General features: G+C 65.2%; 51 protein-coding genes (2 of these 51 only partly in view). 33 read left to right on the top strand and 18 right to left on the bottom strand.

Going from position 1 to position 56711, the window contains the following annotated elements:
- Positions 1 to 679 carry the 5' portion of a response regulator transcription factor gene (locus tag HV711_RS12570; protein WP_013589536.1) on the bottom strand. The gene continues 125 nt to the left of window position 1, outside the view, so the window shows 679 of its 804 coding nt (coding positions 1-679); the start codon lies at positions 677 to 679; the stop codon falls past the left edge of the window.
- A gap of 237 nt (positions 680 to 916) precedes the next feature.
- Between HV711_RS12570 and recA the strand changes: the two genes are divergently transcribed.
- The 8 genes from recA (at position 917) to HV711_RS12530 (ending at position 9441) form a co-directional block, all read left to right on the top strand.
- The gene (gene recA / locus HV711_RS12565; RefSeq protein ID WP_013589535.1) at positions 917 to 1993 is read left to right on the top strand and encodes a recombinase RecA; all 1077 of its coding nucleotides are present in this window, start codon (positions 917 to 919) and stop codon (positions 1991 to 1993) included.
- Positions 1994 to 2000: 7 nt separating this feature from the next.
- Positions 2001 to 2795, top strand: a complete 795-nt coding sequence (gene recX, locus HV711_RS12560) for a recombination regulator RecX (RefSeq protein ID WP_035482829.1) — start codon at positions 2001 to 2003, stop codon at positions 2793 to 2795.
- A 130-nt stretch (positions 2796 to 2925) separates the two neighbouring features.
- Positions 2926 to 3630 (top strand): DUF2889 domain-containing protein, encoded by a 705-nt coding sequence (locus HV711_RS12555; RefSeq protein ID WP_035482830.1) that lies wholly within the window; start codon positions 2926 to 2928, stop codon positions 3628 to 3630.
- Between the two features lie 29 nt (positions 3631 to 3659).
- Positions 3660 to 4829: an ADP-forming succinate--CoA ligase subunit beta gene (gene sucC, locus HV711_RS12550; RefSeq protein ID WP_013589532.1), complete on the top strand. Its 1170-nt coding sequence runs from the start codon at positions 3660 to 3662 to the stop codon at positions 4827 to 4829.
- Between the two features lie 163 nt (positions 4830 to 4992).
- Positions 4993 to 5874 (top strand): succinate--CoA ligase subunit alpha, encoded by an 882-nt coding sequence (gene sucD / locus HV711_RS12545; RefSeq protein WP_013589531.1) that lies wholly within the window; start codon positions 4993 to 4995, stop codon positions 5872 to 5874.
- Between the two features lie 144 nt (positions 5875 to 6018).
- Positions 6019 to 6723: a TerC family protein gene (locus HV711_RS12540; RefSeq protein ID WP_013589530.1), complete on the top strand. Its 705-nt coding sequence runs from the start codon at positions 6019 to 6021 to the stop codon at positions 6721 to 6723.
- A 144-nt stretch (positions 6724 to 6867) separates the two neighbouring features.
- Positions 6868 to 7500, top strand: coding sequence for a pilin (locus tag HV711_RS12535; RefSeq protein WP_028361554.1), 633 nt, complete (start codon positions 6868 to 6870; stop codon positions 7498 to 7500).
- 156 nt (positions 7501 to 7656) lie between these two features.
- Positions 7657 to 9441: a PglL family O-oligosaccharyltransferase gene (locus HV711_RS12530; RefSeq protein WP_035482831.1), complete on the top strand. Its 1785-nt coding sequence runs from the start codon at positions 7657 to 7659 to the stop codon at positions 9439 to 9441.
- A 61-nt stretch (positions 9442 to 9502) separates the two neighbouring features.
- On the opposite strand, the gene moaC is transcribed toward HV711_RS12530, so the two are convergent.
- On the bottom strand, positions 9503 to 9979 hold the full coding sequence (moaC, locus tag HV711_RS12525) for a cyclic pyranopterin monophosphate synthase MoaC (RefSeq protein ID WP_013589527.1): 477 nt from the start codon (positions 9977 to 9979) through the stop codon (positions 9503 to 9505).
- 173 nt (positions 9980 to 10152) lie between these two features.
- Here moaC and HV711_RS12520 point away from each other — a divergent pair, with 173 nt between their 5' ends.
- Positions 10153 to 11949: a M48 family metalloprotease gene (locus tag HV711_RS12520; protein ID WP_035482833.1), complete on the top strand. Its 1797-nt coding sequence runs from the start codon at positions 10153 to 10155 to the stop codon at positions 11947 to 11949.
- A 99-nt stretch (positions 11950 to 12048) separates the two neighbouring features.
- Here HV711_RS12520 and HV711_RS12515 read toward each other — a convergent pair whose 3' ends face one another.
- The 6 genes from HV711_RS12515 to HV711_RS12490 all read right to left on the bottom strand — a co-directional run bounded on the left by HV711_RS12515 (position 12049) and on the right by HV711_RS12490 (position 17013).
- Complete coding sequence (locus tag HV711_RS12515) at positions 12049 to 12639, bottom strand: DUF2946 family protein (protein ID WP_013589525.1); 591 nt, start codon at positions 12637 to 12639, stop codon at positions 12049 to 12051.
- A complete protein-coding gene (locus HV711_RS12510; protein ID WP_175145103.1) occupies positions 12632 to 13756 on the bottom strand; it encodes a YheT family hydrolase in 1125 nt (374 codons plus the stop codon). Before HV711_RS12510 ends, HV711_RS12515 begins: the two co-directional genes overlap by 8 nt.
- A 63-nt stretch (positions 13757 to 13819) precedes the next feature.
- A complete protein-coding gene (locus HV711_RS12505; protein ID WP_013589523.1) occupies positions 13820 to 14266 on the bottom strand; it encodes a nuclear transport factor 2 family protein in 447 nt (148 codons plus the stop codon).
- 168 nt (positions 14267 to 14434) lie between these two features.
- Complete coding sequence (gene waaF / locus HV711_RS12500) at positions 14435 to 15460, bottom strand: lipopolysaccharide heptosyltransferase II (protein ID WP_035482835.1); 1026 nt, start codon at positions 15458 to 15460, stop codon at positions 14435 to 14437.
- Between the two features lie 336 nt (positions 15461 to 15796).
- Positions 15797 to 15991 (bottom strand): zinc-finger domain-containing protein, encoded by a 195-nt coding sequence (locus HV711_RS12495; RefSeq protein WP_013589521.1) that lies wholly within the window; start codon positions 15989 to 15991, stop codon positions 15797 to 15799.
- A 98-nt stretch (positions 15992 to 16089) separates the two neighbouring features.
- Positions 16090 to 17013, bottom strand: coding sequence for a branched-chain amino acid transaminase (locus tag HV711_RS12490; protein WP_013589520.1), 924 nt, complete (start codon positions 17011 to 17013; stop codon positions 16090 to 16092).
- A 291-nt stretch (positions 17014 to 17304) separates the two neighbouring features.
- Between HV711_RS12490 and HV711_RS12485 the strand changes: the two genes are divergently transcribed.
- The 3 genes from HV711_RS12485 (at position 17305) to HV711_RS12475 (ending at position 19830) form a co-directional block, all read left to right on the top strand.
- A complete protein-coding gene (locus tag HV711_RS12485) occupies positions 17305 to 18051 on the top strand; it encodes an AzlC family ABC transporter permease (RefSeq protein ID WP_013589519.1) in 747 nt (248 codons plus the stop codon).
- On the top strand, positions 18048 to 18371 hold the full coding sequence (locus HV711_RS12480) for an AzlD domain-containing protein (protein ID WP_013589518.1): 324 nt from the start codon (positions 18048 to 18050) through the stop codon (positions 18369 to 18371). The genes HV711_RS12485 and HV711_RS12480 overlap by 4 nt, the downstream gene beginning before the upstream one ends.
- A 265-nt stretch (positions 18372 to 18636) precedes the next feature.
- A complete protein-coding gene (locus HV711_RS12475) occupies positions 18637 to 19830 on the top strand; it encodes a phosphoglycerate kinase (RefSeq protein ID WP_035482316.1) in 1194 nt (397 codons plus the stop codon).
- 45 nt (positions 19831 to 19875) lie between these two features.
- Here the strand turns inward: HV711_RS12475 and HV711_RS12470 are convergent, their stop codons facing one another.
- Positions 19876 to 20340 (bottom strand): hypothetical protein, encoded by a 465-nt coding sequence (locus tag HV711_RS12470; RefSeq protein WP_175145102.1) that lies wholly within the window; start codon positions 20338 to 20340, stop codon positions 19876 to 19878.
- Here HV711_RS12470 and pyk point away from each other — a divergent pair.
- The 6 genes from pyk to HV711_RS12440 all read left to right on the top strand — a co-directional run bounded on the left by pyk (position 20339) and on the right by HV711_RS12440 (position 27109).
- Positions 20339 to 21775, top strand: a complete 1437-nt coding sequence (gene pyk / locus HV711_RS12465) for a pyruvate kinase (protein ID WP_035482322.1) — start codon at positions 20339 to 20341, stop codon at positions 21773 to 21775. The genes HV711_RS12470 and pyk overlap by 2 nt on opposite strands.
- Before the next feature lie 222 nt (positions 21776 to 21997).
- The gene (gene fba / locus HV711_RS12460) at positions 21998 to 23062 is read left to right on the top strand and encodes a class II fructose-bisphosphate aldolase (protein WP_013340394.1); all 1065 of its coding nucleotides are present in this window, start codon (positions 21998 to 22000) and stop codon (positions 23060 to 23062) included.
- A gap of 168 nt (positions 23063 to 23230) precedes the next feature.
- Positions 23231 to 24121 (top strand): phosphoribosylaminoimidazolesuccinocarboxamide synthase, encoded by an 891-nt coding sequence (locus HV711_RS12455; RefSeq protein WP_013589514.1) that lies wholly within the window; start codon positions 23231 to 23233, stop codon positions 24119 to 24121.
- Between the two features lie 77 nt (positions 24122 to 24198).
- Positions 24199 to 24717, top strand: coding sequence for a 5-(carboxyamino)imidazole ribonucleotide mutase (gene purE, locus HV711_RS12450; protein ID WP_035482325.1), 519 nt, complete (start codon positions 24199 to 24201; stop codon positions 24715 to 24717).
- Between the two features lie 102 nt (positions 24718 to 24819).
- Positions 24820 to 26016: a 5-(carboxyamino)imidazole ribonucleotide synthase gene (locus HV711_RS12445; RefSeq protein WP_013589512.1), complete on the top strand. Its 1197-nt coding sequence runs from the start codon at positions 24820 to 24822 to the stop codon at positions 26014 to 26016.
- A gap of 10 nt (positions 26017 to 26026) precedes the next feature.
- The gene (locus HV711_RS12440) at positions 26027 to 27109 is read left to right on the top strand and encodes an L-threonylcarbamoyladenylate synthase (RefSeq protein WP_035482329.1); all 1083 of its coding nucleotides are present in this window, start codon (positions 26027 to 26029) and stop codon (positions 27107 to 27109) included.
- 122 nt (positions 27110 to 27231) lie between these two features.
- Here the strand turns inward: HV711_RS12440 and HV711_RS12435 are convergent, their stop codons facing one another.
- From HV711_RS12435 to dacB, 3 genes are all read right to left on the bottom strand, one after another.
- Positions 27232 to 28482 (bottom strand): SGNH/GDSL hydrolase family protein, encoded by a 1251-nt coding sequence (locus tag HV711_RS12435; RefSeq protein ID WP_013589510.1) that lies wholly within the window; start codon positions 28480 to 28482, stop codon positions 27232 to 27234.
- 94 nt (positions 28483 to 28576) lie between these two features.
- Positions 28577 to 29539, bottom strand: a complete 963-nt coding sequence (locus HV711_RS12430) for a sterol desaturase family protein (RefSeq protein WP_035482332.1) — start codon at positions 29537 to 29539, stop codon at positions 28577 to 28579.
- A 155-nt stretch (positions 29540 to 29694) separates the two neighbouring features.
- On the bottom strand, positions 29695 to 31395 hold the full coding sequence (gene dacB, locus HV711_RS12425; RefSeq protein WP_035482335.1) for a D-alanyl-D-alanine carboxypeptidase/D-alanyl-D-alanine endopeptidase: 1701 nt from the start codon (positions 31393 to 31395) through the stop codon (positions 29695 to 29697).
- A gap of 162 nt (positions 31396 to 31557) precedes the next feature.
- Here dacB and HV711_RS12420 point away from each other — a divergent pair, with 162 nt between their 5' ends.
- The 6 genes from HV711_RS12420 (at position 31558) to HV711_RS12395 (ending at position 37264) form a co-directional block, all read left to right on the top strand.
- Positions 31558 to 32220, top strand: coding sequence for a response regulator (locus tag HV711_RS12420; RefSeq protein ID WP_013589507.1), 663 nt, complete (start codon positions 31558 to 31560; stop codon positions 32218 to 32220).
- A gap of 4 nt (positions 32221 to 32224) precedes the next feature.
- Complete coding sequence (locus tag HV711_RS12415) at positions 32225 to 33526, top strand: ATP-binding protein (RefSeq protein WP_013589506.1); 1302 nt, start codon at positions 32225 to 32227, stop codon at positions 33524 to 33526.
- Positions 33527 to 33712: 186 nt separating this feature from the next.
- Positions 33713 to 35224, top strand: coding sequence for a DegQ family serine endoprotease (locus tag HV711_RS12410; protein WP_035482338.1), 1512 nt, complete (start codon positions 33713 to 33715; stop codon positions 35222 to 35224).
- A 256-nt stretch (positions 35225 to 35480) separates the two neighbouring features.
- A complete protein-coding gene (locus tag HV711_RS12405) occupies positions 35481 to 35978 on the top strand; it encodes a hypothetical protein (RefSeq protein WP_013589504.1) in 498 nt (165 codons plus the stop codon).
- 127 nt (positions 35979 to 36105) lie between these two features.
- On the top strand, positions 36106 to 36498 hold the full coding sequence (locus tag HV711_RS12400) for a DUF427 domain-containing protein (RefSeq protein ID WP_013589503.1): 393 nt from the start codon (positions 36106 to 36108) through the stop codon (positions 36496 to 36498).
- A gap of 31 nt (positions 36499 to 36529) precedes the next feature.
- Positions 36530 to 37264 (top strand): SRPBCC family protein, encoded by a 735-nt coding sequence (locus tag HV711_RS12395; protein ID WP_035482341.1) that lies wholly within the window; start codon positions 36530 to 36532, stop codon positions 37262 to 37264.
- Between the two features lie 116 nt (positions 37265 to 37380).
- Here HV711_RS12395 and HV711_RS12390 read toward each other — a convergent pair whose 3' ends face one another.
- On the bottom strand, positions 37381 to 38385 hold the full coding sequence (locus tag HV711_RS12390; RefSeq protein ID WP_035482344.1) for a helix-turn-helix domain-containing protein: 1005 nt from the start codon (positions 38383 to 38385) through the stop codon (positions 37381 to 37383).
- A gap of 209 nt (positions 38386 to 38594) precedes the next feature.
- Between HV711_RS12390 and HV711_RS12385 the strand changes: the two genes are divergently transcribed.
- Positions 38595 to 39221: a cysteine hydrolase family protein gene (locus tag HV711_RS12385; protein ID WP_035482347.1), complete on the top strand. Its 627-nt coding sequence runs from the start codon at positions 38595 to 38597 to the stop codon at positions 39219 to 39221.
- Positions 39222 to 39242: 21 nt separating this feature from the next.
- On the opposite strand, the gene HV711_RS12380 is transcribed toward HV711_RS12385, so the two are convergent.
- The gene (locus HV711_RS12380; RefSeq protein ID WP_028360976.1) at positions 39243 to 39911 is read right to left on the bottom strand and encodes a TetR family transcriptional regulator; all 669 of its coding nucleotides are present in this window, start codon (positions 39909 to 39911) and stop codon (positions 39243 to 39245) included.
- Between the two features lie 435 nt (positions 39912 to 40346).
- Here HV711_RS12380 and HV711_RS12375 point away from each other — a divergent pair, with 435 nt between their 5' ends.
- Genes HV711_RS12375 through HV711_RS12365 form a run of 3 tightly spaced genes read left to right on the top strand, consistent with a single transcriptional unit; the run spans position 40347 to position 46314 of the window.
- Positions 40347 to 41579: an efflux RND transporter periplasmic adaptor subunit gene (locus HV711_RS12375; protein ID WP_035482350.1), complete on the top strand. Its 1233-nt coding sequence runs from the start codon at positions 40347 to 40349 to the stop codon at positions 41577 to 41579.
- 18 nt (positions 41580 to 41597) lie between these two features.
- Positions 41598 to 44792: an efflux RND transporter permease subunit gene (locus tag HV711_RS12370; protein WP_028360974.1), complete on the top strand. Its 3195-nt coding sequence runs from the start codon at positions 41598 to 41600 to the stop codon at positions 44790 to 44792.
- A gap of 1 nt (position 44793) precedes the next feature.
- Positions 44794 to 46314 (top strand): efflux transporter outer membrane subunit, encoded by a 1521-nt coding sequence (locus HV711_RS12365; protein WP_013589496.1) that lies wholly within the window; start codon positions 44794 to 44796, stop codon positions 46312 to 46314.
- A 162-nt stretch (positions 46315 to 46476) separates the two neighbouring features.
- Here the strand turns inward: HV711_RS12365 and HV711_RS12360 are convergent, their stop codons facing one another.
- Positions 46477 to 47886, bottom strand: a complete 1410-nt coding sequence (locus tag HV711_RS12360) for a nucleobase:cation symporter-2 family protein (RefSeq protein ID WP_035482352.1) — start codon at positions 47884 to 47886, stop codon at positions 46477 to 46479.
- A gap of 438 nt (positions 47887 to 48324) precedes the next feature.
- Here HV711_RS12360 and HV711_RS12355 point away from each other — a divergent pair, with 438 nt between their 5' ends.
- From HV711_RS12355 to fghA, 3 genes are all read left to right on the top strand, one after another.
- Positions 48325 to 49887: a xylulokinase gene (locus tag HV711_RS12355; protein ID WP_035482355.1), complete on the top strand. Its 1563-nt coding sequence runs from the start codon at positions 48325 to 48327 to the stop codon at positions 49885 to 49887.
- Between the two features lie 176 nt (positions 49888 to 50063).
- The gene (locus HV711_RS12350; protein WP_013589493.1) at positions 50064 to 51170 is read left to right on the top strand and encodes an S-(hydroxymethyl)glutathione dehydrogenase/class III alcohol dehydrogenase; all 1107 of its coding nucleotides are present in this window, start codon (positions 50064 to 50066) and stop codon (positions 51168 to 51170) included.
- A gap of 15 nt (positions 51171 to 51185) precedes the next feature.
- Entirely contained in the window at positions 51186 to 52037 is an 852-nt protein-coding gene (fghA, locus tag HV711_RS12345) for an S-formylglutathione hydrolase (RefSeq protein WP_028360972.1), read from the top strand.
- Between the two features lie 51 nt (positions 52038 to 52088).
- On the opposite strand, the gene HV711_RS12340 is transcribed toward fghA, so the two are convergent.
- The 3 genes from HV711_RS12340 to HV711_RS12330 are packed head-to-tail and all read right to left on the bottom strand — an operon-like array spanning position 52089 to position 54830.
- A complete protein-coding gene (locus HV711_RS12340) occupies positions 52089 to 52871 on the bottom strand; it encodes a metal ABC transporter permease (protein WP_013589491.1) in 783 nt (260 codons plus the stop codon).
- A complete protein-coding gene (locus HV711_RS12335; RefSeq protein ID WP_035482357.1) occupies positions 52864 to 53889 on the bottom strand; it encodes an ABC transporter ATP-binding protein in 1026 nt (341 codons plus the stop codon). Before HV711_RS12335 ends, HV711_RS12340 begins: the two co-directional genes overlap by 8 nt.
- Entirely contained in the window at positions 53886 to 54830 is a 945-nt protein-coding gene (locus tag HV711_RS12330) for a metal ABC transporter solute-binding protein (RefSeq protein ID WP_035482361.1), read from the bottom strand. The genes HV711_RS12335 and HV711_RS12330 overlap by 4 nt, the downstream gene beginning before the upstream one ends.
- A 376-nt stretch (positions 54831 to 55206) precedes the next feature.
- Between HV711_RS12330 and HV711_RS12325 the strand changes: the two genes are divergently transcribed.
- Positions 55207 to 55989, top strand: coding sequence for an L-iditol 2-dehydrogenase (locus HV711_RS12325; RefSeq protein WP_028360969.1), 783 nt, complete (start codon positions 55207 to 55209; stop codon positions 55987 to 55989).
- 89 nt (positions 55990 to 56078) lie between these two features.
- A protein-coding gene (locus tag HV711_RS12320) for an ABC transporter substrate-binding protein (RefSeq protein WP_013589487.1) crosses the window boundary here: on the top strand, positions 56079 to 56711 show its 5' end (the start). It continues 690 nt past the right edge of the window; 633 of the gene's 1323 nt are visible here — the first part of the coding sequence; it begins with the start codon at positions 56079 to 56081; the stop codon falls past the right edge of the window.

Raw genomic sequence — 56711 nt, 5'->3', positions numbered from 1 at the left:
CGTTCGCGGCTGCGACCGCCTTTTCGAGGCAGTAGCCAAGTCCACGCACGGTGATGATACGCACGCCGCTCGGCTCGATTTTCTTGCGCAGCCGGTGCACATACACCTCGATTGCGTTGTTGCTGACTTCCTCGCCCCATTCGCACAGATGGTCGACCAGCTGTTCTTTCGACACCAGCCGGCCGATCCGCTGCAGCAGCACTTCGAGCAGGCCGAGCTCGCGCGCCGACAGGTCGATCACCTGATCGTTGATATAGGCGATCCGGCCCACCTGATCGAACGACAGCGAACCGTGCCGCACGACGGTCGGGCCGCCGCCAGCGCCGCGCCGCGTCAGCGCGCGCACGCGCGCTTCCAGTTCGTTCAGGGCGAACGGCTTGGCCATGTAGTCGTCGGCGCCGAGATCGAGGCCCTTGACGCGCTCGTCGACGCTGTCGGCGGCCGTCAGGATCAGCACGGGCAGATTGGAATTGCGGGCGCGCAGGCGGCGCAGCACCTCGAGCCCGGACATGCGCGGCAGGCCGAGATCGAGAATCAGCAGATCGAAACTTTGCATCGACAGCGCGGTGTCGGCCTCGACGCCGTTCTTCACGTGATCCACGGCATAGGCCGATTGGCGGAGTGATCGAACCAGACCGTCCGCGAGTATGCTGTCGTCTTCGGCAATCAGAATTCGCATGATGCGCCAGCTCAGGGCCTGTGGCCGGCACCTCGGGTGTCCCCGCGGCGCACAGCGGTCTCCGAAAATTATTGTGGGTGGTTTAGGCAGCGCGACGGTAAAAATGCGCGTTCGCATGAGAATCGCGCTTGCCAAAACTACTGTTTTTTTATACAGTGTCTGGGTTTCGTGTGCTGTCCTTTAAAAATGGACGACACATCTGCCTCAGACGCCGTTCATCATAGCAAAGGACGATTCATGGAAGAAAGCAAGAAAGGCTCGGCTGGACTGACTGCTGAAAAGAGCAAGGCACTCGCTGCCGCCCTCGCGCAGATCGAAAAGCAGTTCGGCAAAGGGTCGGTCATGCGGCTCGGCGCAGGTGAGGCAGTCGAAGACATCCAGGTCGTTTCCACTGGATCGCTTGGCCTGGATATCGCACTGGGCGTCGGCGGTCTGCCGCGTGGCCGCGTGGTCGAAATCTACGGTCCGGAGTCGTCGGGTAAAACCACGCTCACGCTGCAGGTCATTGCCGAAATGCAGAAGCTCGGCGGCACGGCAGCGTTTATCGACGCGGAACACGCGCTGGACATTCAATACGCCGGCAAGCTCGGCGTGAACGTGAGCGACCTGCTGGTTTCGCAGCCGGACACGGGTGAGCAGGCGCTGGAAATCGCCGACGCACTCGTGCGCTCGGGCTCGATCGACATGATCGTGATCGACTCGGTCGCGGCACTGGTGCCGAAGGCTGAAATCGAAGGCGAAATGGGCGACTCGCTGCCGGGTCTGCAAGCACGTCTCATGTCGCAGGCGCTGCGCAAGCTCACCGGCACGATCAAGCGCACCAACTGCCTCGTCATCTTCATCAACCAGATCCGCATGAAGATCGGCGTGATGTTCGGCAATCCGGAAACCACCACGGGCGGCAACGCGCTGAAGTTCTATGCGTCGGTGCGTCTGGACATTCGCCGCATCGGTTCGATCAAGAAGAACGACGAAGTGATCGGCAACGAAACCCGCGTCAAGGTGGTCAAGAACAAGGTGTCGCCGCCGTTCCGCGAGGCAATTTTCGACATTCTTTACGGCGAAGGTATTTCGCGACAGGGCGAAATCATCGACCTGGGCGTGCAGGCCAAGATCGTCGACAAGGCCGGTGCGTGGTACAGCTATAACGGCGAGCGTATTGGCCAGGGCAAGGACAACGCGCGTGAATTCCTGCGCGAAAATCCGGACATCGCGCGTGAGATCGAAAACCGTATCCGCGAATCGCTGGGCGTGAATGCAATGGCCGAAGCAGTGACCGGCGCAGGCGCAGAAGTCGCGGACGAAGAAGAGTAACCACTACGTGATACGCAAGGGCCGCCCATTGTCCGATACCGGACGCAATGCGGCTGGCCCGCGCGATGAAGCTAGCGGTTCGCGCGAACGTTCGGGTCCGGCGAACCTGCTGGATTCATCGCATCCGTCGCAGTCGCCCGATCCCTTCGAATCATTCGACGCGCATGATCGCGCCTCAGGCCGTGGCCCGCGGCGCGCGCAGTTCCAGTCAACCCAACCCGACCCATCGGCCGAGCCCACTTACACGCGCTCGCGTGGTTCATCACGATCGTCCGGCTCTCGCCACAGCCCCGGCTCGCCGAGCCCAGACACCGGGCACGCTCAAGGCGAAGTAAAGAAATCCCAACGTCCCGCGCGTTCGCTCAAAGGGCGCGCGCTAGGCTATCTGTCGCGTCGCGAGTACAGCCGTAGCGAACTCGCACGCAAGCTGAAGCCGTTCGTCGAAGAAAACGACTCGCTCGATACGCTGCTCGACACGCTGGAGGCCGAAAACTGGCTGTCGGACTCCCGATTCGCAGAAAGCCTGATTCATCGCCGGTCGTCGCGGCTCGGCGCTAGCCGGATCGTCGGCGAATTGAAGCAGCACGCGGTGGATCAGGCACTCGTCGAGGAAGCCAGCGCCCAGTTGCGCGAAACCGAGCTGGCGCGCGCGCAGGCCGTATGGCGCAAGAAGTTCGGCCAGCTTCCGCAAACCCCGGCCGAGCGTGCCAAGCAGGCGCGTTTTCTCGCGTCGCGGGGTTTCTCGGGCGCGACCATCGGCAAGATTCTCAAGGGCATCGACGAAGACTGGAGCGGCGAATAACCGGGCGGCCAACCCCGCCATAATCCCGCCCATAACCGGCGCGCAGCCGGCCGCTGCCGCACTCCCGCCTGTCTCAAATACCCAGTATGGTAAAATTCGCGGGTTTTCCAATTCGGCCTTTCCTTTTCGCATGCCGCTTTCCTCGTCAGTGCCCCGTCAGTTGCGCCATCGCCGCGCAATCCGGGCGGAAGCTTATGAACGAGCGGACGGCTTGTGGGATGTGGAAGCGTGCTTGACCGACGAAAAGCCACGCGACGTCGTGCTTGCGTCGGGCGTCCGGCCCAATGGTCAACCGATCCATGAACTCTGGCTTCGCATCACCATCGATCGCAAGCTCAATGTCGTCGACGCCGAGGCGTCGTCCGACTGGGCGCCCTATCCTGGGCTCTGCCAAGCCAGCAATCCCGCCTATCGTGCCCTCATCGGGCTCAATCTGTTCCACAACTTCCGTCGCGATGCTGCCCGTTTGCTGGCCGGCACGGCTGGTTGCACGCATCTCACCGAGTTGTGCGCGGTCCTGCCGACCGCCGCGATTCAGGCGTTCGCCGGCGACGTATGGAACACCGGTGACGACACGCGAGGCGGGAGTGCCAGTTCAGAAAACGGGTCGACTGACGGCGACGCCGAACGTTTAAACGAAAAACCGCCGTTCCAGTTGGGACGCTGCCATGCGCTGCGTTTCGACGGGGAGGCAGTGCAGCAGTTTTACCCGCGCTGGTATGGCCATGCGCCACGCCCAGCAGACCGCCCGGCATCGCCAGACAACGGGGCGGCCCGCCACGAAGGCAGGGGCAATGCGCCCGGCATGTTGGACGGTAGCGGAAGCGATGTTTAATCCAACTCTCAGACTGAAGGGAATCACGCATGAAGATTCACGAGTACCAGGGTAAGGAAATCCTGCGGAAATTCGGCGTCGCGGTACCGCGCGGCAAGCCGGTCTTCTCGGTGGATGATGCGGTCAAGGCCGCGGAAGAGCTCGGCGGCCCGGTGTGGGTCGTGAAGGCTCAGATCCATGCGGGTGGCCGTGGTAAGGGCGGCGGTGTGAAGGTTGCCAAGTCGCTGGAGCAGGTCCGCGAATACGCGAACCAGATCCTCGGCATGCAGCTCGTCACGCACCAGACCGGTCCGGAAGGCCAGAAGGTCAATCGTCTGCTGATCGAAGAAGGCGCCGACATCAAGAAGGAACTGTATGTCGGCCTCGTGATCGATCGCGTTTCGCAGAAGATCGTCGTGATGGCATCGAGCGAAGGCGGCATGGACGTCGAAGAAGTCGCGGAAAAGACGCCCGAGCTGATCCATAAGGTTGCCGTCGACCCGTCGACCGGCCTGAAGGACGCCGAAGCAGACGACCTCGCGAAGAAGATCGGCGTGCCCGACGCGTCGATCCCTCAAGCGCGCGCGATCCTGCAAGGCCTCTACAAGGCGTTCTGGGAAACCGACGCATCGCTCGCCGAAATCAACCCGCTGATCCTGACGGGCGACGGCAAGGTCATCGCGCTCGACGCCAAGTTCAACTTCGACTCGAACGCGCTGTTCCGTCATCCGGAAATCGTCGCGTATCGCGATCTGGACGAAGAAGATCCGGCTGAAGTGGAAGCGTCGAAGTTCGACCTCGCGTACATCTCGCTCGACGGCAACATCGGCTGTCTGGTGAACGGCGCGGGCCTCGCCATGGCGACCATGGACACCATCAAGCTGTTCGGCGGCGAACCGGCAAACTTCCTCGACGTGGGCGGCGGCGCCACGACGGAGAAGGTCACGGAAGCCTTCAAGATCATGCTGAAAAACCCGAACCTGACCGCGATTCTGGTCAACATCTTCGGCGGCATCATGCGTTGCGACGTGATCGCGGAAGGCGTGATCGCGGCGTCGAAGGCCGTGTCGCTGAAGGTGCCGCTCGTGGTCCGCATGAAGGGCACCAACGAAGACCTGGGCAAGAAGATGCTTGCTGAATCCGGCCTGCCGATCATCTCGGCGGACAGCATGGAAGAAGCGGCTCAGAAGGTCGTCGCGGCTGCTGCGGGCAAGGCGTAAGCCGGGTCCGCGTCAGGCTTTCACAAGCGGACTCATCGAGCGGCTTTACAGGATTAACCAGGATTACGAATGGCGGCGCGCGTGTGAGGCATGAGCGGCGCGGGCGAAGAACATCTCGCCGCGTCGCGCCACCGGGCGGCGCCAAACGAACAGAGGTCAATACATGTCGATTCTGATTAACAAAGACACCAAGGTCATCACGCAGGGCATCACCGGCAAGACCGGTCAGTTCCACACGCGTGCTTGCCGTGAATACGCAAACGGCCGCGAAGCGTACGTTGCAGGCGTGAACCCGAAGCGTGCCGGCGAAGACTTCGAAGGCATTCCTATTTACGCAAGCGTCGCGGAAGCCAAGGCTGAAACGGGCGCGACCGTGTCGGTGATTTACGTGCCGCCGGCGGGCGCTGCGGCTGCCATCTGGGAAGCAGTCGAAGCCGACTTGGATCTCGCCATCTGCATCACGGAGGGCATCCCCGTCCGTGACATGATCGAGATCAAGGACCGCATGCGTCGCGAAAACCGCAAGACGCTGCTGCTCGGACCGAACTGCCCGGGCACGATCACGCCGGACGAGCTGAAGATCGGCATCATGCCGGGCCACATCCACCGCAAAGGTCGCATCGGCGTCGTGTCGCGTTCGGGCACGCTGACGTATGAAGCAGTCGGCCAGTTGACGGCAATCGGCCTCGGCCAGTCGTCGGCAGTCGGTATCGGCGGCGACCCGATCAACGGTCTGAAGCACATCGACGTGATGAAGATGTTCAACGACGATCCGGACACGGACGCCGTCATCATGATCGGCGAGATCGGTGGTCCGGACGAAGCGAACGCCGCTTACTGGATCAAGGACAACATGAAGAAGCCGGTGGTCGGCTTTATCGCCGGCGTCACGGCGCCTCCGGGCAAGCGCATGGGCCACGCCGGCGCGCTGATCTCGGGCGGTGCGGACACGGCCGAAGCGAAGCTGGAAATCATGGACGCCTGCGGCATCAAGGTCACGAAGAACCCGTCGGAAATGGCGCGTCTTCTGAAGGCGATGTTGTAAATCGAAATGGGCGCCCAGTTGCGGCGCCTTTTTTGATACGCTTACGAGATCCTTTCGTTAGCGTGCGGTTCAAAAGCGGGGGAGTTCAACACTCCTCCGCTTTTTTATTGGTCGCGCCTTCCGTTCCTCTTTATTCTTTTGCTCATGCTCGAGTTTCTCGCCACGCTCCATTGGGGCGCAGTCATTCAGATCATCGTTATCGACATTCTGCTCGGCGGCGACAATGCCGTCGTGATCGCGCTGGCGTGCCGCAATCTGCCGGCGGATCAGCGCACGAAGGGCGTGTTGTGGGGCACGGCGGGCGCGATTCTGCTACGCGTGATTCTGATTGCGTTCGCGGTCGCGCTGCTCGACGTGCCCTTGCTCAAATTCGCGGGCGGGCTGCTTTTGCTGTGGATCGGCGTTCGTCTGATGGCGCCGGCGCACGACGCGCACGAGAACGTGAAGCCGGCCGACAAGCTGATCTCGGCGATCAAGACGATCATCGTCGCCGATGCCGTCATGAGTCTCGACAACGTGATCGCCATCGCGGGCGCGGCCGAGGCCGCCGACCCGCAGCATCGCCTCGCGCTCGTGATCTTCGGGCTCGTGGTGAGCATTCCGCTCATCGTGTGGGGCAGCCAGCTGGTGCTGAAACTGCTGGACCGTTTCCCGATCGTGATCACGCTCGGCGCGGCACTGCTCGGCTGGATCGCGGGCGGGCTCATCATCAACGATCCGGCCGGCGACCGTTGGCCGGTCCTCGACACGCCGCTTGCCGAATACGGAATGAGCGTCGCTTGCGCGCTCTTCGTCGTGATTCTTGGCTATGTGATCAAGCGCCGCAACGCGAAATCCGCGGCGGCCTGAAGCGGCGCGTTGCGCCGAACGCGCGCCTGCGCACACTCAACGTTAGCCATTCGGCTGACTGTCTGACACGAGCGTCGCTCGCTACGATGAAAGCGCCTGTTCCCGATCCGCGGAGCAGGCGTTTTTCGTTTCAGGAGCCTGCCGATGATCGTCACCTTGCCTTATTCCCCCTATTCCCAGTCCTCGCGGGCGCACTCGCGGCGCTCGCGAGCGCGTTGGTCCGCGAGACTCGCGCGAGCGTGCCGCCGCGTCGGCTCGCGCCTCGGCTTCGGCTTCACGCTGATCGAGCTGATGATCGTGCTTGCGATTGTCGGCGTGATCGCCGCCTATGCGATTCCCGCGTATCAGGACTATCTCGCGCGCAGCCGCGTGGGCGAGGGCCTGTCGCTTGCGGCCTCCGCGCGGCTCGCCGTATCGGAAAACGCGGCGAGCGGCAACACGTTCGGCGGCGGCTACGCGTCGCCGCCCGCCACACGTAACGTCGAGTCGGTGCATGTCGACGACGACACCGGCCAGATCACTGTCGCCTTCACGACGCGGGTGGCGCCGGCCGGTTCGAACACGATCACGCTGGTGCCGTCGGTGCCGGACAACATCGACGCGCCGACCGCGCGCGTTGCGTTGACGAAGGGCTCGGTGCAGGCGGGCGCGCTCGCGTGGGAATGCTTCGCGGGCGGCAAGACGGCGTCGTCGTTGCCGGCGCCGGGCGCAGGACCGATGCCCGCGCAAGCGCCCACGTTGCCCTCGAACCTCGCGCCGCCGGAATGCCGTGCTTGATAGAAGATTCAGCAGCGTCAACACGCGACGCGCGCACGGAAATCTAACGGTTCAAGCGTAAATCGCTGATTTTTGGGATATTTCGGCCCAGCCGGCGCACAGCGCAAGGATTTTTTTGTATAGTGCGCCGGTTGCTGACGCCCACCCGCTTACCCGATGCCCACCCCTTTCGCGCGTTTCCTTTCTCTCGTTCTGTTGGCTCTCGCGTTGGTGCTGCCTTATGCAGTCGTCAACCATACGTACCCGATTCCAACGTTCTACGCTGAATTCACGGCGCTCGCGTTGTACCTGTTGATGGGCGCCGGCGTGGTTCTGCTGGTGGCGACCTCGCAGCCGCGCATCGGCTTTGCCTCGCCTGTCGTAGCCCTTGTGCCGTTGCTGTTCGGCTTGCTGCTCGTCGCACAATCGGTGCTTCTGCCCGTCTCTCAGCCGTCGATGAACTGGCTCGGCGGCGGTTTCCTGCTGGCCGCTTTCATGGCGGCGCACGCGGGCTATGGCTTCGCACGCGCGAAGCTCAATGAGACGGCGTTGCGCTGGGCGGCCGGCGCGCTGGTTGTCGGCGGATTGTTTGCGGTGTTCTGCCAGGTCATCCAGCTCTTTCATCTCGAGGCGCGCGTGTCGCCGCTCGTCGTCGCGTATAACGTGACGGTGGAGCGCAGGCCGTTCGGCAATATGGCGCAGGCGAACCACCTCGCCACCTATATTGCGTTTGCCATGGCGGGCGCGCTCTTCCTCGTGCAGACGCGCCGGATCGCCGTCGCGATCTGGGCGCTGGTGTCGACCATTTTCGCGGTGGGGCTCGCGCTGACTGTGTCGCGCGGCCCGTGGCTGCAAATGGGTGTGATCGTCGTGGCCGGTCTGTGGATGGCGCTCGTGCAGACGCGCACCGAACCGCAGTTGCGCCGCAGCCATCGGCAGTGGCTGATTCCGGTTGTGCTGGCTGTGCTGTTCTTCGTCGTCAATGCGCTGATTCGCTGGGCCAATGTGCGGTATCACCTCGAATTGGGGCAGTCCGCCGCGGATCGCTTCAAGGACGCCGGCCAGATCGCGCCGCGGCTCGCGCTATGGAAATACGGCTGGACGATGTTCCGGACGCATCCGTTGCTGGGCGTCGGCTGGGGCGAGTTCCCGAGCTATCAATATCAGTTCGCCAAGACGCTCGGCGGCGTGGAGATCGCCAACAACTCGCACGACATTTTTATCGACCTGCTCGCGAAGACCGGTTTGATCGGCCTCGCGATCGTGCTGTTCGGCCTCGTCGCGTGGCTCGTGCGAGTGGTGCGCGCGCCGCAAAGCGCGGCGCGCGTATTCGGCATTGCGCTGATCGGCGTGCTCGTCATGCACGCACTCGTCGAATATCCGCAGCAGTACATGTTCTTCCTGCTGCCGGCCATGTTCGTGTTTGGCCTGCTCGAGACGCGGCCGCTTCGGCTCGTGCCCGCGCGCGTGTCGTTCGGCGCGTTCGCCGTCATCGTGTTCGGCGGCATCGCGGCACTTTATCCGGTGTATCGCGATTACGCTCGCGCGGAAGTGCTGTATTACGGCTCGCGTCCGGCTGAACAATATCGCGCGGATCCGTCGTTCCTGTTCCGCGCCTGGGGCGAGTACGGCATGGCGACGCTTTTGCCGATGAACGCCATGGACCTTCAACGCAAGCTTGCCATGCACCGCCAGGCGATGGCGCTCCTGCCCGGCGAAACCGTGCTGCGCCGTTACGCCGTGCTGCAGGCGTTGAGCGGAGACACGGCCGCGGCGTTCGACACGGTCGAGCGACTGAAAATTTTCGCCGAAGAGCTGAAGGACTGGCCGGCGCAGTTGAGCTATCTGTATCAGCTGTGCGATGAGCAGAAGACGCTCGCCGGTTTCAAGGCGGAACTAGTGAAGCGCTACGGCGTGCCTTCGAGCGATGTGGAGCAGGAAGACGATGGCGACGAGGAGTGAGGGGCGGGGCGGCGGCTGAAGGTATGGGCCCGCGAGCGGCGAACAGGAGCGCTGCGCGCGGTCACTCCGCCACCCAATCCCCCGACTTCCCGCCATGCTTCTCCATCACCTTCACATCGGTAATGGTCATGCCGCGATCCACAGCCTTGCACATGTCGTAAACCGTCAGCAGCCCGACCTGCACGGCGGTGAGCGCTTCCATCTCCACGCCGGTGCGGCCTAGCGTTTCGACCTGCGCGGTGCAATGCACGGCCGGCAACGTGTCGTCCAGTTCGAAGTCCACTTTGACGCGCGTGAGCGCGAGCGGATGGCACAGCGGGATCAGGTCGGCCGTGTGCTTGGCGCCCTGAATCGCGGCAATGCGCGCGATGCCGATCACGTCGCCTTTTTTTGCGTTGCCGTCGCGGATCAGCGCGAAGGTTTCCGGCAGCATGCGGATCGAGCCGCGCGCAACCGCGATGCGCTTGGTCTCCTGCTTGCCGCCGACGTCCACCATATGCGCCTTGCCGGCAGCGTCGAAGTGAGTGAGTTCAGGCATGGTTGGCTCCTTCAGAGGGCGCCTATCATAGCAGTGCGGCGCGGCCGCCCGGCGCGCCCGGGCAAGCCGGCTTCGCGCGTCGACTGATTACAATGGCGCCATGCCCGCTATCTTAGTCGTGCGTTGGTCCGAGCAGCGGGCGTCGCTTTTCGACTCCGTCATACGAACTCGCAATGCGTCCGAAACGGTTTCTTGCTGCGTTGCTATGTGTTGCGCTGACGGCGCCGCCTGGCGCGTTCGCGCAGGCACGCGCCGCGTCCGGCGCCGCGCCTGCGCGACCCGTCACCCAACAGGCCGTTGAGCAGTCCGTTGAGCAGTCCGTTGAGCAGTCCTTGGAGCCGCCGCTCGTCAGCGGTCCGGTGGAATCCTATGCTGCCCCGGCCGGCGCGGCCGTGCCGCCCGACATCGCGCAAGGCGTGTTCGGCGTGTACGGCGGCGCGCAAAGCCGTTTTTCCGGCAATTCAGGCGTGAACCGCGGCGCGAATAGCGGCGTCGGCGTCGGCGCCGGCTGGCGCGCGCCGATTGTCGCGCAGCAACTGCCCGACCTGGGCAGCGGCGGCGCCGGTTCGCTCACGCCGCAAGCCGAGCGCAAGCTGGGCGAACGCGTGATGCGCGAACTGCGCCGCGACCCCGACTATCTCGACGACTGGCTCGTGCGCGACTATCTGAACTCGGTCGCTGCGAAACTGGCTGCGGCGGCCAACACGCTGTATATCGGCGGCTACCGGCCGGACTTCGACCTCTTCGCGGTGCGCGACGCGCAGATCAACGCGTTCTCGCTGCCGGGCGGCTTCATCGGCGTGAACACCGGCTTGATTGTCGCGACGCAAACCGAGTCCGAGCTTGCGTCCGTGCTCGGCCACGAAATGGGCCACGTCCTGCAACGCCATATTTCGCGGATGATGATCGCCGGCGAGCGCAGCGGCTATGCGGCGCTCGCCGGCATGCTGTTCGGCGTCCTCGCGGGCGTGCTCGCGCACAGCGGCGACCTGGGCAGCGCGATCGCGGTCGGCGGCCAGGCCTATGCCGTCGACAACCAGTTGCGTTTTTCGCGTTCGGCCGAGCAGGAAGCGGACCGCGTCGGTTTCCTGCTGCTTGCCGGCGCGGGCTACGATCCGTACGCGATGACCACGTTCTTCGGCCGCCTCGACCGCGCGGCGATGAGCGACACCGGCGTTCCGGCCTATGCGCGCACCCATCCGCTGACCGGCGAACGGATCGCCGACATGGAAGACCGCGCGCGCCGCGCGCCTTACCGGCAACCGCATCAGGCGGCCGAGTACGGTTTCGTGCGCGCTCGGGTCCGGCTGTTGCAGGATCACTCGCGCAGCGAATACGCCGACGAAGTGTCGCGGCTGCGCTCGGAAATCGAAGACCGCACGGCGCTGAACGTGGCCGCGAACTGGTACGGCATCGCGTACGGCCAGATGCTGCTCGAACGTTACGACGACGCGGCGAGATCGCTGGCTGCCTCGCGTGCGGTTTTCGCGGCGGGAGCTCAGGCGGACGGCGACGCCGCGCGCAGTTCGCCGAGTCTCGACGTGCTCGCGGCCGACATCGCGCGGCGTGCGGGGCGTGACGACGACGCGGTGCGTCTCGCCGATCTCGCGCATAAGCGCTGGCCGCAATCGAACGCCGCGATCGACATGCACATTCGCACCTTGCTGAGCTTGCGGCGCTTCGCCGAGGCGCAGGCCCTGGCGCGCAAAGAGACAGAGGCGCAGCCGGATCAGCCCGCGTGGTGGCTGTACCTGGCGCAGGCAAGCGCGGGCACGGGCGACGTGCTCACGCGTCATCGCGCGCTCGCCGAGAAGTTCGCGCTGGAGGGCGCGTGGCCGTCCGCGATCCGTCAATTGAAGGACGCGCGCGATATGAAGACGATCGGCTACTACGACCTCGCCACTGTCGACGCGAGGCTCCACGAGATGGAGAACCGCTACAAGGAAGAGCGGCTGGATGAAAAGGGCTAGGCGGGAAGTGCGCGGGCGCGACAGCCAGGCAGATCCGGCCGGGCGCTCACGAATGCTCGCAAACGCACCGAGACACGTTGCTTGCCAGAGCTTGGCGCCTCAAACGTTCGCTGCCGGACTCTGCACGAAGCCGAAGCGCGACGCGACTTCCTCGCGCCGTATCGGCTGAAGCGGCAAGCTCGCGCCGCTGTTCCAGTGGAAGTTGCCGCTGACCGGATCGTCGGCGAGCGTCGTGTGGTCGGCGAAAACGTCTAGGTCGTGATCGTGCAGAACGGCGATGCGCAGCGGCGCCGAGGTGTGCAAAAGACCGGACGCGCCGGCGAACAGAATGCCGCCCTCGTCGTCGGCATAGACGGCCGAGGGTTCGAAGGGGCTGCCCGCCTGGTCTCTCAAGGCGAGCGCGCCATCGGCCTCCACCGACAACCGCACGACCCACGGCGTATAACCCAACTCCACGTACACGCGCTGCGGCCCGTTCTGGAAGAACCATTGCCCGCGTTCGTCGCACTCATAGTTGCGGTTGATGAAGCCGAGCAGCGCTTCATGGCGAATCGGCACGCCGGACGAGCCGCTCGCCTGCGCGGCTTCGTCGCGCATGCGCCACTGGCCGCGCCGGTCGAGCATCAGCCAGCCCGTGCAGCTCGGGACGTTCGGCCATTTGGCCAAGGCCTGTTTGACGATGTCATCCATGATCGACGTGCTGCTCCAGGTAGCCGAACACGCGCCGCGACAGCCAGTCGATGCGGCCTGGAAACGGTCCGGTCATGAAGCCGGCGTGGCCGCCGTGCCTCGGTTGATCGAGTTCGACCGCCGCCGACACCTCATGCCGCGACGGCAGCGCCTCGGCCGGCAGAAACGGATCGTTGCGCGCATTCAGCACGAGCGTGGGCACCTGAATATGCGGCAGCAAGGGCCGTGTGGTGGCGACGCTCCAGTACTCGTCGGTATCGCGAAAGCCGTGCAGCGGCGCCGTCACGACATTGTCGAACTCGTACATCGTACGGCTTGCCAGCATGGCCTCGCGGTCGAACAGGCCGGGAAACTGCACGAGTTTCTGGTCGGCCTTCTGCTTGAGCGTCTTGAGGAAGCTGCGCGTATAGATCATGCCGAAGCCTTGCGACAACGCCCGGCCGCCCGCGTGCACGTCGATGGGCGTGGAAATCGCGGCCGCGGCAGCGACCACCGACGCCGCCTCGTCGCGCCGCTCGCCGAGCCAGCGCAATAGCACATTACCGCCGAGCGACACGCCCGCCGCGACGAGCGGCCCGCGATGCGCGGCGCGCAGGCGTCGCAGAATCCAGTCGACTTCGTTGCTGTCGGCCAGATGGTAGAAGCGCGGCAAGCGGTTGAGCGCGCCGCTGCAACTGCGAAAGTGCGGCACGACGCCGTGCCAGCCGTATTCGCGTGCACCGGCCATCAGCGTGGAGGCATAGTGCGAAGCGGAGCTGCCTTCCAGGCCGTGAAAGAGCACGAGCAACGGCGCGTCGGCGGCAGGAGTCTGACGTGCGGCGTCGCTTGTTATGACAGAGGCCGGCAAGTCGTCGTGCCGGACCCAGTCGACGTCGATGAAATCGCCGTCAGGCGTGTCCCAGCGCTCGCGGCGAAACGAGACCGCAGGACGACGCGCGAACAGCGACGGCACGATGGTCTGCACATGCTTGTTGGGCAGCCACAGCGGCGCCCGGTAGAGCAGCTCTTTGGCGGCCTCGAGGGTGGCTTCCACAGCGGCATCCGCGCCAACTGCACGGGAGCTGGCGGCATGCTGGGGTGTCGTCGGCAAAGACGACTTGCTGCGGGGCGTGCTCATGCCGGTAGAGAAGCCAAATTTGGTGCGAAGGCCGGGGCGAAGCGCCGCGGCGCCTCGCGCGCGTTAGTGGAGCGGCCCTTGGCCGTGCCGCATCTTGGTGGCGAACTGGCTGGCCGCTTCGTTCGGCATCGGGCTCGCGTGAATGTGCGCGATGCGCCATTCGCCGCGTTCGTGGACCATCACATACGTGGTGAAAACCATGGCGGGCGTGGCTTTCGGATCGACGGGGCGATGCGCTTCCGCAATCGCGTAGACGACGGTGCCGAGGCTGTCGTAGACGCGAATGTCGAGTGGTTCGATCGAGACCGGCGCTGCCTCGAACTGGATCTGCAAGCCCGCCCGAATGCTGTCGAGGCCGTGCAGATGCGACCCGTCGGCGCAAATGCAGCTCACGAACTCTTCATCGATCCACAAGCCCATCAGGCTGTCGATATTGACCTCGGCGACGGCCTGGTAATAGGCATTGAGGGTATCGGCGGCGGCTTCGAAGATGTGGGCAAAACGTGGCATGGCTCGTCAGTCTCTTGTGCGCGGCGCGCGGTTGCGGGTCAGCGGTGAGCGGGGCAGTCCGGGGCACCGGACAATCGCACCCGAGCGCCAGAATGCCCGCGCCGCAAGGCGCGAACATGACGCGACGCGCTCAGGGGCGTGCGGTGTTGCGTGCAAGTGTCAGCCGGCTCAGCGTTGCGCGAGCAACATGCCGCGCAAATCGCCGAAAACCTGCTCGGCGCTCAACTGCTTCAGGCAGTTCAGATGACCGAGCGGACACTCGCGCTGAAAACAGGGGCTGCATTCGAGATGAAGCCATTGTACCTTCGCAAGCTCCGACAGGGGCGGCGTGTGGCGCGGATCCGTGGAACCGTAGACGGCCACGAGCGGCCGGCGCAGCGCCGCGGCGACGTGCATCAGCCCCGAATCGTTCGTGACCACCGCATTGGCTCGCGAGATCAGCGCGCACGCTTCGCCGAGGGCCGTCTGGCCGCACAGATTGCGTACGTTCGGCGCTTTCTCGGCAATGGCCTGGGCGAGCGGCGCGTCTTTAGGCGAACCCAGCGCGACGATCTGCGTGTACGGAAACGACTGGCCGACCATTTGCGCGAGCGCCGCGAAGTGCTCGGGCGGCCAGCGCTTGGCCGGACCGTATTCGGCTCCGGGGCAGAACACGAGCAAGGGCACGCGCGTGTCGAGATTGAAGCGCACCGATACGCGCGACGCTTCGTTCAGGTCCGTGTCGAGCCGCGGCATCGGCAGGTCGTCGGGAAGCTTGGCGCCCGGTGCGTAGGCGAGGGCGGCGTAATGGCCGACCATCGGCGGGCGCTCGTCTTTGCGCGGATTAGCGTGGCGCACGTTCAGGAAGCCATAGCGGCTTTCGCCGGTATAGCCGACACGCAGCCGGATGCCGGCCATCCACGGAATCAGCGCCGATTTCAGCGAGTTCGGCAGGACGTAGGCCGCGTCGTAGCCGACGTCGCGCAAGTCGCTCGCGAGCTGCCAGCGGCGCAGCATCTGCAGCTTGCCGTGCGCGAGGTCGGTGGCGTAGACGTCGCGGATTTCCGGCATGCGTTCGAGCACGGGCGCGACCCAGCTGGGCGCGACCGCGTCGATCGCGATGCGCGGATGCAGTTTCACGAGGCGCGCAAAGAGCGGCTGCGCCATCAATGCGTCACCGATCCAGTTCGGTGCGATAACCAACGCGCGACGCATCAGAATGAGTGTCCGGTGTCGAAACGAAGCGCCGCGCGAGGCGGGGCACTTCGGAAGGGTCAAAGTAAAGGGGAAAACGGCGCCGGCCGGGAGGCGCAATGCCCATGCAGCCGAGGCGCCGCGCTCGCGACGCAACATCGCCGTGCTGCCGCCTGCCTGACTTGTGGGAACCCCTCGATACGCAGCCGGCTAGCGAAGCCGGCTCATGCAACCGACAGCTCCGCGCGATCCGCCAGCACAACGACTGGCGAAAGCACGCAAACAGAGGGGACAACAACCAGTCAGACAGCGGATGCCGCACGCGAGCGAGCAGCGTGCACGTTGAGCGCCTGGGGCTTAGTGACCCTTGATCACTTCGCCGTCGCGCAGCTTGTAACGCGTGCTGCAGTACGGGCAGCGCGCTTCGCCGTGCGAAACGTCGATAAAGACGCGCGGATGCGTGCTCCAACGCGGCATGGCCGGGTTCGGGCAGTACGCCGGGAGGTCCTTTGCCGTGAGTTCGACCAGCGGCATTTCCTTGATATCGCTCATAAGACTTTCTCGTTGTATGCAGGGTGCGTGCGGTGCGCGCCGCGGGCAGGCCCGCTGCCCTGGGAGCCCCGGCAGCCCGGCGTGCGGCGCGATGCGCGTTAGATCTTGGTCAGCCAGTGCGCGTATTTTTCGCTCTTGCCGTTCACGATGTCGAAGAACGCCGATTGCAGCTTCTCCGTGATCGGGCCGCGGGCGCCCGAGCCGATCGTGCGGTTGTCCAGCTCGCGGATCGGCGTGACTTCGGCGGCGGTGCCGGTGAAGAACGCCTCGTCGCCGGTGTAGACCTCGTCGCGGGTAATGCGCTTTTCGATCACCGGGATGCCCATGTCGCGTGCGAGCGTGATGACCGTGTCGCGCGTGATGCCGTCGAGGCAGGACGACAGGTCGGGCGTGTACAGCTTGCCGTTGTTCACGAGGAAGAAGTTCTCGCCCGAGCCTTCCGACACGTAGCCGTCCACGTCGAGCAGCAGCGCTTCGTCGTAGCCGTCCGCGACGGCTTCCTGGTTGGCGAGAATCGAGTTCACATACCAGCCGGACGCCTTCGCGCGGACCATGGACACGTTCACGTGATGCCGCGTGAACGACGACGTTTTCACGCGGATGCCCCGGGCGATGCCGTCTTCGCCGAGGTAAGCGCCCCACGGCCACGCCGCGATGGCCACGTGGATGGTGTTGCCCTTGGCCGACACGCCGAGCTTTTCGGAACCCACCCAGATGATGGGCCGCAGATAGCACGATTCGAGCTTGTTTTCGCGGACCACTTCGCGCTGCGCGGCGGCGAGCGTTTCGTGGTCGAACGGCACGTCCATCTGGAAAATCTTGGCCGAGTTCAGTAGACGCTTGGTGTGTTCCTGCAAACGGAAAATCGCGGTGCCGCCGTCGGCCGTCTTGTAGGCGCGCACGCCTTCGAAAACACCCATGCCGTAGTGCAGCGTGTGGGTCAGCACGTGGATCTTGGCATCGCGCCAGTCGATCAGCTTGCCATCCATCCAGATCTTGCCGTCGCGGTCGGCCATTGACATACGGTTCTCCAGCAGGTGCGTGTTGGTGTGAGCCCCCAAGCCCGGCGGCGCGCGCGGGGCGCCCGACGGCCCGGAAAGCCGGGACGCGCCCGAAATTTCCGATGGGGTGCAGCGAAGAGCGTTATTTTAGCGTCTTTTGCACATCAAACGGGCATTTGGACGCATGCCGGGCGCTATAATTCGGCACACGCATAATTCGCATCCGGCTGCGCCAGCGGCTCCTTGACGCGCCGGCGCCGATTTCCCCCAATTTCCGTCATCGCGGCCGTCCGCGCCCGCGCTTTTCGCCTCATGCTCGCTCGTCTGTCCGATATCGATCGCCGCGCCTTCCGTGAGGGCGCGCGCGACTATTCGCCCACGCTCATGGCGATCTGCTCGTGGGGCCTCGTCACCGGCATCGCGATGAGCAAGTCGGTGCTCACGCTGCCGCAGGCGCTCGCCATGTCGCTCCTGTGCTACGCCGGTTCGTCGCAACTGGCGGTGCTGCCGCTTCTCGCCGCCAAGCTGCCCATCTGGACGGTGCTGCTGACGGCCGCCATGGTCAATACGCGTTTCGTGATCTTCAGCGTCGGCCTCGCGCCTCATTTTTCCTATCTGTCGATGTGGCGGCGCGTGCTGCTCGGCTATTTCAACGGCGACGTGATCTACCTGCTGTTCCTGAAGAAGAACTTCGCGAACGGCTATGTGCCGGGCAAGGAGGCGTATTTCTGGGGCATGGCGGTGGCAAGCTGGCTGTCGTGGCAGGTGGCGTCGATTGCGGGCATCCTGCTCGCGAGCCTGATTCCGGATAACTGGGGGCTCGCGCTCGCCGGCACGCTGGCGCTGCTGCCTATCATGGTCACGGCGATCGCGACGCGCTCCACGCTGGTGGCGGTGTGCATCGCGGGCATCGTCGCGCTGCTCGCGTTCGACCTGCCGTACCGGCTCGGGCTGCCGCTCGCGGTGATCGCCGCGATCATCGCCGGCAGCGCGGCCGATCTGATGGCCGAGCGCGCCGATTTGCGCCGCATCCGCAACAGCGCGGGAGATTCGCAATGACATCCGTGGAAGTCTGGCTCACCATTCTCGGCATGACCTTGGTCACTGCCGTGACCCGCGCGATGTTTCTGATCGGCGGCGAGCGCACGGTTTTGCCGGCTCGCGTGCAGCGCATGCTGCGTTACGCCCCGGCCGCGGCGCTGGCCGCCGTGGTGTTGCCGGACGTGCTCGGCACGCCCGAGGGCCTGTCGTTCGCGCCGTCCAACCACGAGTTCTATGCCGCGCTCGCCGGCCTCGGGTGGTTTTTGTGGCGCCGCACCATGCTCGGCACCATCATCGTCGGAATGGTCGTGTTCACGTTCTTGCGCCTCGTCATGTAATTCGCGGGCTGGGCGTGCTGCATTGCGTCATGGCGGCCGGTACTCGAATACGCGAGATTCCGCCCGCGCGGGTCAGAAGGCAGTGGGGATCAGTTAAAATGCCGCTTTCCGGGATGACCGCGCCGATGCCTGGCGCCTGCGCCGCGGGCTTGTCGCCGCGCTCCCGCATCGTGGAGCCGCCGTGCCGACGCGCTTGGGTTCGCTGGGCGCAAAGCCGTGTGCGCCGTCCGCCACCGCCTTCCTATCAACTCGCACACAAACGCCCATGAACAAGGTATTGCGTCTCTCCGATCTGATCGCCGAAGGCAAGCTGTCCGGCAAACGGGTGTTCATCCGCGCCGACCTGAATGTGCCGCAGGACGATCAAGGCAACATCACCGAAGACACCCGCATCCGCGCCTCCGTGCCGGCCGTGAAGGCCGCGCTCGACGCAGGCGCCGCCGTGATGGTCACCTCGCACCTGGGCCGCCCGACCGAAGGCGATTTCAAGCCGGAAGACTCGCTCGCGCCGGTCGCGAAGCGGTTCGCCGAACTGCTCGGCCGCGACGTGCCGCTCGTCGCGAACTGGGTGGAAAACGGCGTGAACGTCGCACCGGGCCAGGTCGTGCTGCTGGAAAACTGTCGCGTGAACAAGGGCGAAAAGAAGGATTCCGACAAGCTCGCGCAGAAAATGGCCAAGCTCTGCGACATCTATGTGAACGACGCATTCGGCACCGCGCATCGCGCTGAAGCGACCACGCACGGCATCGCGAAATATGCGCCTGTGGCATGCGCGGGCCCGCTGCTCGCCGCCGAGCTCGAAGCGCTCGGCAAGGCGCTCGGCGCGCCGAAGCGCCCGCTCGTGGCGATCGTCGCCGGTTCGAAGGTGTCGACCAAGCTGACTATTCTGAAGTCGCTCGCCGAGAAGGTGGATCAGCTGATCGTCGGCGGCGGCATTGCCAATACGTTCATGCTGGCCGCGGGTCTGAAGATCGGCAGGTCGCTCGCCGAAGCCGACCTCGTGAGCGAGGCGAAAGCCATTATCGACGCAGCGAAGGCGCGCGGCGCCTCCGTGCCGATCCCGACGGACGTGGTCACGGCCAAGGAGTTTTCGCCGACCGCCAAGGCCGAAATCAAGGCCGTCGCCGATGTGGAGGACGACGACATGATTCTCGACATCGGGCCGGAAACCGCGAAGACGCTCGCCGCGCAGTTGGAAAAAGCCGGCACTATCGTGTGGAACGGCCCGGTCGGCGTGTTCGAATTCGACCAGTTCGGCAACGGCACGAAGACGCTGGCCGACGCGATTGCGAGGTCGTCGGCGTTTTCGATTGCAGGCGGCGGCGACACCCTCGCGGCGATTGCCAAGTACGGCATCCACGACAAGGTCAGCTATATCTCGACGGGCGGCGGCGCCTTCCTCGAGTTCCTCGAGGGCAAGAAGCTGCCGGCCGTCGAAGTTCTGGAATCGCGGGCTTAACGTGGCGGCGCGCTCCCCATCGGCGAAGTCTGCAAAAGCGAACGCTCAGCGCGGCAAGCCGCGTGACACCGCGGCAGCCACGGCAGGGGAGCGCAGCGCGCGCTCCGACGCCGCGACGGCGGCACGAGAGTCCGAACTGGCCAGCACGGTTGCCGCCGCGCTGGCCACCACGCTTGCCGCTGCCGGCGAAGCCCGGCCGGCGGCCAGCCAGTCAGAAGAATCCGGGCCGACTGAAGCGCCCGTGGAGTCGACCACCGCGACCAGCGCAGCGAAATTGTCCAGCCTTGCAGCTGACGAATCCGCCGCGCCGGGCACGGAACTCCCGGACGCCGAAGTCGTGTCCGCACCCCCGCCCGCGCTCCGCGCGCCGGTGTCGAACACCGCATCACCCCATAAAGCGACGCTGGTTTCAACCGGCGCGCAGCCCCAGGCACCTTCTTTCGGTGCGCAGCCTCCGCATCCGACTCGCAGCGCTTTTCCCAGCGATCCCATCCAGACGAGGAGACTCATGCATCGCGCCACCAAGATTGTCGCCACCATCGGACCGGCTTCCAGCACGCCGGAAATCCTGCTCCAAATGATTCAGGCAGGCGCCGACGTGGTGCGGCTCAATTTCTCCCACGGCACGGCGGACGACCACCGCCAGCGCGCCGAATTCGTGCGCGAGGCGGCGCGCCAGGCGGGCCGCGAGGTCGCCATCATGGCGGACCTGCAGGGCCCGAAGATCCGGGTCGGCAAATTCGAAAACGGCAAGGTCACGCTCACCTCGGGTGAGCCGTTCATCCTCGACGCCGACTGCGAGCTCGGCAACCAGGAGCGCGCCGGCCTCGACTACAAGGACCTGCCGCGCGACCTGAAGCCGGGCGACGTGCTGCTGCTCAACGACGGCCTCATCGTGCTGAATGTGCAGCGCGTGATCGGCAACGAAATCCATACGATCGTGAAGATCGGCGGCGACCTGTCGAACAACAAGGGTATCAACCGCCAGGGCGGCGGCCTGTCTGCGCCTGCGCTGACCGCGAAGGACATGGAAGACATCCGCACGGCGATGGCGCTCGGTGTGGATTTCGTCGCGGTATCGTTCCCGAAGAACGCGACCGACATGGAAATGGCGCGCCAGCTGGCGAACATCGCCGGCGCGCCGTACGGCATCAAGCCGAAGATGATCGCCAAGATCGAGCGCGCGGAAGCCATTCCGGCGCTGCAAGGCATTCTGGACGCGTCGGACGGCATCATGGTCGCGCGCGGCGATCTTGCCGTGGAAGTGGGCAATGCCGCAGTCCCGGCGCTGCAAAAGCGCATGATTCGTATGGCGCGCGAGTCGAACAAGTTCGTGATCACCGCGACCCAGATGATGGAGTCGATGATCTACGCGCCGGTGCCGACGCGCGCCGAAGTGTCGGACGTCGCCAACGCGGTGCTCGACGGCACGGTCGCGGTCATGCTGTCCGCTGAATCGGCGGCGGGCAAGTACCCGGTGCAGACCATCGAGACGATGGCCGCGATCTGCGTGGAAGCCGAGAAGTCGGAGCAGTCGGAGCTGGACAAGGATTTCCTCGACCGCACGTTTACGCGCATCGACCAGTCCATCGCGATGGGCGCGCTGTTCACCGCCTATCACCTGGGCGCGAAGGCGATCGTGGCGTTGACGGAATCTGGCTCGACCGCGCTGTGGATGTCGCGTCACTGGACGCACGTGCCGATTTTCGCGCTCACGCCGCGCGTCGGCAGCGAGCGGGCCATGGCGCTGTACCGCAACGTGACCTCGCTGCATCTGGACACCAACACCGACCGCGACACGGCGTTGCAACAGGCGTTGGAGACAGTGGTCAGCAAGGGTTATGCATCGCGCGGCGATATGGTCGTGCTGACCGTCGGCGAGCCGATGGGGCAGGCCGGCGGCACGAATACGCTGAAGATCGTACGGGTCGGCGAGCCGTATTGATCGGCGGTATTGCTCGACCGGCACAGGCTGATTGAGCGAAGCAGACTGCCGTGCCGCGCGACGCCTCGCTTTGGCGTGACGCAGCGGCGGTCGGCGCGCGGGGCACGAAGCCGTTTCCCCGCGTGGGCGACGGTGCCCGTAGGTACGCGGTTTGCTTCGCGATAAAATCGCCCAAAAGATGCCGGCGGCACAAGAATTCGTTTCAATCTAAGGAGTTACAGCATGCCTCTCGTATCAATGCGTCAACTGCTGGACCACGCCGCTGAAAACGGCTATGGCCTCCCGGCATTCAACGTGAACAACCTGGAGCAGGTGCAGGCCATCATGGCCGCGGCCGACAAGGTCAACGCGCCGGTCATCATGCAGGCGTCGGCCGGCGCGCGTAAGTACGCGGGCGAAGCGTTCCTGCGTCACCTGATCGAAGCCGCGGTCGAGTCGTATCCGCATATTCCGGTCGTGATGCACCAGGATCACGGGCAGTCGCCGGCGGTTTGCATGGCGGCGATCCGCAGCGGTTTCACCAGCGTGATGATGGACGGCTCGCTCGAAGCCGACGGCAAGACGGTCGCATCGTACGAGTACAACGTCGAGGTGTCGCGCAAGGTGGTGGAAGCCGCGCACTCGATCGGCGTCACGGTGGAAGCGGAACTGGGCGTGCTCGGCTCGCTGGAAACCATGAAGGGCGACAAGGAAGACGGCCACGGCGCGGAGGGCACCATGACCCGCGAGCAACTGCTGACCGACCCGGAACAGGCCGCCGACTTCGTCAAGCTCACGCAATGCGACGCGCTCGCCATCGCGATCGGCACGTCTCACGGCGCGTACAAGTTCAGCAAGAAGCCGACGGGCGACATTCTGTCGATTCAGCGCATCAAGGAAATTCACCAGCGCATTCCGAACACGCACCTGGTGATGCACGGCTCGTCGTCGGTGCCGCAAGAATTGCTCGCGGAAATCCGCGAATTCGGCGGCGACATGAAGGAAACCTACGGCGTGCCGGTCGAGGAAATCCAGGAAGGCATCAAGCACGGCGTGCGCAAGGTCAATATCGACACCGACCTGCGTCTTGCGATCACCGGCGCCATCCGCCGCTATATGGCGACGAATCCGTCGAAGTTCGACCCGCGCGACTATCTGAAGCCGGCGCGCGAAGCGGCGATGAAGATCTGTATCGAGCGCTACACGCAATTCGGCTGCGAAGGCCAGGCAGGCAAGATCAAGCCGGTTTCGCTTGATAAAATCGCGGAGAAGTACAAGTCGGGCGAGCTCGCGCAGGTCGTCCGCTGAGCGTCCGCGTCGGACGTTTGATAAGCGGTATGTGAGTCACCGCGTGGCTCCGCACCTGGCCGTCCGGCCAGGTTGTCGTTAGATCGCCGTTCCCGCATCATCCGGGGAACGGCGTTTCCCTTTTGTTCCGGTCACACTTTTTTGCCTCACTTTTTGCGAACCACGACGATGTCTACCCTCTACGAATCCACGCTCCGCTCGCTGCCGCTGCTCGGCCGCGGTAAAGTCCGCGACAACTATGCGGTGGGCAACGACCAGTTGCTGATCGTCACGACCGACCGTCTGTCGGCGTTCGACGTCATCATGGGCGAGCCGATTCCGAATAAGGGACGCGTGCTCAACGAAATGGCGAACTTCTGGTTCGAGAAGCTTCAGCACGTGGTGCCGAACCACTTGACGGGCGTCGCGCCGGAATCGGTGGTGGCCGCCGACGAAGTCGAGCAGGTCAAAGGCCGTGCGGTCGTGGTCAAGCGCCTCGAGCCGATTCTGGTCGAAGCCGTGGTGCGCGGCTATCTGGCCGGCAGCGGCTGGAAGGACTATCAGGCCACGGGTTCCGTGTGCGGCGTGCAGTTGCCGCCGGGTCTGCAGAATGCGCAGAAGCTGCCCGAGCCGATTTTCACGCCGGCCGCCAAGGCCGAAATGGGCCATCACGACGAAAACATCACCTACGACGAAATGGAGCGCCGCATCGGTACCGAACTGTCGGCCACGATCCGCGACATCTCGATTCGCCTGTATAAGGAAGCCGCGGACTACGCGGCCACGCGCGGCATCATCATCGCGGATACGAAGTTCGAGTTCGGTCTCGATAACCACGGCAAGCTGTACCTGATGGACGAGGCGCTCACCGCCGACTCGTCGCGTTTCTGGCCGGCCGACCAGTATCAGGTGGGCACCAATCCGCCGTCGTTCGACAAGCAGTTCGTGCGCGACTGGCTGGAAACGCAGGACTGGGCGAAAGAGCCGCCCGCGCCGAAGCTGCCCGACGAGGTCGTGCAGAAGACGGGCGAAAAGTATCAGGAAGCGCTCGAACGTCTGACCGGGCACAAGCTCGCCTGACCGGGTCCGCGAACGGAAGCGCAAGCAGCAAGCCGCAACAGAAGCCGCAACAGAAGCCGCAAACAGGAAGCCGCAAGATGAGTGAAGCACACACCGCCCATACGCATGGCGCGCCGGTTGTCGGCGTGCTGATGGGCTCCAGCTCCGACTGGGAAGTCATGAAAAACGCCGTGGCGATTCTGCAGGAATTCGGCGTGCCGTACGAAGCCAGGGTTGTCTCCGCCCACCGCATGCCGGACGAAATGTTCGCCTATGCTGAAAGCGCGCGCGAGCGCGGCATCCGCGCAATCATCGCCGGCGCGGGCGGCGCGGCGCATCTGCCGGGCATGCTGGCTGCCAAGACCACGGTGCCGGTGCTCGGCGTGCCGGTCGCGAGCAAGTATCTAAAGGGCGTCGACTCGCTGCATTCCATCGTGCAGATGCCGAAGGGCGTGCCCGTCGCCACGTTTGCGATCGGCGAGGCAGGCGCGGCGAATGCGGCGCTCTTCGCGGTGTCGGTCCTGAGCGGCACGAGCGCGGAATACGCGGACAAGCTCGCCGCCTTCCGCGTGCGTCAGAACGAAGCGGCTCACGCAATGGTGTTGCCGGCGCTGTGAGCGCCAGATTGATTTTTTGCAGGACGTTCCCTGTCTGACCTACCGGCCAGGCGCTTGCCTCTGCGCAACTGCAGGCACGCCCGGCCGCGACCGACCACCAAGATGAACCCAGACAACACACCGGTTTCACCGATTCTGCCCGGCGCATGGCTTGGCATGGTCGGTGGCGGCCAGCTCGGCCGCATGTTCTGCTTTGCCGCACAGGCTATGGGCTACCGCGTCGCCGTGCTCGACCCGGACGAAAGCAGTCCGGCGGGCGCCGTCGCGGACCGCCATCTGCGCGCCGCCTACGACGACGAAGCGTCGCTGACCGAACTCGCGCGGCTGTGCGCGGCCGTGTCGACGGAATTCGAGAATGTCCCGGCCGCGAGCCTCGACTTTCTCGCGAAGACGACCTTCGTGAGCCCGGCGGGCCGCTGCGTCGCCGTGGCTCAGGACCGCATTGCCGAAAAGCGTTTTATCGCGTCGTCGGGCGTGACGGTCGCGCCGCATGTCGTGATCGAATCGTCGGACGCGCTCGCCGCGCTCGACGATGCCGCGCTCGAAGCGGTGCTGCCCGGCATTCTGAAAACGGCTCGCATGGGTTACGACGGCAAGGGCCAGATCCGCGTGCGCAATGCCGAGGAAGTGCGCGAGGCGCACGCGTCGCTCGGCGGCGTGCCGTGCGTGCTCGAAAAGCGCCTGCCGCTCAAGTTCGAAGTGTCCGCGCTGATCGCGCGCGCGTCGAGCGGCGCGTCGGTTGTCTATCCGCTCGCGCAGAACACGCACCGCGACGGCGTGCTTGCGCACACCATCGTGCCGGCGCCCGACGCGAGCGCGACGCTCGTCGAGCAGGCGCAGCAGGCCGCGCTGCAAATCGCCGACAAGCTCGGCTATGTGGGCGTGCTGTGCGTCGAGTTCTTCATTCTCGAAGACGGCTCGCTGGTGGCGAATGAAATGGCGCCGCGTCCGCATAACTCGGGCCACTACACGGTCGACGCGTGCGCGACCAGCCAGTTCGAACAGCAGGTCCGCGCGATGACCGGTATGCCGCTCGGCGACACGCGTCAGCATTCGCCGGCTGTCATGCTGAACATTCTCGGCGACGTGTGGTTCCCCGACGGCCCGAAGGGCGCGTCGGTCACGCCGCCGTGGCACGAGGTGGCGGCGATGCCGGCTGCGCGCCTGCATCTGTACGGCAAGGAAGAGGCGCGTTGCGGCCGCAAGATGGGCCACGTGAACTTCACGGCCGCGACGCTCGAAGAAGCCCGCACGGCGGCGCGAGACTGCGCGCGGCTTCTGCATATCGCCACGAGCTGACGCGCGCGCCATGCCCGATCAACAGAAACCCGTTCAGGCCGGCGCGGCTGGCGTGCCTCCGCAAGCCGGCGTGACTGCGCTGCCGGTGAGCGCCGAGCAGATCGCGCATGCCGCGGCGCTGCTCGACGCGGGCGGTCTTGTCGCGTTTCCCACCGAGACGGTCTATGGCCTCGGCGGCGACGCCGAAAACCCCGACGCCGTCGCGCGCATCTACGCGGCGAAAGGGCGGCCGGCGAACCATCCGGTGATCGTGCATCTGGCGCCGCAGGGCGATCCGAACTATTGGGTCGAGCATTTGCCGCAAGAGGCACAGCGTCTGATCGACGCCTTCTGGCCCGGACCGCTGACGCTCATTCTCAAGCGCGCCGCGCGCATTCCCGCGGCGGTCAGCGGCGGTCAGGATTCCGTCGGCTTGCGCTGTCCGGCCCACCCGGTGGCGCAAGCGCTGCTCGAGGCGTTCAGCGCGTTGCGCAGCGGGCATGGCGGCGTGGCGGCGCCGTCGGCGAATCGTTTTGGGCACGTGAGCCCGACCACCGCGCAGCACGTGCGCGACGAGTTCGGCAGCGCGATTCATGTGCTCGACGGCGGCGCGTCGGACGTCGGGATCGAGTCGACTATTCTGGATTTGTCGCGCGGCTTTCCCGCGTTACTGAGGCCGGGTCGCGTCACGCCGCAAGAGATCGCCGACGTGCTCGGCGAAGCGCCGCGCCTGCCCGACGGCTCCGACGCGACCGCGCCGCGCGCTTCTGGCACGCTAAAGGCGCATTACGCGCCGCGCACACCGCTCGCGCTGCTGCCGTTCCCTGCACTCGAGCCGTTGCTCGCCGCGCGCGCAGCCGGCGAGCGCGTCGCGCTCGTCGCGCGGGCATCGCGGGCAGGGCAGTGGGCGGACGCCGAGGGCGTGCATTTCATCGCCGCGCCGGAAGATCCGCATGTCTATGCACGCGAGCTATACGGCTTGCTGCGAGCGCTGGATCGCGCCAACGTCGCGCGTATTCTGATCGAAAAATTGCCCGATACCATCGAATGGATCGCCGTGAACGACCGGCTCGGCCGCGCCGCGGCGGCGTTCGAGGCGCAAAACCACGTGTGAGTTAAGACTTCTTTCTTTCGCTGCGAGCGTCTGAGAACCTCGCCCAATAAAAAACGCCCGGCTGTGGTTAAGCCAGGCGTTTTTCACTTCTCCCAGACAAGCGACCATGCGGCCGCTTCAGCTTATTTGCCGAGACCCGTCGCCGCGATCTGCTGTTGCACGAACTGTGCAAACAGCGCGTGCATGTGCGTGCTCGGGTGGACGGTGTCCGCGAACATGTAGGTCTGGTCGGCGCCGGCCACCGTGTAAGTCTGCGGCGAGCAGAACAGTGACGAGCCGAACTGGGCGCCGTACTGCTCCGGCGTCAGGCCATTGGTTGCGCTCGGATTGGCGCGGGCGTAAGCGGTGGCGTTGCTCTGCATCGCGGCCAGGTTGCAGGCCGTGCCGGTGTTCGACACCGTGAAGCCGAGCGCCTTGTAGTTCGGCAACTGCTGATCCTGCCAGGTGAACGCGTCGACCACGATCACCTTGCCCGTGCCCAGCACGCCGAGCGCCGTGAGGTTCTGCACGAACATGTAGTTGTACGCAGCGGCGATCCCCGTCAGCAGCGCGGCCGAGCCGGGCGTGCTCGCGTTGGCCGCGACGCCGAGCGGCGTATTGCCGATGTCGGGCACCGTCGACACCACCACGTGCGTCGCCCCCGAGTTGACGATGGTCTTCACTTGCGCGGCGAGCTGGCTCGCGGCCTGCGCGACCTGCGGATTGGGCAGTTGCGACAGATAACCGACGATAAACGCAACCTGCCCGGCCTGCGAGTTCGGCAGCGTGCCCGCCTGCACGAGCAGCGGATATTGCGTCTGCAGCGCGGTCGCGAGTGCCGTCAGATTCGCGGTGTTTTCCGCGAACTGGAAGATGTCGTTCGCGCCGCCGTTCACCAGCACGAGCTGGTTCGAATTGAAGCTCGTGTGCGCGCTCAGGTAGTTGGCCACCTGCGTCACGATCGGCACGGTCGTGGCCGCCATGTTGTTCGGCGCCCAGCCTTTGCCTTGCGCATTGACGACGTCCGAGCCGCCCTGCGCATAACCGAGGCCGCCTGCCGCGACGAGCGGCTGACCGAAGCCGCCGAGGTAGGCCGGCTTCAGCGTGTCGCCGTAATACTCGGCGACCTTCTGCGTCCACACTTCGCCGGGGTTGGTCGTGAAGCGGCCGCCGCCGAAACTCGACTGGATGACCGGCGCATAGGTCCCGACGTCCGACAGACTGTCGCCGAACGACACCACCTGCAACTTGACGCCGCCTGCGGGCGTGCTGCTGGAGGTGTTGTCACTGCCGCCGCCACCGCCGCAAGCGGCGACGAGCGCAAACGCGGCGCTTGCTACGGCGATTTGCGTGACGCGCAACCAATGCTGTTTCCTCGATGCTGTTTGATTCATGTTGGCTACATCTCCTCGTATGTTTGGCCCTTGCGCCATGTATTGCAGGCCGCGTCCGCCGAGTCGGCGGCGTGACGACAGCTTACAGAATCTTCTAGGGTCTGCGTCTTGCTGAAAACGCAGCCATGTCGTTGTTGTTGCTGTTGTTATTGGTTGTCCGTGCAAGCGCGGCGCTTGTCGCACCGGCCATGCGCCGCGCATGATAATCGGCGGCCCACGCGGGCGGCGCAAACAGCGCGCGCAGTTTGTCGCGCATGCCGTGCGCGCTCGCGACGTCGTGCGCCATCGACGCCCATTCGTGAAACGTCGCCTTCAGCGGGTTAAACGTGTGAAGCGGCTCGACGATGCCGTAGACGGGCGGCTCGCGCGGGTCTTCGTCGACGTAGCTGCCGAACAGGCGATCCCAGATCACGAGCACGCCGGCATAGTTACGGTCGATGTAGCGGTCGTTGCGCGCGTGATGCACGCGGTGAATGGACGGCGTGTTGAACACATATTTGATCCAGCCGAACTTGCCGTTGAATCGGCCGATAGCCTGCGTGTGCACGAAAAACTGGAAGCCGAGGTTGATCAGCACAATCGCGACAATCTGCTTCGGCGGAAAGCCGAGCACGGCCAGCGGAATCCAGAAGACCCACATGCCGGCAACCGGATACATCAGGCTCTGCCTGAAGGCGGTGGAGAAGTTCATACGCTCCGACGAGTGATGCACGACATGCGCGGCCCACAGCCAGCGCACCCGATGACTGCATCGGTGAAACACGTAGTAGAGCAGGTCTTGGGCGACGAACAGCACGGCAAACGAGAGCCAACCCGGGTGCCAGGTATGCACGCGGTAGCGGTCGTAGAAAAACGCATAAACGGGAATGACCGCGAGCCACGCGAGCTTGTCGGCGGCTTGCTGCATCAGCGCGAGCGCCGCGTTGCAGAGCGTGTCGCGCCAGCTGTAGAGCGCCGCGCCGGGGTGCGTTCGCCGCAGGTGCCACGCCTCCCAGCCGATACATGCGAGAAAGACTGGCGCCATGGCGAGCAGCAGCAATTCGGCGTCGAATTGCATGGTGTCTTCCTCCGTGGTCCCTTGCCGCCGCGTGACATGCCGCGGTGTTCTGTCGTGTTGTTGTTATGGCTCGGGCGCGCCGCGCGTCCCGAACACTGCCCGACAGCGTACACGGTTAAGCGCCTGCCGCGCGCGGCCTTCGCTAGAAGGAATCCTCAATGGGCGTCGTGCCTGCGCGGGTTTTTCCTCGGTTTGCCGCGCGGCGTCGCGCTTGCCGGTTCGGCCGCGGGCGCGGATACCCGGCTGAAGCCCGCGGTCGGTCCTTGATAGACCCATTCGAGCAGCGCGTCGTGCGCGGCGCGCGCGGCTTCCGAATGCGGATCGTTGATGAAGCTCACCACGACATAGCTGTTGCCGTCCGCGGATGCCACGTAGCCCGCGATGGCCCGCACGTCGCGCAGCGTGCCGGTCTTGATCTGCGCGTTGCCGCCCGCGCCCTGGTTGGTGAGCCGGTTGCGCATGGTGCCGTCGACGCCCGCGATCGGCAGCGACTGCACGAACACCTGGGCGACCGGGCTTGCGTTGGCCCGCTGCAGCAGATCGGCGAGCGAGAGCGCCGTGAGATGCTCGTCGCGCGAAAGCCCCGAGCCGTTGTCGAGCGACAGGTATTGCATCTCGATGCTGTCGCGGCGCAAGAACGCCTCGATCGCGCGGGCCGATTTGGCGGGCGTCGCGGGCGGCTTTTCTTCGGCCGCGCCGATCGACAGGAACAGGTTGCGCGCCATCGTGTTGTTGCTGAACTTGTTGATGTCGCGAACGATGTCCGCCAGCAGCGGCCCCTGATGCGTGGCCACCAGTTTCGCGCCGACCGGCACGGCGCCTTCGCGCGTCGTGCCGTTGAAGGTGCCGCCGGTCTGCTGCCACAGCGCGAGAAAGCCGCCCGCAAAAAATGCCGAGTGATCGAGCACCGCCACGTTGACCGTGCGCGGGCCGCAGCGCACCGAGTAGTCGCCCGCGAAGGAGGCGACCACCGTGCCGTTCGGCGTGGGCGTCACGGTGGGCGAGACGGACGCCGCTTCGCCGCGGCAAGGGCCGTTGACCGCGCGCATCTGATTGTCGATCTGCAGTTGCGCGAGGGCAGGCAGCACGTCGATTGCAACGGTGCCGTCGGGTGAAGGCGTCAGCGTGAATGACAGCGACTTGAACGCGTACAGCAGCGGATCGGGGCCGACGTTGTACGGCGCGGTGACGTCGTCGTCGAAGGCAGGCAGGTCGCGCGTCGACGGGTCGAAGTAGCGCTTGTCGAGCACCAGCGCGCCGTCCAGGCCGCGAATGCCCGCCTTGTGGATCTTCTCCACGAGGTCGATCAGTTCCTCGGGCACGAGCTTCGGGTCGCCGGTGCCCTGAATGTACAGATTGCCGTGCAGCACGCCGTTGGCGTCGAGCGTGCCGTCGGCATAGGCGCTCGTACGCCAGCGGTAGTCCGGACCGAGAATCGAGAGGCCCGCGTAGGTGGTGACGAGCTTCATCGTCGACGCGGGCATCATCGGCTTGGCGGCGTTCAACGCAATGATCGGCGTGCGGTCGCCGACTTTTTCGACGACTACGCTGATCGACGACAAGGGCACGTGCGCGCGTTGCAAGCCGGTCATGACCGACTGCGGCAGCACGGTGCTGACGTTGACGCTCGGATGCGCGGTCCGGCCGCGCGCCTCGGCGGCAAGCGGCAGCGACGCGGCGCCGGCGAGCGCGGCGCCCACGAGCAGCCATGCGTTCGCGCGCGGCGCGCGGCGGCGCGGCGACAGCGCCGGAATACCAGCGTCGGTTGAGGAAGCGATGACAGCGGAAATGAAGCGCGAACGCCGCGCCGCGTGACGGAGACGGCGTGCGACGGAAGACAGGAAAGCGTGCGTCATGAACGGGCGAGAAAGCGAAATGTCAGGGCGTGGGGCACGCGCGACGCAAAGCGCCCATTGTAGTGACATGCCGCCGGCCTGCGGTGAAAAAAGCGCCACACGGCGCGCATCGCGGGGCGGGCGCTAGAATGCGGCATCATCGAATGTTGAGGAAACGTGACCATGCGCATCTTGCTAGTCGAAGACGACCGGATGATCGCCGAAGGCGTGCGCAAGGCGCTGCGCGGCGAAGGCTTCGCGGTCGACTGGGTGGAAGACGGCGAAGCGGCGCTCAGCGCGGCCTCGAGCCAGCCATACGATCTCGTGCTGCTCGACCTGGGCTTGCCGAAGCGCGACGGCCTCGACGTGTTGCGCACCTTGCGCGCGCGCGGCCACGCGTTGCCGGTGCTGATCGTGACTGCGCGCGACGCGGTGGCCGACCGCGTGAAAGGCCTTGACGCCGGCGCGGACGATTACCTCGTCAAGCCTTTCGATCTCGACGAACTGGGCGCGCGCATGCGGGCACTGATCCGCCGCCAGGCGGGCCGCAGCGATTCGACGATCCGCCACGGCAATCTCACGCTCGATCCCGCGTCGCATCAGGTGACGCTCGACGGCGCGCCGGTCGCCCTGTCCGCGCGCGAGTTCGCGCTGCTCGAGGCGCTGCTCGCGCGGCCGGGCGCAGTGCTGTCGAAGAGTCAGCTCGAGGAGAAAATGTACGGCTGGGGCGAGGAGATCGGCAGCAATACCGTCGAGGTCTACATTCACGCGCTGCGCAAGAAGCTCGGCGCGGACCTGATCCGCAATGTGCGCGGCCTCGGCTACATGATCGCGAAGGAAGCCTGAGCCGATGCGATCCATCCGCCGTCAATTGCTGGTCTGGCTGCTGGCGCTCGTGCTGCTCGGCGTGGGTATCGCGGGCTGGCTGATCTATCGTCAGGCGCTCGCCGAAGCCAACGAACTGTTCGATTACCAGCTCGAGCAGATCGCCGCCGCGCTGCCCGCCGAACCGTTCTCGCAAGTGCTCGGTTCGCGCGATACGGGCGACGAGGGCATCGTGCTGCAGATCTGGAACCGCAACGGCGTGCTGATGTACTACTCGCGTCCGCGCGCGCCGCTCGCCCCGCGCGCCGAACTGGGCTTCTCGACCGAGCACACGGAACGCGGCGACTGGCGCGTGTATGGCGCGATTGTCGGCGATAACGTCGTGCAGCTCGCGCAGCCGCTGTCGGTGCGCAACCGCCTCGCCGCCGACGTCGCATTGCGCACGCTGTGGCCGCTGATCGTGCTGTTGCCGGTGCTGGGACTCGCGGTGTGGGTGATTATCGGACGCGGGTTGCGTCCTCTGCGGCGCGTGACGAGCGCACTCGACATGCGGCATCCGGAAGCGCTCGACCCGTTGCCGGATCAACGCCTGCCGCTCGAGGTGCAGCCGCTCGTGCGCGCGCTCAACGGACTGTTGCAGCGGCTCGCCACCGCGCTCGACATCCAGAAGGCGTTCGTCGCCGACGCGGCGCACGAGTTGCGCACGCCGCTGGCCGCCGTGCAGATTCAGGCGCAACTGGTCTCGCGTGCGAAAGACGACGCCGCGCGCAGCGAAGCGCTCGCCGATCTGCAAGCCGGCGTGACGCGCGCCACGCGGCTCGCCGAGCAGTTGCTCGCACTCGCGCGCTCCGAGCCGGACGGCCTTGCCGTGACCGATGCCATCGACCTGCGCGCGCTGTTGCAGGACTGCGTGCTCGCGTATGCGCCGCTCGCAGACAATCGCGGCGTCGATCTCGGCATCGAAGCGACGCAGGCGGCCACCGTGATCGGCGACCCCGAGTCGCTGCGCGTGATGTTCAACAATCTCGTGGACAACGCAACCAAATACACGCCGCGAGGCGGCCGCGTCGACGTGAGTCTGCAGGTGGAAGAGGGGCATCCGGTCGTGCGCATCGCGGACAGCGGACCGGGCATCGAGCCTGCCGAACGCGAGCGCGTCTTCAACCGCTTTTATCGCGCGGGCGCCGGGGAAAATCGCGTGCGCACCGACGTGGCGGGCAGCGGCCTGGGACTTGCCATCGTGCGGCGCATCGCGACCCAGCATCAAGCGCAAGTGTCGCTCGACGAATCGGCGGCGGGCGGGCTACAGGTCACCGTGCGTTTCTGAGTGCCAAGGTTTCAACTTGCTTTCTGCAGAGAAGTGCTTCGAATAAGGGCTAAACGGATTCATAAACGCATTCATAAACGCATCTAAGCGCAACCGGCTGCGAGGTGTCGCTGCTTAAGACTCTTTTAAGCGATGCCGCTTACGCTTCCTGACATCCGAGTTTCTTTCTCCAGTCAGGAGCACACAATGAACGCGAAAACCTTGTCCCGCAGCGCTGTGGCAGCCGCTGTCGCCGTGGCGCTTTCCGCCGGCTATGTGGCGGGCCATCGCGACGTGCCCGCGCCGCAGGTCATCACGCCGGCGCAAGCCGCGATGATGCCTGCCGAAGCCGCCGCCAAAACCGGCATTCCCGATTTCTCCGGCCTCGTCGAAACCTACGGGCCCGCCGTCGTCAATATCAGCGCGAAGCACGTGGTGAAGCGCACGGCGCTGCGCGGCAATGGCGGCGGCATGGGCGGCAACCAGTTGCCGATCGACCCGAGCGATCCGTTTTACCAGTTCTACAAGCACTTCTTCGGCGGCATGCCCGGCCTGCAGGGCGGCGACGGCGGCGACGCGCCGGATCAGCCGAGCGCGAGCCTCGGCTCCGGCTTTATCGTCAGCAGCGACGGCTATATCCTGACCAACGCGCATGTGGTGGACGGCGCGAACGTCGTCACGGTGAAGCTCACCGACAAGCGCGAATTCAAGGCCAAAGTGGTCGGCGCCGACAAGCAGTCGGACGTGGCCGTGCTGAAGATCGACGCGAGCAACCTGCCCACTGTGAAGATCGGCGATCCGAGCCGCAGTAAGGTCGGGCAGTGGGTGGTCGCCATCGGTTCGCCGTACGGCTTCGACAATACGGTGACCTCGGGCATCATCAGCGCGAAGTCGCGTTCGCTGCCGAACGAAAACTACACGCCGTTCATTCAGACGGACGTGCCGGTGAACCCGGGCAACTCGGGCGGACCGCTTTTCAATCTGCAAGGCGAGGTGATCGGCATCAACTCGATGATCTACTCGCAGACGGGCGGCTTCCAGGGACTTTCGTTCGCAATCCCGATCAATGAGGCAATCAAGGTCAAGGACGAGATCGTCAAAACCGGCCACGTGAGCCGGGGGCGCCTCGGCGTCGCGGTGCAGGGCATGAACCAGACGCTCGCGAACTCGTTCGGTATGCAGAAGCCGCAGGGCGCGCTCGTCAGTTCCGTCGATCCGGGCGGCCCCGCCGCAAAGGCCGGCCTGCAGCCGGGCGACGTGATTCTCTCGGTGAACGGCGAGCCCGTGGCGGATTCGTCGGCGCTGCCGTCGCAGATCGCGAGTCTCGCGCCTGGCAGCACGGCCACGGTGCAGGTGTGGCGCGACAAGGGCACCAAGGACCTGAAGGTGACGATCGGCTCGCTGTCGGACAGCAAGCTTGCCTCCGACAAGGCCGACCAGCCGACGCAACTGCAAGGACGTCTCGGCGTCGCCGTGCGTCCGCTGACGCCGGAAGAGAAGAGCAGCGCGTCGATCTCGCACGGCCTGCTCGTGCAGCAGTCGGGCGGCGCGGCGGAAAGCGCGGGCATCCAGCCGGGCGACGTGATTCTTGCGGTCAACGGCCGGCCCGTCACAAGCGTCGATCAGTTGAAGCAAATGATCGCGGGCGCGGGCAACAGCATCGCGTTGCTGATCCAGCGCGATAACGCGCAGATTTTCGTGCCGGTGGATCTCGGCTGATCGACCATGGCGGGTCAAATGCCGATTCGACATATCGGATGAAGTAAGCCTTGCCGGTCTGTTTGCACTTACTGCAGACAGACCGGCATTTTTGTTTCAGACCTGAAGCCGCGAGGCGGGCGCTTCGCGGCAGGTGGCGTGCCTCGCAGCGGTTTGCCCGGCTGGCGAGCGCGCGCGTGGCACGCCGGTTGCAACCATTCTGAATCCGGTCTCATCCGCGAGCGCCGGGCGAAGGATGTCAATAAGGAGCAAACCGATGAAAAACCAACGCACTCAGCGAAAGATCGTAGCCGCCGCGGCCAGCGTGGCGCTCACTCTCGGTCTGGTGGGCGGCGCGTACGCGCAGCAGGCGAGCGAAGTCACCGGCGGCACGACCACCGACCAGACGAGCGCAGGCAACGCCAATGGCGGAGGTCTGCCGCAAATCCAGCAGCAAGGCGACGTGTCGTTCGTCTCGGGCGGCGTCGGTCTTGACGAGTCTAAGGCGCTGCAACAGGCGCAAAGCCAGTGGCCGCTGTCGCTGCGCTTCACGGGGCCGGGCTCCGACTATCTCGCCGACGTCCACGTGCGAATCGTGGATGCCCATAACGGCGAGGTGCTGAGCACGACATCGCGCGGACCGTACATGCTCGTCAAGCTGCGGCCCGGCCGCTACACCGTGCACGCGTCGTACAAGGACCGCGATCAGTCGAAGTCGTTGACAGTCCCGGCCAAGGGCACGGCGAAAGCGGCGTTCTACTGGAACACCCAGTAAACCCGAGGTTGCCGCGCGGGCGGCAGGGCGGCCGCGCAATCGCGGGCACTTTGACAGATAATGAAGCCACGGGCCTGTCCCGTGGCTTTGCTGTTTGCACGACTGCCCACTTTCACGGAGCAAAGACATGAGCGATGCCTTGAGACCTCACGCAAGCCCGGAGAAATCCGCCGGCGGACACACCATCGCGATCACGGGCAACGATCACCGTGTGCGCGTGATTCACGGCGGCGTCACGATGGCCGACACGCACGCGGCGCTGACGCTCAGCGAAACCGGTCTGCCCGACGTGTTCTACTTTCCGCGCGAAGACGTGAACATGGCGCGGCTAGAACGCTCGACGCACAGCACGCATTGCCCGTTCAAGGGCGACGCGTCGTACTTCCATCTGCGCACCGAAGACGGCCTGATCGAAAACGCCGTGTGGAGTTATGAGACGCCGTTCGAGCAGGCGGCCAGGATCAAAGGGTATCTGGCGTTTTACTCATCGCGCGTCGACCGCATCGATCAGACGTCCTGATTGGGTGCCGCGTGTTCATCGGGAGGCGGGGATGGAACTGAACGACGCGTTACGGATTCCACTTGCGCCGTCCGATGTCTGGGACGCGTTGCAAGACCTCGCGCTGCTGCGCGCGAGCCTCGATAACTGCGAGTCGTTCACGCGCCTTTCGCACGGCGAATACGCGCTCACCCTGACTGTGCCGCTCGGGCCGCTGCGTGCGCATTACGAAGCGCGCGCGCATGTCGCCGGCCAGGATTCGGGTCCGGCCGACGCCGAACGCCGCACCATCAACTTCAAGGCGCGCGCCGAAGGGGTCGGCTCGCTGCGCGGACAGATCGAAGTACGCCTGCGCCCGGAAGAGGGCGCCGCCGGCGGCAGGGAGCGCAGCACGCGGATCGACTACACGATCTGGGCGACGTCTTCAGGACCGCTCGCGCAATTGCCTGCGCGTCAGCTCGAAAACGCGCTTCGCCAACTCGCCGACGATTTCTTCACCGAGTTCAACGCAGTGGTATGCGCGAAGCACGGGCAGGGCCCGAATCGCGCGAGCGGCGCGGCGGCGCGCCGTCAGCATGTGTTCCTGCGGCCCATCACGCTCGGTGGCATGGCGCGGCGCACGCGCGCCGAACACGGCAGCGGGCTCGGCGGGCGGGCCGCGAGCGTGTCGCACGGCGTCTCGCACCCGGAGCCGACTCCGCATGCGGTCCCGAACTGGGCGTGGGCGGCGATGATTTTTCTGGTCGCGCTGCTCCTGTATGTGGCGCGCTGGATCAGCGAGCGCTGAGCGCGGGCCGTACGACGATTGCGGCGGTGTGCGCCTGAAGTGTCGCGTCGGCGCGACTACGAAATAGCGGTGATGGACTACGAAAGCGCGTTGCCGCGCGCTTTCGCGCCACGCCGTCAGCCGCCGCGAAACTCCCTCCGCCAGGCCGACGGCGACGTGCGAAACGTATCTGCGAAATGCTGGCGCAACGACGCCGCCGACCCGAAGCCGGCCATGCCCGCAATCGCCTCCACCGACTCATCCGTGCTTTCAAGCAACTGCTGCGCACGCCCGAGCCGCTCTGCGAGCAGCCATGCGCCGACGGTCGTGCCGGTGGCGAGCCTGAAGCGCCGCGTGAAAGTGCGGCGGCTCATCAGCGCGCGCGCGGCGAGGCTGTCGAGCGTATGCGCAGCGTCCAGATTGCCGCGCACCCAGTCGAGCAGGCCCGAGAGCCGGTCTTCGCGGACGTTCGGCGGAACCGGCTGCTGGATGTACTGCGCCTGCCCGCCTTGCCGGTGCGGCGACACGACCAGCCGGCGCGCGACGAAGTTCGTCACCTCGGCGCCGCACATCTTGCGCAGCACGTGCAGGCAGCAGTCGAGGCCCGCCGCCGTGCCCGCCGATGTCAGCACGTTGCCGTCGTCGACATAGAGCACGTCGCGGTCGAGCCTCACGCGCGGGTAGCGGCGCGCGAAGTCGTCGGCCCATGCCCAGTGCGTCGAAGCCGGGCGGTCGTCGAGAATGCCGGCGGCGGCGAGTACGAAGGCGCCGAGGCAGAGGCCGACCAGCTGCGCGCCGCGTGCGTGGGCTGCGCGCAGCGCGTCGAGTAAGGCGGCCGGCGGCGGCTCGTCGGGGTCCCGCCAGCTCGGCACGATGATCGTCTGCGCCTCGGCGAGCGCTTCAAGGCCATGCGTGACGGCGATCGAGAAGCCGGCGGTCGTCGTGAGCGGCCCGCTTTCGGCCGCGCAGACGCGAAAGTCGAAATGCGGCACGCCGCCGCCGCGGCGGTCTTCGCCGAACACCACGCACGGCACCGAAAGGTGAAAAGGGCTGATGCGGTCGAACGCGACCACGGCGACGATGTGCGAATCAGGTTGCGCGGGCTTTGCGACGGATGCGGCGGATACGACAGATGCGGCCATGTCTCGGGCACCTCATGAAACCGACGATAGCGGTGGCGAACACCAATGGCCCGATTCTAGCGAATATTGTCAGACGGGCCGCTGTTGTCGAAGGCGCGGCTGGCGAACAATGCGTCATCGCCGCTGTCTGGGGCTCGCTCTGAGGCTGGCTTCGGAACCCGCAACCCGGCGGCGCGCGACATCACCCCCTTTCCTGAGGAGCTTTCGCCATGACCACACCGCGCCGTGCGCTCATCGTTATCGACGTGCAGAACGAATACGTGAGCGGCGACCTTCCGATCGAATATCCGGACATACGCAGCTCGCTCGCCAACATCGGCCGGGCGATGGATGCGGCGCGCGCCGCCGGCGTGCCGGTCGTCGTCGTGCAGAATTTCGCGCCCGCCGGCTCGCCGCTGTTTGCGCGCGGCAGCGAGGGCGCGCAACTGCACCCGGTGGTCGCTTCGCGCGAGCGCGATCATTATGTGGAGAAGTCGCTGCCGAGCGCGTTCACCGGCACCGACCTCGCGGACTGGCTGGCCGCGCGGCAAATCGACACGCTGACGGTCGCTGGCTACATGACGCACAACTGCGATGCGTCGACGATCAACCACGCGCTCCACGCCGGGCTTGCCGTCGAGTTCCTGCACGACGCGGCCGGCTCGGTGCCCTATGAAAACAGCGCGGGCTTCGCGAGCGCCGAGGACATCCACCGGGTCTTTTGCGTGGTGCTGCAATCGCGCTTCGCGGCGGTCGCCGGCACCGACGAATGGCTCGCCGCGCTCAGAAGCGGCGTGCCGCTGGAGCGCGGCAACATCTATGCGTCGAATCAGAAAGCGCGTAGCGGGAACCGCTGAACCTCGCAGTGACGCAGGCGGCTAACCAGCCGCCGTGGAAGGTGGCCCGCCCGGCGCGCGCTTGCGCAGCGCCGGGCTGAACCGAAGCGCGTCGAACATGCCTTCGACCATGCGCTCGCCGAGCGCGGCAAAGTCCGTTGCGTCCGGCAAAAACAGCATGTCGCGCAGCGAGCCGCCGACAAAAGCATGCACCATGGCCGCGGCCAGTCTGGTGTCGAGGTCATCCGGCAACTGTCCTTTCGAGATCGCGTTGCGCAAGCCGCCTTCGATCTTGGTCAGCCCTTCGCGCATGTTGGTCTGATAGCGGACCATGACCGGTCCCATTTCCTCGACGAGTTCGCACTTCAGAAACAGGATGTCGAACACGCGGCGGCGGCGCGGATCGTTCGCGGTGTCGCGCAGACAGACAATGCAGATTTCCATCAGACGCCCGAGCGGATCCGGCTCGTTCGGGTCGAGCGATGCGGCCTTGAGTTCGTCGAGCGGCAGCAGCACGCGGTCGAACATCTCCGTGAACAGGTCGCTCTTGTGCGAGAAGTGCCAATAGATGGCGCCGCGCGTGACGCCAGCCGCCTGCGCGATGTCCGCGAGGGACGTGCGCGATACGCCTTTTTCAAAAAACACTTTTTCTGCCGCGTCGAGAATGCTGTTGCGCGTCTCCAGCGCCTCTTCCTTGGTTCTTCGGACCATATTTGTATGACCTGCCGTGATTGTGGGGTTTTCCCGGTTCTTTTAAGTACGCCCGGTGACAATCCGTTTGCCGTGAAGTGTTTCGTGAAAGCTTTCTTGCCGGTCCCCCGCCTGCAAGAGAAGTAACCTACTTTTACATCCATTCGTGAATGTATATATAATAGCACCCCACGATCGGATCGCCCGAGCCGTGACGGCCGGTTAAAACCGGTTAATATCCGTCACTGTTGCCTTTCAAAAGCTTCTGGCGCCGCGCCCGAACGGGCGGTGCCGTGCCGCATTTTCCCGGTTTGGCGCAGTCGCCCCAGGTGCCTCGCAGCTCAGGCAGGTATCCGCGGGCTTCCGGTCGAGCGTCGCAAGACGCATGTGTGCGCCGCCGTCCCCGGGGTAGGGATGCGCGCACTTTTTCATTCTCAGTCATAGACAGAGGTCGCCATGCGCGTCGAACGGGTTCCATTCCGCTTAATCAGTGCCGCGACGGCTGCCGTATTGCTGGCAGCGTGCGGACCAAAACAATCTGCCCCGCCGCAACAGACGCCCGAAGTCGGCGTCGTCACCGTCCAGCCGACTACCGTACCTGTCGTCACCGAATTGCCGGGCCGCACCAGCGCCTTCCTCGTCGCGCAAGTGCGCGCGCGGGTCGACGGCATCGTGCTGCGCCGCGAATTCACCGAAGGCGGTCAGGTCAAGGCCGGTCAGCGTCTCTATAAGATCGACCCGGCGCCGTACATCGCCACGTTGAACAATGCGAAGGCGACGCTCGCCAAGGCGCAGGCGAACCTCGCGTCCACCACGGCGCAGGCGAATCGCTACAAGGTGCTGGTGGCCGCCAACGCGGTGAGCAAGCAGGACTACGACAACGCCGTGGCCGCAGAAGGCCAGGCCGCGGCCGACGTCGCCGCCGGTAAGGCAGCGGTCGAGACCGCGCAGATCAACCTCGGCTATACGGACGTGACTTCGCCCGTGACCGGCCAGGTCGGCGTGTCGCAAGTCACGCCGGGCGCCTATGTGCAGGCGAGCGCCGCGACCTTGCTCGCCACCGTGCAGCAACTCGATCCGGTCTATGTCGATCTGACGCAGTCGAGCCTCGACGGCCTGAAATTACGCCGCGAGATCCAGGAAGGGCGTCTGAAAACGAACGGTCCCGACGCCGCCAAGGTTTCGCTGATCCTCGAAGACGGCCGCACGTACTCCGAAAAAGGCAAGCTGCAGTTCACCGACGTGACGGTCGACCAGAGCACGGGCTCGGTCACCGTGCGCGCGATCTTCCAGAACAAGGACAAGGTGCTGCTGCCCGGCATGTTCGTGCGCGCGAAGATCGAGGAAGGCGTGAACGAGAACGCGCTCGTCGTGCCGCAAGTCGGCATCACGCACGACCAGAAGGGTCAGCCCACCGCGCTCGTCGTCGGCGACGACAACAAGGTTGCCTTGCGTCAGCTCGTCACGTCGGGCACGTATGGTTCCAACTGGGTGGTCGAAAGCGGCCTCAAACCCGGCGACCGCGTGATCGTGCAGGGCACCGACAAGGCGAAACCGGGCATGCAGGTCAAGGCCGTTCCCGCGCAACTTCCCGCCTCGCCTGCCTCCGGCGCAGCCGCTTCGGGCGCGCCGGCCGTCAGCGGCGGTGCGCAGACGGCTCAACCTGCCTCCGCTGCATCGGGCGCGTAATAACAGGGAGCCCGCCACATGGCAAAGTTCTTTATTGATCGCCCGATTTTTGCATGGGTGATCGCCATCATCCTGATGCTCGCGGGTATCGCGTCGGTGTTTACATTGCCGATCGCGCAATACCCGACCATCGCGCCGCCGGCCGTGCAGATCAGCGCGACTTATCCGGGCGCTTCGGCGAAAACGGTGGAAAACACCGTGACGCAGGTGATCGAGCAGTCGATGAGTGGTCTTGACCACCTGCTGTACCTGTCGTCCACGTCGGACGACTCGGGTACCGCCACCATCACGCTGACGTTCGCGGCCGGCACCAATCCTGACATCGCGCAGGTGCAGGTGCAGAACAAGCTGCAGCTTGCCACGCCGCTCCTGCCGCAAGCCGTGCAGCAACTGGGCACCAAGGTCACGAAGTCGAGCAGCAGCTTCCTGATGGTCATGGCGTTCGTGTCCGAAGACGGCAGCATGAACAAGTACGACCTCGCGAACTACGTCGCGTCGAACGTGCAGGACCCGGTCAGCCGTATCGACGGCGTGGGCACGGTCACGCTGTTCGGCTCGCAGTACGCGATGCGGATCTGGCTCGACGCGAACAAGCTCACCAACTTCGGCCTCACCCCGGTGGACGTGCAAAGCGCGTTGCAGGCGCAGAACGTTCAGGTTGCGGGCGGCTCGCTCGGCGGCACGCCGTCGGTGCCGGGGCAGGTGTTGCAGGCGACCATCACGGAAGCCACGCTGCTCAATACGCCCGAACAGTTCGGCAACGTGCTGCTGAAGGTGAACCCGGACGGCTCGCAGGTCCGCATCAAGGACGTGGCGCGCGTCGAGCTGGGCGGCGAAAACTACAACTTCGACACCAAGTACAACGGTCAGCCGACGGCCGGCTTCGGTATTCAGCTCGCCACGGGCGCGAATGCGCTCGCCACCGCGAAGGCGGTGCGCGCGAAGATCGACGAGCTGTCGAAGTACTTCCCGCACGGCCTCGTCGTGAAGTATCCGTACGACACCACGCCGTTCGTGCGCCTGTCCATCGAGGAAGTGGTCAAGACGCTGCTCGAAGGCATCGTGCTCGTGTTCCTCGTGATGTATCTGTTCCTGCAGAACCTGCGGGCCACGCTGATCCCGACGATCGCCGTGCCGGTGGTGCTGCTCGGCACGTTCGCGATCATGAGCGTGGTGGGCTTCTCCATCAACACGCTGTCCATGTTCGGTCTCGTGCTCGCCATCGGCCTCCTGGTGGACGACGCGATCGTGGTGGTGGAAAACGTCGAGCGGGTGATGGCGGAGGAGGGCTTGTCGCCCCGCGAAGCAACCCGCAAGGCGATGGACCAGATTACCGGCGCGCTCGTCGGCGTGGCGCTCGTGCTGTCGGCGGTGTTCGTGCCGGTGGCGTTCTCGGGCGGCTCGGTCGGCGCGATTTACCGGCAGTTCTCGCTGACTATCGTGGCGGCGATGGTACTGTCCGTGCTGGTCGCTTTGATTCTCACGCCGGCCTTGTGCGCGACGATCCTCAAGCCGATTCCGCAAGGCCATCACGAAGAGAAGAAGGGCTTCTTCGGCTGGTTCAACCGCACCTTCAACAAGAGCCGCGACAGGTATCACTCGGGCGTGCACCACGTGATCAAGCGCTCGGGTCGCTGGCTCATCATCTATATGGTCGTGATCGTCGCGGTCGGCCTGCTGTTCGTGCGACTGCCGAAATCGTTCCTGCCGGACGAAGACCAGGGCACCATGTTCGTGCTCGTGCAGACGCCGTCGGGCTCGACGCAGGAAACCACTGCGCGCGCACTGAAGGACGTGTCCGACTATCTGCTTAACAGCGAAAAGGCGATTGTCGAATCCACCTTCACGGTGAACGGCTTCAGCTTCGCGGGCCGCGGTCAGAATGCCGGTCTCGTGTTCGTGCGGATGAAGGACTACGCGCAGCGCCAGCACGGCGATCAAAAGGTGCAGGCGCTGGTGGGCCGTCTCTTCATGCACTTCGGCAGCTACAAGAACGCGCTGGTGTATCCGGTGAATCCGCCGTCGATTCCTGAACTCGGCACGGCCGCGGGCTTCGACTTCGAGCTGCAGGACCGCGCGGGCGTCGGCCACGCCAAATTGATGGAAGCGCGCAACATGCTGCTCGGTATGGCCGCGAAAGATCCGACGTTGGCTCAGGTCCGTCCGAACGGCCTGAACGATACGCCGCAGTTCAAGGTGAATATCGACCACGAAAAGGCGGCGGCGCTCGGCGTGTCGTTGTCCGCGATCGACCAGACGTTCTCGATCGCGTGGGCGTCGCAATACGTGAACAACTTCCTCGATACGGACGGCCGGATCAAGAAGGTCTACATGCAGGGCGATGCGCCGTTCCGCATGAAACCCGAAGACCTGAGCGCCTGGTATGTGCGCAACACGGGCGGAAGCATGGTGCCGTTCTCGTCGTTCGCGAGCGGGGAGTGGGCTTACGGTTCGCCGAAGCTCGAGCGTTACAACGGTATTTCCGCGGTGGAAATCCAGGGTGCGGCGGCGCCCGGCAAGTCGACGGGTCAGGCCATGTCGGCCATGGAAGCGCTCGTGGCGAAATTGCCGGCGGGCATCGGCTACGAGTGGACGGGTCTGTCCCTGCAGGAGCGCCAGTCCGGTTCGCAGGCGCCGATTCTGTACGGCATCTCGATCCTCGTCGTGTTCCTGTGTCTCGCGGCGCTGTATGAAAGCTGGTCGATCCCGTTCTCGGTGATCATGGTGGTGCCGCTCGGCGTGATCGGCGCACTGCTCGCCGCCACGCTGCGCGGGCTCGAAAACGACGTGTTCTTCCAGGTCGGCCTGCTGACCACGGTGGGCTTGTCGGCGAAGAACGCGATTCTGATCGTGGAATTCGCGCGCGAGTTGCAACAGGGCGAAGGGATGGGGCCGATCGAGGCCGCGCTGGAAGCGGCGCGTCTGCGGCTGCGTCCGATTCTGATGACCTCGCTCGCGTTCATTCTCGGCGTGATGCCGCTTGCGATCAGCAACGGCGCCGGCTCGGCGAGCCAGCACGCCATCGGCACGGGCGTGATCGGCGGGATGTTGACGGCGACCTTCCTCGCGATCTTCATGATCCCGATGTTCTTCGTCGTGATTCGCGCGAAGTTCGGCGGCGAGAAGGAAGACCCGGATGTGGCGCTCGCACACTACAACCAGCACCATCCGCATGATCCGGACAGCAATGGCTCGGGCAAGGACGGACATTGAGATGCAAAAACACTCTTTGATTGCAGTAGCGGCCGCGCTGTTCGCCGCCGGTTGCACGATGGCGCCGAAGTACGAGCGCCCCGCCGCGCCGGTAACGAGCACTTTCCCGACCGGCGGCGTGTACGACGCGCAGCCGGGCGCCGCCCAGCCGGGCGCGCGCAGCGCCAACGGCATGGCCGCGGCCGACATCGGCTGGCGCGATTTCTTTGTCGATCCGCGCATGCAGCGGCTGATCGAGATCGCGCTGAAGAACAACCGCGATCTGCGCGTGTCGGTGCTGAACATGCAGGCGTCGCAGGCGCAGTTCCGCATTGTTCGCGCGGGTCTGTTCCCCACGCTCGACGCCGCGGCTTCGCAAACCAAGCAGCGCACGCCGAAAAATCTGTCGGTGTTCGGCAATACGATTTCGAATTCGTATTCGGTGGGTCTGAACGCCTCGTGGGAAATCGACTTCTTCGGGCGGGTTCAGAGCCTGAAAGATCAGGCGTTGGCGCAATACCTGGCCACCACACAGGCGCGCAAGGCAGCGGAAATTTCGCTGGTTTCGCAGGTCGCGAATCAGTATCTGACGGTGCTGGAACTCGACGATCTGCTGAAAGTCACGCAAGGCACGCTGAAAACGGCCGAGGAGTCGTATCGCATCACGAAGCTGCAGTTCGACAACGGCACGGGTTCGGAGCTCGATCTGCGCCAGGCGCAAACGGTAGTCGAGCAGGCGGGCGCGAACCTGCAGTCGCAGGAGCGCTTGCGGGCTCAGGCCGAGAATGCGCTGGTGCTGCTGCTCGGCGAGCCGCTGCCCGCCGATCTGCCGCCGGGACTCACGTTGAGCGATCAGAACCTGCTCACGGATATTCCGGCGGGTCTGCCGTCCGATCTGCTGACGCGTCGTCCGGACATCATGGAGGCCGAAGAGAACCTGCTCGCGGCCAATGCGAATATCGGCGCGGCGCGCGCGGCGTTCTTCCCGAAGGTCTCGCTGACGGGCAGCTTCGGCACGTTGAGCCCGACACTCGGCGGTTTGTTCAAGCCGGGCTCGGCCGCGTGGAGCTTTGCGCCGTCCATCACGTTGCCGATCTTCGAGGGCGGCCAGAACAAGGCCAACCTCGATCTCGCCAACATCCAGAAGAACGCCCAGATCGCCACGTATGAAAAGGCGATCCAGACGGCCTTCCGCGAAGTGGCGGACGCGCTGGCCGCGCGCGGCACGTACGATCAGCAGATCCAGTCGCTCGAGCGCAACACGTTCGCGCAACAGCGCCGGCTGGATCTGTCGAATCTGCGCTATACGAACGGCGTCGACAGCTACCTGTCGGTGCTGACGGCGCAGACCGATCTGTACTCGTCGCAGCAGTCGTTGATCACTGCGCGCATGGAGCGTCTGCAGAACCTGGTCACGCTGTACCAGGCGCTGGGCGGCGGCTGGATCGAGCATAACGGCGATCAGCCGCGTCCGGCCGATGCTCCCGTCGACTACGGCGCGGCGAGTGCGCCGGCGGCGGCTTCGGCGGCCACTGCGGGCTGAATGTCGCAGCGGTTCGACAGCACGTAACCAAAAACGCCACGGCATGCCGTGGCGTTTTTTTTTGCACCGGACCTTGCGACTGCAGCGACCGGCGCGCCGTTTATGGTTTGCGACAGTAAAGAAGCCCGACGCGCGACCGGCGCGGGCTCCCGGCCGTGAGCCTCAATGCAGATCGGCCGCGCGGAACATCTCATCGCGTTGCGGTTCCTGGCCGCCGCGTCCGTCGAAATCATGGCCAGCCCTGCGGATGTCGCACTGCGCCTTCTTCTCGCTTTTGACGCCGTTGAAAATCAGATTCAGCACGACCGCGGACACGGAAGCCAGCAGAATCCCGCTGTGCAAGAGCGGCGACAAGGCCGCCGGCAGCCGCGAGAAGAAGTGCGGCGACACCACCGGCACGAGTCCGAGCCCGATACTCACCGCGACGATGAACAGGTTGTGGTGATTCTTCACGAAGTCCACCTTCGACAGCACCTTGATGCCGTTCGCCGCGACCATGCCGAACATCACAATGCCCGCGCCGCCCAGCACGAACGCCGGCACGGAGGCGACGACCTGCGCCATCTTCGGAAAGAGGCCGAGCAGCACGAGAATCACGCCGCCCATCGCGCAGACAAAGCGGCTCTTTACGCCCGTCACGCCGATCAAGCCGACGTTCTGCGAAAACGACGTATGCGGAAACGAGTTGAAGATGCCGCCGATCAGCGTGCCGAGTCCGTCCACGCGCAGGCCGCGCACCAGCGTTTTCTGATCGACCGGCTGGTCGACCATGTCGCCGACCGCGAGGAACATACCCGTCGATTCGATGAAGGTGACGAACATCACGGTGACCATGGTCGCGATGGAAAGCGGATCGAAGTGCGGCAAGCCGAAGTGGAACGGCATCACGAAACCGACCCACGGCGCGTGCGTGACGCCGTCCATGTTGACGCGGCCAAGCACGAGCGCGATCACGAAGCCCGCCACAATGCCGAGCAGCACCGAGATGTTGGCGAGGAAACCTTTGGCAAACTTGTTGATGAGCAGAATCAGCATCAGCACGATCAGCGACAGGCCGAGGTACAGCGGATTGCCGTAATCCGGATTGCCGACGCCGCCGGCCGCCCAGTTGATGCCCACGCCCATCAGCGACAAGCCGATCACCGAAATCACCACGCCGATCACGACCGGCGGGAAAAAGCGCAATAGCTTGCCGACGGCGGGCGCCAGCAGAATGCCGATCACGCCGGCGGCGATGGTCGAGCCGAAGATATCCAGAATGCCGAGCGACGGATTCGTGCCGATCGCCACCATCGGGCCGACCGCGGCGAAGGTGCAGCCCATGATCACCGGCAGGCGGATGCCGAAGATCCACAGGCCGAGCGTCTGGATCAACGTGGCGATGCCGCAGGAGAACAGATCCGCGCTGATCAGGAAGGCGATCTGGTCTTTCGGCAGCTTGAGCGCTGCGCCGACGATCAGCGGCACGGCGACGGCGCCGGCGTACATCACCAGGACGTGCTGAATGCCGAGGGTCAGCAACTGGCCCGCGGGCAGCCGCTCGTCGCACGGGTGAACCGTGTTCGATTGCATAACGTCTCTCTCCACCGTCTAGTTTTGGGATGGACTCCAAGGTATCGGGGACGAAAAAGCGCAACAAGACCGCTGGCGCCTATTCCCGCATTCCCGGTCACGATATGGGTGGGTGCGCCCGGAAGCGCGAATTTGCGGCGAGCGGCGGTTTCACCGGCGGGCAGCCCCTTGCAGCCGCGCCGCGCGCGTCGCTGCGCCGCGTGCCCGGGTCGCGGCGATATATGTGAGAATCGATAAGGTGTATCCGGCCTCGCGCATAGTCGGATTTTCGCGCGGCGCGCCGCGGGGCGGGGTTAACCCGCGATTCGCCAGCGACGGCCGGTTTTTCCGGCTCGCCGCGGCGAGGCTTTGCGCAGCGCGCGCGACACGTAAAAATACGTGTTTCCGCATCTTCGGCACGCGGTTCTGCGTGCGTCAACCCATCCCACGTTATCGCTCATGAGCTTTCTCGGCATCGACCTCGGCACCGGTTCCCTCAAAGTTGCAATCGTCGATGAAGACGGCCACGAACAGGCGGCCGCCAGCGTCGCTTATGCGCTTGAGACGCCGCACGCGGGCTGGGCGGAAACATCGGTGCAAACGTGGTGGCGCGCGCTCACCGAAGCCGCGGCGCGCTTGCCGCAGGCGCTGCGCCGCGAGGTCAAAGCGATCGGCTTGTCGGGGCAGATGCACGGCGTGGTGTTGACCGACGCGTCGGGCAACGCGGTGCGGCCCGCCATGCTGTGGCCCGACACGCGCGCGCTCGATCTGCTCGACGCGTGGCCCGAGCCGCAGCCGAATCCGGTCGCGCCGGGCATGGCCGGTCCGTTGCTGCGCTGGATCGTGCTGCACGAGCCGGAGTCCGCGAGCCGCACCCGCTGGGCGCTGCAGCCGAAGGACTGGCTGCGCGTCGCGCTGGGCGGCGCAGTCGCCACTGATCCATCCGACGCCTGCGCGACCGCGCTCGCCGATCCCGACGGCGCGTGGGACGCGGCGCTGCTCGAGCGGCTCGGCATCGCGCGCGAATGGTTTGCGCCGCCGGGGCCGTCGTATGCCGCAGCCGGCGTGCTGTCGACAGACGCCGCGCAGGCCTTGGGTTTGCGCGCGGGCATCGTATTGGCCACCGGCGCCGCGGACACGCCGTGCGCCGCGCTCGGCAGCGGTCTTGCACGCGACGGCGACGCGCTCCTCACAACCGGCACCGGCGGCCAGATCGTCGTGCTCGCCGAGCACGAGCCCGCGGCCGCGCGAGGCTTGCATCGCTATCGGGCGGCGAGCGACCACTGGTATCGGATGGCCGCGATGCAAAACGTCGGCATCGCGCTCGAACGCGCGCGCGGGTGGCTGTCGTACGAGTGGGCAGAGGCCTATCGTGACGCGTTCGGCGACGGGCCTGGCGATTTGTCGGCCCACGCTTTGGGCACGAGCGGACAAGCCGGCGCAAGCGCACACACAAAGGCAAACCTGCGCGCGACCGCGCGCGCAGCGGCCACCGCAACACCAGCCGCACCGCTCACCTTCCTTCCGTATCTGACCGGCGAGCGCACGCCGTGGCTCAATCCGTCGGCGCGCGGCGGCTGGCTCGGGCTCGCGCTCGATCACACGCGCGGCGCGATGATGCGCGCCGCATTCGAAGGCGTCGCGTTTTCACTGCGCGCGGGTCTCGATGCGATCCGCACAAGCGGCGCGACGGTGACCACACTGAAACTTGCAGGAGGCGGTTCCGTCGATGCGCGCTGGCGCCAGTTGCTCGCCGATGCGTTGGGCGCGGAGCTTCACGCGGTGGATTGCCCGAACGCGGCGCCGCGCGGCGCGGCGATTCTCGGCGGCATCGCGAGCGGTCACTGGCATGTGCACGATCTCGCCGCGCTGGCGCCCGGCGCCGCACCTGTGGCGAGCCCACGAGGCGACCGCGCGCTCGCCGACCGCTATGCACGCTTTCTCGATCTGTACGGTCGCGTCGAAACATGGTTCGACGCTTCGACAGCAGCTCAGCCACCAGGCCACGATGTCACGCGCTGACAAGGCGGTGACGCACTTTGCAATACCATGACGCTTTTCGTGCGTTAGCCTGTAGCACGCGCAGCCCAGCTCGAATGCAGAATCCGCATGCCGCGACACAGCGCTTCGCGACGTGCAACGCTCGACACGCAACCTTCAAGATCCATCGCATTCACCGACTCACAGGAGTAGTCACGATGAAAACCAAAGCAGCCATCGCATGGAAAGCCGGCGCCCCGCTGACGATCGAGGAAGTCGACCTCGAAGGCCCGCGTGCCGGCGAAGTCCTGATCGAAGTGAAAGCAACGGGCATCTGTCACACCGACTACTACACGCTCTCGGGCGCGGACCCCGAAGGCATTTTCCCGGCAATTCTCGGCCACGAAGGCGCAGGCGTGATCGTCGACACGGGGCCGGGCGTCGGCACGCTCAAGAAGGGCGACCACGTGATTCCGCTCTACACGCCCGAATGCCGTCAATGCAAGTTCTGTCTGTCGCGCAAGACGAACCTCTGTCAGGCGATTCGCGCGACGCAAGGCAAGGGCCTCATGCCCGACGCGACCTCGCGCTTCTCGCTCGACGGCAAGCCGCTCTTTCATTACATGGGCACGTCCACGTTTTCGAACTACATCGTGGTGCCGGAAATCGCGGTTGCGAAAGTGCGTGAAGACGCGCCGTTCGACAAGATCTGCTACATCGGCTGCGGCGTCACGACGGGCGTGGGCGCGGTCGTCTATTCCGCGAAGGTCGAAGCGGGCGCGAATGTCGTCGTGTTCGGGCTCGGCGGCATCGGTCTGAATGTGATCCAAGGCGCCAAAATGGTCGGTGCCGACAGGATCATCGGCGTCGATATCAACCCGGGACGCGTCGAACTGGCGAAGAAGTTCGGCATGACGCACTTCATCAATCCGAATGAAGTCGAGAACGTGGTCGACCACATCGTGCAGCTGACCGATGGCGGTGCGGATTACTCGTTCGAATGCGTCGGCAATGTGAAGCTGATGCGCCAGGCGCTCGAATGCACGCACAAGGGTTGGGGGCAGTCGTTCATCATCGGCGTGGCGGCGGCCGGCGAAGAGATCAGCACGCGTCCGTTCCAGCTGGTCACGGGCCGCGAGTGGAAGGGCTCCGCGTTCGGCGGCGCGCGCGGCCGCACGGACGTGCCGAAGATCGTCGACTGGTATATGGAAGGCAAGATCAACATCGACGATCTGATCACGCACCGGCTGCCGCTCGAGCGCATCAACGAGGGCTTCGATCTGATGAAGAAGGGCGAGTCGATCCGCTCGGTCGTGCTGTACTAAGCGAGGAGCGTTGCGATGCTCGAACTATTGTCGTCGCACGCCTGCCATGGCGGCGTGCAGCGTTTCTACCGGCACGAGTCGCAGACCATCGGCCTGCCGATGCGCTTTTCGGTGTATCTGCCGCCGCGGGGCTTGGAGGCCAATGCGAGGGTGCCCGCGCTGTTTTACCTCGCGGGGCTGACCTGCACCGAAGAGACCTTCGCGATCAAGGCGGGCGCGCAGCGCTTTGCCGCGCAGCATGGCGTGGCGCTCGTCGCGCCCGACACGAGTCCGCGCGGCGCGGGCGTGCCGGGCGAGAGCGCGGCGTGGGACTTCGGCGTGGGTGCGGGCTTTTACGTCGACGCCACACAGGAGCCGTGGGCGCGGCACTATCGCATGTATTCGTATGTGCGCGACGAGCTGCGCGAGACCGTGCTGGCCGAACTGCCCGTGGATGCGGCGCGGCTCGGCATCTTCGGGCATTCCATGGGCGGGCACGGCGCGCTGATGCTGGCGCTGCGCAATCCGGACATCTATCGCTCGGTGTCGGCGTTCGCGCCGATTGCCGCGCCCACGCGCTGCCCGTGGGGCGAGAAGGCGTTCAGCGGCTATCTGGGCGAGAACCGCGAGGCGTGGAAAGCGTACGACGCGAGCGAGCTCGTGGCGCGCGCATCGCGCAGGTTCGAGGAAGGCATTCTGGTCGATCAGGGCCTCGCCGACGCGTTTCTCGCCGAGCAGCTGTATCCGGACGTGTTCGAAGCCGCGTGCAAGGCCGCGGGCCAGCCGCTGACGTTGCGCCGTCACGCGGGTTACGACCACGGGTATTACTTCATCTCGACGTTTATCGAGGATCACATCGCGCATCACGCGAAGGTGCTGCTCGGCTGAGGGTCGTCGTGTCGATGGCGGCGCCGTGCGGGCCGCCATCGAATGTGTGCTTCAGCGGCGCTTCAGCAGGCTCGCGCCGTACACCACCGCCGAGAGCGCCGTGATCCAGAAGCTCGTCGGCCAGTCGGTATAAAACGCGAGCGTCACGCCGAGCCATGCTTGCAGCAGCGCCAGACCGGCCGCGAGCACGAGGCCGGTCCCAAGCCGCGTGCTCATGTTTTGCGCGGCGGCGGCCGGGCCCACCATGAGCGTGAAGACAAGCAATACGCCGACGATCTGCGTGCACGCGGCCACCGCGAGCGCCGCAATCGCTAGAAACAGCACCGACACGAGCCTCAAGGACACGCCCTTGGCTTCGGCCAGTTCAGGCTGCAGCGATGCGAAGAGCAACGGCCGCATGATCGCCGCGAGCGCGAGCAGGCTGACCACGCCGAGTCCCGCCAGCACCGCCAGGGTCGATTCGTTCACGCCGAGCACGTTGCCGAACAGCAGCGCCGTGACCTGCGTCGCATAGGCCGTGAAGAAGTGCAGAAACAAAAGCCCGAAGCCAAGCGACAGCGAAAGAATCACGCCGATGGCGACATCGCGCCCGGCGAGCCGCTCGCCGAGCGCTCCCATGCCGACGCCTGCCGCGAGCGTGAAGCCGACCATGCCCCAGATCGGCGAAATGCCGATCAGCACCGCGCCGGTCGCACCGGTGAAGCCGACATGCGAAAGCGCGTGGCCCGCGAAGGTTTGTCCCCGCATCACGAGGAAATAGCCGACCACGCCCGCGAGCACGGCGACGATTCCCGACGCCGCAAACGCGTTCACCATGAAGTCGTATTCAAACATCGTGCTTGTGTCCGTCGCGTGGGTTATGCGGGTGCTCGCGCTCATTGGCGTGGCCATTCTCGTGGCCATTCGCGTCGCCATGAGCGTGCCCGTGGGAGTGGCCATGAGCATGACCGTGCGCGTGAGCATGGGAATGCGCGTGCCCGCCGTTTTCGTCGTGCTCGTGTTCGTGATCGTGCTTTTCCACTTCGACGCCGCCCGACATCACGAAGATGCGGCCGTTCACGCGCATCACGTCGATCGGCGAGCCGTAAAGGCGCGACAGCACCGGCCGCGTGATGACTTCGTCGACGGTGCCGAGCGCCGCGACGCCGCTGCCGAGATACAGCACGCGATCGATCGAGTTCAGAAGCGGATTGAGTTCGTGTGCGGAGAACAGCACGGCAATGCCAAGCTCCCGCTGCACGCGCCGTACGAGCTCCACCACGCTCTTCTGATGATGCGGGTCCAGGCTGATCAGCGGTTCATCCAGCAGCAGCAGTTTCGGATTGCCGAGCAGGCATTGCGCGAGCAGAAGGCGCTGGCGCTCGCCGCCGGACAGTTCGGACAGCGGCCGTTCGGCGAGTTGACGCCCGCCCACCAGTTCGAGCACGCGCTCGACATCCGCGCGGGTTGTTGCGTCCGCGTGAGGCAGGCCCCAGCGGTGGCCGTCCGCCGCCATCGCGACGAAATCGCGGCCGCGCACGCGCCGCCCCGCGAGCGCGCTGCGCGTTTGCGGCATATAGCCGATCGACGGGTTGCCGCGGGCCACCGCTTCTCCCAGCACGCGGATCGTGCCGCGTGCTGCCGGCACGAGGCCGAGCACCGCGCGCATCAGCGTGGTCTTGCCCGCGCCGTTCGGTCCGAGCACGCCGACGAATTCGCCCTGATTCACGACGAAGCCCGTATCGCGCAAGATCGTGCGCTCGCCGAGTTCGAGCGTGACGTGATCGAGTTCGAGCACGGGCGCGCGGTTTGCCGCGAGCGTCGCTTCGCTCAGGGGTGCATTGGCTGGCGTGCTGCGGCCAGTGTCGTTCATTGGCTCTTTCCTTTGACGCCGGCCGCCGCCGCGTTCGAGTCGCCACCTTTGCCGAGTGCCGCGCCGAGCGCGTCCAGTTGCGCGAGCATCCACGTCTGATAGGTGGTGTGAGCGGGCTCCGTCTCGGTGACGCTCACGGTCGGCACCTTCGATTGCTGCGCGAGATTCAACATGCGTTTGGTCAGAGCCTCGGTTGCCTGGCTGTTATAGATCAGTACGCGCACGCGCTTTTCGCGCAGATCGCGTTCGAACGCGGCGATGTCGGACGCGCTTGCCTCGGTGTCGTTCATGGCCGCCATCTGGAAGCGCATATTGCGCATGGTGAGCCCGATGGCGTCCGACATGTAGCCGAACACCGGCTCCGTTGCCGTGACCGGCGTGCCCGCATAGCGGCCGTGCAGTTCGGCGACCTTGCCTTCGACCGGCTTCAGCGAATCGAGAAACTTCGCGAGGTTCGCATCGTACGCCGACTTGTGCGCCGGGTCGGCCGCGACGAGCGCGGCGCTGACCGCGCGCGCTACCTTCGGCATGGTCGCGAGGTCGTACCAGAGATGCGGGTTGTCGCCGCTCTTCTTGCCGGTCAGCTCGGCCGCGACGATGATCGTGCGCTTGCCTCCCTCGGCGTTCTTCGATGCGGCCAGCAATTTTGCCATCCACGGATCGTAGTCGGCGCCGTTGTAGACCACAAGGCTCGCATGCTGCAGCGCGCGCGCCGTCTTAGCGCTCGCCTCGAACAGGTGCGGGTCCTGGTCCGGATTGCTGAGAATGCTCGTCACGTCGACACGGTCGCCGCCCAGTTGCTGGACCACGTCGCCGTAGAAGTTTTCCGCAGCCACGACGGGAATTTTCGCATCCCCGGCGAGCGCTGCCTGGCTTAACGCGAACGCGGCTGTGACCGCAGCGACATACTTCGGGAGCAACATGGTGACGATCTTCTTCATTGTGTGTCCTGCTGCAGGAGGTTGAACGAATCGCGAACCTGAGGACGGCTGCGGCGTTTCTGGCCGACGTCCATGCCGGTGCCGGGCGCGTCCGTCAGCATGTGGCGCGAGCGCCCGCATGACCTCGTGGGGACGCAACAGCGGGCAGGAACGCGAGTCCGCAATGATATAACGTATCTCATTTCATTGTCAGTAAACCGGCGGGGACCGCTGGGAGGCGCGGCGCGCTCGTTGCGCGCTGCACCATCGAAATCTGTCCGAGCGCCTTGACATGGCCCGGTGCGTATCCGATCATTCGATCACAAACAGAGCAATTGATCGCGCAATGAGCGAACGCTCACTACGCGTCGAAAGCGGAACGAACCGGAGACAAAGCGTGGCAGCACGACTGCAAGACAAGGTGGCCATTCTGACGGGCGCGGCAAGCGGCATAGGCGAAGCCGTGGCGAGGCGCTATCTGGACGAGGGCGCGCAATGTGTGCTGGTCGACGTCAAGCCGGCGGACAGTTTTGCCGACGCGCTGCGCGCCTCGCATGGCGAGCGCCTGCTGACTGTCAGCGCGGACGTCACGCGCCGGGAGGACATCGAGCGCATCGTCGCGAGCACGGTGGAGCGTTTCGGCCGGATCGACATTCTCTTCAATAACGCGGCGCTCTTCGACATGCGCCCGATTCTCGACGAATCATGGGACGTGTTCGACCGCCTCTTCGCGGTCAATGTGAAGGGCATGTTCTTCCTCATGCAAGCCGTGGCGCGACACATGGTCGAGCAAGGCCGCGGCGGCAAGATCATCAATATGTCGTCGCAGGCGGGGCGGCGCGGCGAAGCGCTCGTGTCGCATTACTGCGCGACGAAGGCCGCTGTGCTTAGCTACACGCAATCCGCGGCATTGGCGCTCGCGCCGCACAAGATCAATGTGAACGGCATCGCGCCGGGTGTCGTCGATACGCCGATGTGGAAAGAAGTCGACGCGCTCTTCGCCCGTTACGAAAACCGGCCGCTCGGCGAGAAGAAGCGCCTCGTCGGCGAAGCCGTGCCGCTCGGGCGCATGGGCGTGCCCGAAGATCTGACGGGCGCGGCGCTTTTCCTCGCATCGGCGGATGCCGACTACATCACCGCCCAAACGCTTAACGTCGACGGCGGCAACTGGATGAGCTGAGCGCTTCAATGCGCCCCAATGCATCGTCCAGCGCCATTTCGTACAACAAACGCAGCATCACATAACGCACGAGAAAGGAGACAACACACATGAAACCAGCCCTCAAATCCGCGCTCAGAGTGGTCAGCGCAGGCGCCGCTGCATGCTTTGCGCTGAGCGCGTCGGCGGCCACTGTCACGATCGCGACCCTGAACAATCCGGACATGATCGAGCTGAAGAAGCTCTCGCCCGAATTCGAAAAGGCCAATCCGGACATCAAGCTGAACTGGGTGATTCTCGAAGAAAACGTGCTGCGTCAGCGGGCCACGACGGACATCACGACGGGCAGCGGCCAGTTCGACGTGATGACGATCGGCGCCTATGAAACGCCGCAGTGGGGCAAGCGCGGCTGGCTCACGCCGCTCACGAACCTGCCCGCCGACTACGATCTGAACGACGTCGTGAAGACCGCGCGCGACGGCCTGTCCGCAGGCGGCCAGTTGTACGCGTTGCCGTTTTACGTCGAAAGCTCCATGACGTATTACCGCAAGGACCTGTTCGCGGCGAAGGGGCTGAAAATGCCCGATCAGCCGACCTACGACCAGATCGCGCAATTCGCCGACAAGCTCACCGACAAAGCCAACGGCGTCTACGGCATCTGCCTGCGCGGCAAGGCGGGCTGGGGCGAAAACATGGCTTACGGCACGACGGTGGTGAACACCTTCGGCGGGCGCTGGTTCGAC

Source organism: Paraburkholderia phenoliruptrix (genome assembly GCF_902859825.1).
Taxonomy (GTDB): domain Bacteria; phylum Pseudomonadota; class Gammaproteobacteria; order Burkholderiales; family Burkholderiaceae; genus Paraburkholderia; species Paraburkholderia phenoliruptrix.
The sequence above is the reverse complement of the archived record's forward strand: the minus strand, read 5'-3'. Positions and strand labels throughout refer to the sequence as shown.

Coding starts and splice junctions, on each gene's coding strand:
- recA (WP_013589535.1), top strand. CDS start 917: ATGGAAGAAAGCAAGAAAGGCTCGGCTGGACTGACTGCTGAAAAGAGC.
- HV711_RS12440 (WP_035482329.1), top strand. CDS start 26,027: ATGCCCGATCAACAGAAACCCGTTCAGGCCGGCGCGGCTGGCGTGCCT.
- fghA (WP_028360972.1), top strand. CDS start 51,186: ATGCTCGAACTATTGTCGTCGCACGCCTGCCATGGCGGCGTGCAGCGT.
- purE (WP_035482325.1), top strand. CDS start 24,199: ATGAGTGAAGCACACACCGCCCATACGCATGGCGCGCCGGTTGTCGGC.
- HV711_RS12380 (WP_028360976.1), bottom strand. CDS start 39,911: ATGGTCCGAAGAACCAAGGAAGAGGCGCTGGAGACGCGCAACAGCATT.
- waaF (WP_035482835.1), bottom strand. CDS start 15,460: ATGCGTCGCGCGTTGGTTATCGCACCGAACTGGATCGGTGACGCATTG.
- HV711_RS12375 (WP_035482350.1), top strand. CDS start 40,347: ATGCGCGTCGAACGGGTTCCATTCCGCTTAATCAGTGCCGCGACGGCT.
- HV711_RS12340 (WP_013589491.1), bottom strand. CDS start 52,871: ATGTTTGAATACGACTTCATGGTGAACGCGTTTGCGGCGTCGGGAATC.
- sucD (WP_013589531.1), top strand. CDS start 4,993: ATGTCGATTCTGATTAACAAAGACACCAAGGTCATCACGCAGGGCATC.
- HV711_RS12530 (WP_035482831.1), top strand. CDS start 7,657: ATGCCCACCCCTTTCGCGCGTTTCCTTTCTCTCGTTCTGTTGGCTCTC.
- HV711_RS12490 (WP_013589520.1), bottom strand. CDS start 17,013: ATGTCAATGGCCGACCGCGACGGCAAGATCTGGATGGATGGCAAGCTG.
- fba (WP_013340394.1), top strand. CDS start 21,998: ATGCCTCTCGTATCAATGCGTCAACTGCTGGACCACGCCGCTGAAAAC.
- HV711_RS12390 (WP_035482344.1), bottom strand. CDS start 38,385: ATGGCCGCATCTGTCGTATCCGCCGCATCCGTCGCAAAGCCCGCGCAA.
- HV711_RS12365 (WP_013589496.1), top strand. CDS start 44,794: ATGCAAAAACACTCTTTGATTGCAGTAGCGGCCGCGCTGTTCGCCGCC.
- dacB (WP_035482335.1), bottom strand. CDS start 31,395: ATGACGCACGCTTTCCTGTCTTCCGTCGCACGCCGTCTCCGTCACGCG.
- HV711_RS12475 (WP_035482316.1), top strand. CDS start 18,637: ATGAACAAGGTATTGCGTCTCTCCGATCTGATCGCCGAAGGCAAGCTG.
- HV711_RS12435 (WP_013589510.1), bottom strand. CDS start 28,482: ATGAATCAAACAGCATCGAGGAAACAGCATTGGTTGCGCGTCACGCAA.
- HV711_RS12470 (WP_175145102.1), bottom strand. CDS start 20,340: ATGAGTCTCCTCGTCTGGATGGGATCGCTGGGAAAAGCGCTGCGAGTC.
- HV711_RS12555 (WP_035482830.1), top strand. CDS start 2,926: ATGCCGCTTTCCTCGTCAGTGCCCCGTCAGTTGCGCCATCGCCGCGCA.
- HV711_RS12395 (WP_035482341.1), top strand. CDS start 36,530: ATGGAACTGAACGACGCGTTACGGATTCCACTTGCGCCGTCCGATGTC.
- HV711_RS12445 (WP_013589512.1), top strand. CDS start 24,820: ATGAACCCAGACAACACACCGGTTTCACCGATTCTGCCCGGCGCATGG.
- HV711_RS12540 (WP_013589530.1), top strand. CDS start 6,019: ATGCTCGAGTTTCTCGCCACGCTCCATTGGGGCGCAGTCATTCAGATC.
- sucC (WP_013589532.1), top strand. CDS start 3,660: ATGAAGATTCACGAGTACCAGGGTAAGGAAATCCTGCGGAAATTCGGC.
- HV711_RS12505 (WP_013589523.1), bottom strand. CDS start 14,266: ATGCCACGTTTTGCCCACATCTTCGAAGCCGCCGCCGATACCCTCAAT.
- HV711_RS12385 (WP_035482347.1), top strand. CDS start 38,595: ATGACCACACCGCGCCGTGCGCTCATCGTTATCGACGTGCAGAACGAA.
- HV711_RS12480 (WP_013589518.1), top strand. CDS start 18,048: ATGACATCCGTGGAAGTCTGGCTCACCATTCTCGGCATGACCTTGGTC.
- HV711_RS12510 (WP_175145103.1), bottom strand. CDS start 13,756: ATGAGCACGCCCCGCAGCAAGTCGTCTTTGCCGACGACACCCCAGCAT.
- HV711_RS12360 (WP_035482352.1), bottom strand. CDS start 47,886: ATGCAATCGAACACGGTTCACCCGTGCGACGAGCGGCTGCCCGCGGGC.
- HV711_RS12405 (WP_013589504.1), top strand. CDS start 35,481: ATGAAAAACCAACGCACTCAGCGAAAGATCGTAGCCGCCGCGGCCAGC.
- HV711_RS12485 (WP_013589519.1), top strand. CDS start 17,305: ATGCTCGCTCGTCTGTCCGATATCGATCGCCGCGCCTTCCGTGAGGGC.
- HV711_RS12520 (WP_035482833.1), top strand. CDS start 10,153: ATGCGTCCGAAACGGTTTCTTGCTGCGTTGCTATGTGTTGCGCTGACG.
- pyk (WP_035482322.1), top strand. CDS start 20,339: ATGCATCGCGCCACCAAGATTGTCGCCACCATCGGACCGGCTTCCAGC.
- moaC (WP_013589527.1), bottom strand. CDS start 9,979: ATGCCTGAACTCACTCACTTCGACGCTGCCGGCAAGGCGCATATGGTG.
- HV711_RS12370 (WP_028360974.1), top strand. CDS start 41,598: ATGGCAAAGTTCTTTATTGATCGCCCGATTTTTGCATGGGTGATCGCC.
- HV711_RS12330 (WP_035482361.1), bottom strand. CDS start 54,830: ATGAAGAAGATCGTCACCATGTTGCTCCCGAAGTATGTCGCTGCGGTC.
- HV711_RS12495 (WP_013589521.1), bottom strand. CDS start 15,991: ATGAGCGATATCAAGGAAATGCCGCTGGTCGAACTCACGGCAAAGGAC.
- HV711_RS12335 (WP_035482357.1), bottom strand. CDS start 53,889: ATGAACGACACTGGCCGCAGCACGCCAGCCAATGCACCCCTGAGCGAA.
- HV711_RS12515 (WP_013589525.1), bottom strand. CDS start 12,639: ATGGATGACATCGTCAAACAGGCCTTGGCCAAATGGCCGAACGTCCCG.
- HV711_RS12410 (WP_035482338.1), top strand. CDS start 33,713: ATGAACGCGAAAACCTTGTCCCGCAGCGCTGTGGCAGCCGCTGTCGCC.
- HV711_RS12355 (WP_035482355.1), top strand. CDS start 48,325: ATGAGCTTTCTCGGCATCGACCTCGGCACCGGTTCCCTCAAAGTTGCA.
- HV711_RS12400 (WP_013589503.1), top strand. CDS start 36,106: ATGAGCGATGCCTTGAGACCTCACGCAAGCCCGGAGAAATCCGCCGGC.
- HV711_RS12415 (WP_013589506.1), top strand. CDS start 32,225: ATGCGATCCATCCGCCGTCAATTGCTGGTCTGGCTGCTGGCGCTCGTG.
- HV711_RS12455 (WP_013589514.1), top strand. CDS start 23,231: ATGTCTACCCTCTACGAATCCACGCTCCGCTCGCTGCCGCTGCTCGGC.
- HV711_RS12430 (WP_035482332.1), bottom strand. CDS start 29,539: ATGCAATTCGACGCCGAATTGCTGCTGCTCGCCATGGCGCCAGTCTTT.
- HV711_RS12350 (WP_013589493.1), top strand. CDS start 50,064: ATGAAAACCAAAGCAGCCATCGCATGGAAAGCCGGCGCCCCGCTGACG.
- HV711_RS12535 (WP_028361554.1), top strand. CDS start 6,868: ATGATCGTCACCTTGCCTTATTCCCCCTATTCCCAGTCCTCGCGGGCG.
- HV711_RS12420 (WP_013589507.1), top strand. CDS start 31,558: ATGCGCATCTTGCTAGTCGAAGACGACCGGATGATCGCCGAAGGCGTG.